Raw genomic sequence first — 56344 nt, 5'->3', positions numbered from 1 at the left:
CGGCAGAAGCCGCCGACATGAGGCAGGCGCAGACGGGTTCGCCGTCGACAAGCACCGTGCAGGCGCCGCAGTCGCCGGCGTCGCAGCCGATCTTGGTGCCGGTCAGGCGCAATTCGTCGCGCAGCACCGAAGAGAGACGGCGAACCGGCGGCACGCAGACGGAAACGGCGGCGCCGTTGACCTCGAAGGCGATGTCGGCGCATTCCATGCCAGGCTGAGCTTCGGTCATGCCAGGCTGAGCTTTGCTCATGTCGGGCTGAGCTTTGCTCATGTCGGGCTGAGCTTTGCTCATGCCGCCGCCTTTTCCGCAGGCACATGACCCGCCGCGTCGAGCACCGCGCGGGCGACAATCTCGCGCGCGGCGTCCAGCCGGTATTCGGCGCTGCCGCGGACATCGCCGATCGGCGAAAGCTCGTCCATCGGCGCGGACTGGACCGCAGTGGCGAGAGCGTGGCTGACCGGGAGGCCGCGCAAGGCTGCTTCGACACCTGAAAGACGCTTGGCGACCGCCGAACAGGAGCCGACGGCGACGGCAACATTACCGACGATGCCGTCCTCAACGGACAAGCGGGCGGCCGCCATGGCGATGGAAATGACGAGATAGCGACGCGCGCCGAGCTTCACGAAAGCCGACGTGCCGGCGGCCGCGTTTTTCGGCACGCGGATGGCGGTGACCATTTCGTCCGGCCGCAGTTCCGTGCGGCGGTTCCCCAGGATGAATGTTTCCAGCGGCAGATGGCGGGCCATCGCCGCGGAGCGCAGTTCGACCTCGGCGTCGAGGACGAGCAGCGCCGGCACGCCGTCGGCGGCCGGAGAGGCATTGCAGAGATTGCCGGCGATGGATGCGGCGTTCTGGATCTGCACGGAGCCCACTTCCCGCGCCGCCTGCTTCAGCGCATCGAAAGCCGCCGGCAGCGGATGACGGACAAGATCGGTCCAGGTCGTGCGCGCGCCGATGACCCAATGGTCCCCGGTTTCGGCGATACCGCGCAGCGCTGCGAGACTGTTGATGTCGAGGACATTTTCGCGGAAAGGCTTGGCTCCTTGCGCCGGATAGAAATCGGTGCCGCCGGCAAGGATGCGCCACGAACCCTCGCCCAGCAAAGCGAGCGCCTCGTCGACGGTGGTGGGTTTCGCGTAACGGATCACGCTTTGCCTTCCCAAAAGGGGCCTTCCGGTGGGATCCAGCCGGCGTCCGAGCCGGTCAAATTCATTCGTATGCAAATGATATCAAGCCGGCTGGAATTGTCAAAGCCAGAGTTTGCGCCGTCCGTCCGCATCGGCGCGGCGGCACGCATTTGTATGCCGTTGGAGGTTGACGCAGCCGGCCATCTGGTCAAGTTTCTGCATCCGTTGCGTCAGCGACATTTTCGGTGGGCTTCGAACACCGGATTCCACGTTTCGGCAGTCCTCCCGTTCGGGTCATGCTTCCGGGACAAACAAGAGGGAGGCTCCATGGCCGACGAAGCGCTTGTTATTATCGACCTGCAGAACGATTTCTGCCCGGGCGGCGCGCTGGCGGTGGCCGGCGGCGACGAGATCGTGCCACTGGTCAACGACCTGATCCGGCGGAGCGAACATGTCGTGCTGACGCAGGACTGGCATCCCGCCGGCCATTCGAGCTTTGCCTCCAGCCATCCCGGCAAGCAGCCTTTTGAATCGATCGATCTGCCCTATGGCCCGCAGACGCTGTGGCCGGACCACTGCATCCAGGGCAGCCTGGGTTCGGATTTCCATTCCGGCCTTGCCTGGACCAAGGCCGAACTGGTGATCCGCAAGGGCTACCACCCGGAGATCGACAGCTATTCGGCTTTCTTCGAGAACGATCGGACGACGCCCACCGGCCTTGCCGGCTATCTCCAGGAGCGCGGCATCGACACGCTCACCCTGGTCGGCCTGGCGACCGACTTCTGCGTCGCCTTTTCGGCGCTCGATGCGGTCAAGCACGGCTTCCACACAACAGTGCGGCTCGACGCCTGCCGCGGCATCAATCTCAATGGCTCCCTCGAGACGATGCTGAACCGAATGCGCGATGCCGGCGTGACGCTGGCTTGAACACCACCAATCGCATCCGACACAATTCCAGAGGGGGCCTAATGCGGTTTGCGGCGGCTTTGACGGCGGGCGCTGTGGTGGCGGTCGCAACGCTGTTTCCGGGGTCAGCCCTCGCAGCCGAGGCCCACGGGCTGCCGGGCGAAACGATGTCGCTGTGGTGGGGGCTGCCGTTTGCCGGCCTGCTTCTGTCGATCGCCACCGGCCCGTTGCTCTTCCACCGCATCTGGGAGCATCACTACGGCAAGATCACCGCCTTCTGGGCAGCACTTGTGGTCGTGCCGCTGGCGGTTGCGTTCGGCATGCCTTCGGCCTCGGAGGCGGTGCTGCATGCGCTGCTCACCGAATACATGTCGTTCATCATTCTTCTGTTTGCGTTGTTCACCATTTCGGGCGGCATCCTCGTCGCCGGCAACATCCATGGCACGCCGCTGGTGAATGCCGGACTGCTGCTGATCGGCGCGATGCTCGCCTCGGTCATCGGAACGACCGGCGCCTCGATGATCCTGATCCGGCCGATCCTGCGCGCCAACGACAACCGACCGTTCAACGCCCATGTCGTCATCTTCTTCATTTTCCTGGTGTCCAACATCGGCGGCTCGCTGACGCCGCTCGGCGACCCACCGCTGTTCGTCGGCTTCCTGCGCGGCGTCGATTTCTTCTGGACCACCGCGAACCTTTTTCGGGAAACGCTGTTTGTCGGTGGCGTGGTGCTCGCCGTCTTCCTGGCGATCGACGTCATCCTGCATCGCCGAGAGGAAGGCATGCCGAAGATCAAGGACCCGACGCCTGATACGAAGGTGCGCATCCGCGGCCTGGCCAACGTCCCGCTGCTGGCCGGGGTGATCTGCGCGATCCTGCTTTCTGCGACCTGGAAACCGGGCGTGACTTTCTCCGTCCAGGGCGTGGGCCTCGAATTGCAGAACCTCGTGCGCGACGCCATCATCTTGGCGCTTGCCTTCCTCTCGCTTCGCGTCTCGTACAAAAGCCATCGCGAGGCGAACAACTTCCACTGGGAGCCGATCGCCGAGGTGGCGAAACTGTTCGCCGGCATCTTCATCTGCATCGTGCCGGTCGTCGCCATCCTCAGGGCCGGCCTCGACGGCGCTCTGGCGCCGCTGGTCTCGCTTGTCAGCTTGCCCACGGGCGAGCCAAACGACCTTGCCTATTTCTGGCTGACCGGGATGCTGTCATCCTTCCTCGACAATGCGCCGACCTATCTGGTTTTCTTCGAGCTCGCCGGCGGCGACCCGCAGCATCTGATGACCACCTTCGCCTCGACGCTGGTGGCGATCTCGGCCGGGGCGGTGTTCATGGGCGCCAACACCTATATCGGCAATGCGCCGAACTTCATGGTCTACGCCATCGCCAGACATCGCGGCGTCAAAATGCCGGGCTTCTTCGGCTATATGGGTTGGTCGGGCGCGGTGCTGATCCCGACATTCCTGATTGCGGGTTTTCTGTTCTTTGGCTGATCAACCCACGCCGACATAGCGACGGACCGCCGACGGATCGGCGCGGAGCTGCTCGACGTCGACGGTCTCGCGGTTGCGGCCGTTCTCGATAAACGAGACCCGGTCGGCGACGGACAGTACGGCATCGACCCGCTGCTCGACCAGGATCGTCGAGACACCCAGTTCGCGCAGCTTCGACACCGTCTCACGGATCCTGGCGATCATTGACGGCATCAGCCCTTCGGTCGGCTCGTCGAGCAGAAGCACCTGCGGCTCGAGGCACAATGCCCGTGCCATGGCCAGCATCTGCTGCTCGCCGCCCGACAGCGTGCCGGAGCGCTGCCTGAGCCGCTGGCGCAGCAGCGGGAAGAGATCGAGCACATTTTCGCGCGTCGCCTTGCCCTTGCCGCGGGCCATCAGGCCGATCTCGATGTTTTCCGCTACCGTCATCTCGGCGAACAGCCGCCGGCCCTGCGGCACGTAGGCGACGCCGGCCTTCGGCACGTCGTGCGCCGGCAGGCCGGTCAATTCCCGCCCTTCGAGCCTAATCGAACCGGCGCGGGAAGGAACGAGGCCCATGATCGCCTTCAGCGTCGTCGTCTTGCCGGCGCCGTTGCGGCCGAACAGGCAAAGCACCTCGCCCCTGTTCAGCACGAGGTCGAGGCCGTAGAGCACCTGGACCTCGCCGTAGAAGCAGTCGAGCCCGGAGATGGTCAGTGCTTCAGACCGTGTTTCAGTCATGGGGTCGCTCCGAGATAAGCGTCCTGCACTTGCGTATTGGCGCGGATCTGTTCGGGCGTGCCTTCGGCTAAGATCTTGCCGGCGTCGAAGACGGTGATGCGGTCGGCAAGGTGCATGACCACCGGCATGTTGTGCTCGATCAGAAGCACGGTGGCGCTTTTGGCGATCTCGCGCACCAGCCCGATGAAATTGTCGATCTCGCTGTCGGCCAGCCCTTGTGTCGGCTCATCGAGAATGAGAAGGCGCGGCTTCAGCGCCAGCCCCATGGCCACTTCGAGCAGGCGCTGGTGGCCATAGGACAATTGCCCGGCCAGCATATGGGCGCGGTCGGCAAGCCCGGTGCGCTCCAGCGCCGCTATCACGCCGGCATGGACGGCGCCTTTCGAGCGGCCGTCGGTCAGCGTGCGCTGCACCGGCAGCGCGACGTTGTCGTAAGCGGTTAGATTGGCAAAGACGCTGGTGATCTGGAAGGTATAGGCGACGCCGAGGCGAACCCTGGCGTAGGCCGGCAGGTTGGTGATGTCGGCGCCATCGAAGACAATCATACCCGAGGACGGCTGTATGCGGCCGCTGACCAGGCTGACGAAGGTGGTCTTGCCGGCGCCATTCGGGCCGATGACGGCGCGGATCTCGCCCGGCATGAGCGCGAAGTCGACGCCGTCGACGGCGCGCAGGCCGCCGAAATTTCGGGACAGGCCTTTGGTGGTCAGCAGCGGCATCATGGCAGCCACCCGAACCAACGCTGACGGACGGTACCGAGGATGCCCTTGGGGAAAAACAGCACCAGCAGGATGAGCGCGATGCCGACGATCAGCAGGTAGGCGGAGGTGTAGCCGCTGGTGATGTCGACGACATAGTACATGAACAGCGTGCCGATCAGCGGACCGAGTGTGGTGGCAGCACCGCCGAGCAGCACCCAGAGCAGAGGCAGGATGGAATATTGCACCGAGGCGAAGGTCGAACCGACATAGCCGAACAGCAGCGCGTAGGCGGCGCCCGAAGCCGCGCAGATGGTGCCGGAGACGACGACCGCGGCGAGCTTGTTGGAAAACGTGTCGTAACCGAGCATTTTGGTCCGCTCCTCGTTTTCGCGGATGGCGACCAGCACACGGCCATACCTGGAGCGGACGATGGCGAGCGTCACCAGCAGGACGATCGAGAACAGGGCGAGCGCGCTCATGTAGCGCACGGTCGGATTGGTGAGGCCGAGCGACGTGCTGCCAACGACGAGGACACGCGCCGCCTGCGGCACCACCAGGCCCTGGTCGCCGCCGGTCCAGGAGGCGAAGTAGAGGATCATGAGATAGAACACCTGCGCGAACATCATGGTGACGATCATGAAGGCGACGCCAGAAGTGCGCAGTGCCAGCACACCGATGATGAGCGCAAGAAGCGCCCCGCAGGCAAGGCCGGCAGCGAAGGCGGCCGGCACGCCCCAGCCGAGATGGATAACGGCAAGGCCCGCGCCATAGAGCCCGGCTGAAAAGAACATGGCGTGGCCGAGGCTGAGCAGCCCGACATAGCCGAACAGCATGTTGTAGCCCATGGCGAAGACCGCCAGCACCATGATGCGGGCGAGCAGCCCGTGGTGATACTCCGGCAGGACGAAGCTCAGGGCGAAAAGCAGGGCGATGACGCCCAGATGCAGCGCATAGGCCTTTACCGGTGAAGCCTCCTTCATCGCGATGCCGTCCCGAACAGGCCTTGCGGCCGGAACACCAGCACCATGGCAACCAGCAGCGTGGCTATGATCTTGGCCAGCGTCGGCGAGAAGAACACCGATATGATGCCGTCCGACAGGCCGATCAGCACCGCGGCGACGACGGTGCCGCGCAGCGAGCCGAGACCGCCGATGATGACGACGATGAAGGACAGGAGCAGTGGGTCCTGCCCCATCAGATAATGCGCCTGGCTGATCGGCACGATCAGCACCGCAGCCACCGCCGCCAGCATGGCGCCGAGCGCGAACACGCCGGCGTAGACTCTGGTGACCGGAATGCCGAAGGCCTGCGCCGTTTCGCTGTCATATTGCGTGGCGCGCATGACGAGGCCGATTTTGGTACGCGTCAGCACGAACCACGTCGCGACCAGAAGAAGCGCGGATGCGGCGATGATCGACAGCTTGTAGCCGGAGTAGCCGAACCAGGGCAAAAGGATGCGGTAGTTGAAGGGCGGCTCCACCGGCCGTGCGTCGGGACCATAAAAGGTCAGCGCCAGTTGCTGGATGATATAGAGCATGCCGATGGTGGCGACGATGGTGGCTTCCGGATTGTAATTCAGCCGGCGCAGCACAAGCCGTTCGGCGACGAGCGCGATCAGGCCGACGATCAGCGGCGCCAGCACCAGGGCGGCCAGGAAGCCGAGCGACGGATGGCCCGATATCGCCGTGGAGATCGCCCAGGCAAGCACCGCGCCCAGCATGAAGAACTCGCCATGGGCGACGTTGACGACGCGCATGACGCCGAACACCAGCGACAGGCCAAGCGCCGTCAGCGCCAGCACGGCGGCGGTGACGAGGCCTTCAAGGGCGGCGAGGAGAAGATGAGGTCCGAAGTGCATTCAGGGCGCCCTTACCCTCCCCTCGTGGGGAGGGTGACCGCGCAGCGGTCGGGTGGGGGGAGTGGGGCACGGATCGCTGCGACCCCCACCCCGTCTCATCGGCTTCGCAAATGCGAAGCCTATTCGCCGACCCTCCCCACAAGGGGAGGGTGAGGCGCCTCACAGCGCCTGGGTCGTGTAATCCCCTTCCGGCTCGTAGAGGCCGTCCTCGATCTTGGTCTTGTGGACGACGTTCAGCCGGCCGCCTTCGACCTTGGAGATATTCTGGATGCCGAAACACTGATGGATCTTGCCGTTGAAGGTCTTCGGCCCCTGCGGATGCTCGGGACCCTCGGCGAATTCGGTCAAGGCCTCGGTCGCCTCGACCAGTTTGGCGCGGTCTTCGGGGCCCTTGTAGCCGGCATCCTCCATCGCCTTCTTGACGACATAGAGCGTTTCCCAGCAGCCGAACATGTGCGCGGCGGTGGAGACGTCCTTCGGATCGCCGACGGCAGCACCATTGTCGTCGATGCCGACGGCGGCGCGATAAGCCTTCTGCGCGGCGGAATCATCCGGCTGCGCATAGCGCGGCGAGCCTTCCCAGAAATGGCTGCCGTCGAGGAATTCGAGGCCGGGGCTGTTGATGTCGGTGGCTTCGAGCGAATCGATGAAACCGAACAGCTGCGGCCGGTTGGAGCCATAGAATTCGCCGAGTTCCTTGACGAAGGTGAGCACCGCCGGGCCGACCATGACGTGGTAGATCACCTCGGTCTCGGCCGGGATCTGCGGGAAGTATTTGGTGAAGGACGATTCCGTCGGCGGGATGGCGATCTGGGCGATGACCTCGGCGCCTTGCGCCTTCAGCGCCGGCGGCAGGTAATCGCGATGATCGTAACCGAAGGCGAAATCGGGGAATATCTGCGTCACCTTCTTGCCGGCATTCGCCGCGATCCACGGCGCCATCGACTGGATCTGGCTCTTCACGTCGGTGATGCCGGGCTGGAAGACATAGCGGTTGAGCTTGGTCGAGGCGACGTGGTGGCCTTCGCTGACGACAAAATAGGGCATCTTGGCCTCGCCGGCGGCCGGCGCCGAACCGATGACGACATGCGAAAACAGCGTGCCGTAGACGATGTCGGTCTTGTGCTGGGTGGCGAACTTGCCGACCACTTCGGCGCCGCGGCCGGGATCAGTGCCGTCATCCTCGATGATCACCTCGACCGGCCGGCCGTTGATGCCGCCGGCGTCGTTGATCGCCTTGACCGCGGCGGCGGTGGTCTTCTCGTACCAGCGGCCATAGGCAGCGCCGATGCCGGTGCGGTGAGACTGGAAGCCGATCTTGATCGGCGCCGAGCTTTGCGCCTGGCTGTAACGCACGAACCCGGGCGCGACGGCAAGGCCGGCTCCCGCGGCCAACCCTTTGAGCGCCGTGCGGCGGGTGAGACCGGTTTTGGAGAGATCGAAAAACCCATTCTTGTCAGTCACGGCAGTTCCCCTGTTTTTTTAGTTTTGACCAATGGCTGGAGCGAGGCGGGCCACTCTTGGCAAGTGGCCGAAATTGCATGTGTACAAACTAAATCACCAAAGCCCTGATGTGGCAAGCGGGCTTTCCCCAAGGATCAATCGACGGGCATAAAGGCCGGCCTTTGTCTCATCCGGCCGCCGGCGTGGCAAGCAACCACAGGCCGAAAACCGTGTAGGCGATCATCAGCACGGTGAGCGGAAACTGGCTGAGCGCGGCGCGAGCGGGAACCGGGTGCAACCGCCAGGCGAGGCCATGGGCGACGAGCACGGCGAGCATGTGGCCAGCGATGATGACGCCAGCCTGGACATTCCACAGCCACCATGCCGAGTCGGCGCCGGCAACGACACCGGCTTCGATCTGCATGTCGGCGGTGCCGAACAGGTTCCAGCCCAGCGCGAACGGGTCGGAAAGCGCGGCCACCGCATATTGGCCATCGACGAGCAGCGCCGCCAGATAGTGTGCGACATGATAGGCGAGCGCGATCGGCACGATCGACCACACCAGCAGCCCGGCGGCCTGACCGAGGGAATGCTTGCTGCCGGCAAGACGCTGGCCGAGGACAATTGCAAGGATGAACGCGGCCGCAAGCAGGACGAACATCAGCACGAGGCCGAAGGTGCCGATGCCGACCACCGCAGTGCGGCCCGGAAACTCTAGCGGATTGATGCCGAACAGGCCGAACCAGAAGAAGGTTTTCGACAACCCGTCGAAGGACACCGACGACAGCGCTAGCAACAGGAAAGCGGTGCCGCTGAGCGACAGCGGCGCGGCATTGATGAGTTTGGCGCCTGGCCAGCAGAAACTGAGCCGGCCGTCTTCGTTGCGCTCGATAACGGCGAACCGCGCCACCATGGTGAAGAATACCGTCAGGAATTCACCGCCGCGGCTCCAGTCGAGGTAGCCAAACACCAGCATGGCAGCAAAACTCAGCAGCCAATAGAGACCGGCGGCCCAGGCGAGCCGCGCCGGATCGTCGGGTGCTGGGTCGATCAGTTCGAACCAGGCGAAGGCGAGGAACAGCACGAAAGCCGGCCAATAGCCGAGCCATGCGGGCAGGCGCTTTATTTCCCGCTCCCCGAACAGCCGCGAAACGACACGCCATGGCCCGTACCAGGGGTTCAGCCATGACCAGAGATTGCCGAAAAGCCCCTGCAGCAAAACCAGCCCAACCCAGAGCAGCGTCCAGATCGTCAGTGGCAAAGGGTTGGAAAGCGGGTCGCGGCTGCCGAACAGGCCTGCGGCAATAAGAATTGCAAAGCCGGCAAAGGATAGCAGGCTGACGATTGTCCGTGCGCCGTCGCCGAATGCGAAAAGCGGCAGGCGCCGCTGCCAGAAGCGGTCGAGAAAGTCTGAGGGCAGCAAGGCCAGGACAAGGAAGCTGGCGGCAACCGCAAGCGCACCGCCGGCGACGTAGTAGCCGGTGGGCAGCAGCAGAACGTGGCCGCGGTCGGAGGCATGGGCGAAGGCAGGGGTGGGCAAAGGTGTAAGTGCTAGAACAAGAAGGAAACGGGGAAGCAACTGAGCTACCGGGTTATGGTCGCGCTCTGCGGCGCCCCCCTCTGTCCTGCCGGACATGTCCCCCACGTGGGGGGAGATCGGCAGTCCCGCCGTCGGCTCTCCCTCTGCAACTTTGGTGATTGGCGAAAGCTGCAATGACGGCGCAATCTCCCCCCAAGTGGGGGAGATGTCCGGCAGGACAGAGGGGGGCGCGAAGGAACTCAGACTATCCAGGAATTCCCTCACACCTTGACCAGCTGCTCCACGCGGTCCTTTTCGCCAAATATCCGCAAATAACGCTCGATCTCGTTCTCGTCGCCGGTGGCCTTGGCCGGATTGTCGGAGAGCTTGACCGCAGGCCGGCCATTGGCTTCGGTGACCTTGCAGACCAGCGAGATGGCGTCGAGGCGGTTGGTTTCGGTCGGCGCGCAGCCCTCGAAATCATTGGTCAGGTTGGTGCCCCAGCCAAAGGACATGCGCACCTTGCCGCGGAAGTGGCGGTAGGTTTCCTCGATCGTCTCGACCTCGAGCCCATCGGAAAAGATGAGCAGCTTCTGCTTCGGGTCCTTGCCCTTTTCACGCCACCAGGAAAGAATCTTCTCGCCGCCCTCGATCGGCGGCGCGCTGTCAGGGCGAAAACCGGTCCAGTCGGCGACCCAATCCGGCACGTCGCGCAGGAATGCCGCGGTGCCGAAAGTGTCCGGCAGCACGATCAGCAAATTGCCGCCATAGTAGCGCTGCCAGTCCTGCAGCACCTTGTAGGGCGACTGTCTCAATTCCTTTTCCGAATTGGCGAGCGCGGCGAACACCATCGGCAGTTCATGCGCGTTGGTGCCCAGCGCCTCGAGGTCGTTGTCCATGGCAAGCAGCACGTTTGAGGTACCGGTGAAGGCCTCGCCGATGCCTTCCTTCAGCGCTTCGACGCACCAGCGCTGCCACAGGAACGAATGGCGGCGGCGAGTGCCGAAATCCGAAATGCGGATGTCGGGCAGCGCTTTCAACCGCTCGGTCTTGGCCCACATCTTGGCCTTGGCGCGGGCATAGAGCACGTCGAGCGCGAAGGGCCCGAACGCCCGCATGGCCGCGCGCGAACGAAGCTCATTGATGATGGCGAGCGCCGGGATCTCCCACAGCGTCGTGTACATCCACGGGCCGCTGAAACTCAATTCGTACTGGCCGTCGCGCCGGGAAAGCTCGTACTCCGGCAGCTGGAAGTTTTCGAGCCAGGCGAGGAATTCCGGTTCGAATATCTGCTTGCGGCCATAGAAGGTGTTGCCGCCGAGCCAGATCATCTCCTTCTTGGAGAAGCGCAAGGTGCGAGCATGGTCGAGCTGATCACGCAGCTCCGTTTCATCGATCTCCTCGGCAAGGCGAACCGAGGTGGTGCGGTTGATCAGCGTGAAGGTGGCGTCGACCTTGGGATACATGCCCCAGATCATCTGCAGCATCAGCAGCTTGTAGAAATCGGTATCGAGCAGGCTGCGGACGATCGGGTCGAGCTTCCAGGTGTGGTTGTAGACGCGCCGCGCTATATCGGTCTTAGCCATGTCTCGATGCCGCCTTCACTGCTTGCTTTTAGACCGCTTCAGTTTCTGGATAGAAACTCTGAACCGCTCTAAATTTGTTTCACGCAATTCCGGACGGAAAACCGCCGCGCACTTTTCCTGGAATTGCTTTAGCGGAATGCCTCTTAGCATTGAATTTTTGAAAGCGCTGCCCGCTTTGCGGGCTGGCCCGACAAAAAAGAAAACCCTGCGGCAAGTGCCGCGCTATCACAATTGATTTTTCGGCGCGGCTGCCGGACACTCCGCCCGAAACAGCTTACGGATGGGGGCTCTCGGACGCTTGACGGCCTGTCGACCACCGTCGCTTCCGGACGCAGCGAGCCGCCGGACACAGAGGAGAACCGACATGGGTTACGATCGCGGCAAGCTCGAAGCGTTGCGCCGCAAATATGGCGAAAGCCATGGCGGCGAAATGTTCGATCCGAAATTCCGGCGCGTCGCCGACAATATCTTTTCCAAGAGCGGAACCCGGCTGGCGCCTTATTCCGGCATCCCGACTTTTCTCGCCGCGCCCTATCGGCAAATTGCCACCGACAATCCGGATTTCGGCGATCTGCAGGTGGCGATGGTCGGCGTGCCGATGGATCTCGGCGTCACCAACCGGCCCGGCGCGCGCTTCGGGCCGAGGGCGTTGCGCGCCATCGAGCGCATCGGGCCGTATAATCATGTGCTGGAATGCGCGCCGACGCATGAGCTGAGGGTGGCCGATATCGGCGACGTGCCGTTCCAGAGCCGCTACCGGCTGGAGACCAGCCATGACGATATCGAGCGCCGCACCAACCAGATCGTCGACGCCGGCGTCATCCCGCTTTCGGTCGGCGGCGATCATTCGATCAGCCACCCGATCCTGAAGGCTGTCGGCAAAAAGGCGCCGGTCGGCATGATCCATATCGACGCCCACTGCGACACCGGCGGCCTGTTCGACATGACCAAGTTCCACCATGGCGGGCCGTTCCGCAATGCGGTGCTGGACGGCGTGCTCGACCCGTCGCGCACCATTCAGATCGGCATCCGCGGCTCGGCCGAGTATCTGTGGGAGTTCACCTACGAATCCGGCATGACCGTCGTGCATGCCGAAGAGGTGACCGGCCTTGGCGTGCCAGCCATCATCGAGAAGGCGCGCAGGATAGTCGGCGACGGCCCGACCTATGTTTCCTTCGACATCGATAGTGTCGATCCGGCCTTCGCGCCCGGCACCGGCACGCCGGAAGTCGGCGGGCTGACCACGCGGGAAGTGCTAGAATTTCTGCGCGGCCTCAAGGGCCTCAACATCGTCGGCGGCGACGTCGTCGAGGTGGCGCCGCAATATGACGCGACCACCAACACCGCGCATGCCGGCGCTCAGGTGCTGTTCGAGATCCTCAGCCTGATGGTCTTCAGCCCGGCGATATCGGCAAGAGAGCCTGAAGCATAGCCGCCAGGCAAACCGCCGGCCGCTCGTTCAATGCCCAAAGGAGAGCGGCGGCGCGATACGGTCCCGCCGCAGCCAGCGCGCCAGAAGCAGCGCCGCCACTGCCGCCAGTCCCGACGACAGGCCGATCCAGATGCCGACGCCGTTGAGGCCGGAATAGAAGGCGAGCAGCACGCCGAGCGGCAGGCCGATGCCCCAATAGCCGATCGCGGCATAGATCATCGGCACCTTTGTGTCGTGCAGGCCGCGCAGCATGCCGGCGGCAACCGCTTGCGCGCCATCGAAAATCTGGAACAGCGCGGCAAAGGCCAGGAACGACACGGCAAGCCCGATCACCGTGGCATTGGCCGGGTCGCCGAGATCGATGAAGGCGCTGATCAGCAGATGCGGCCACAGGATCATAACCAGCCCCATCAGCGCCATGAACGACACGCCGATGACGAAAGCGGTCCAGCCGGCGCGGGAAACCCCTTCCGGGTTGCCGGCGCCATGGGCAAGCCCGACACGTACCGTCGCCGCCTGGTTGAGGCCGAGCGGCACCATGAAGCTGACCGACGCGATCTGGATGGCGATGGCATGCGCCGCGAGCGAGGCCGCGTCGATCAGGCCCATGAGAAGGGCCGCGGCGTTGAAGATCGTCACCTCGAAGGCGAGAAGACCGGCGATCGGAAGACCGAGCCGCAGCAATCCCGTGAAGCGCGGCCAGTCGGCCCGCCAGAAGCGGCCGAACAGGCGATAGCGGCGAAACTTCGGCTCAAGCATCACCACAGCCGCCATGCCGACGAACATCAGCGTGCTCGACAGCGTGGTGGCGAGTCCCGACCCGGCGATGCCCATCGAAGGGGCGCCGAGATTGCCGAACATGAACACCCAGTTGAAGAAGACATTGCAGGCGACGGCAACGAAGACGATGACCAGCGCCCAGCCCGGCCGCTCCAGCGCCGAAATGAACGAGCGCAGCACGATATAGCCGTAGAAGGGCAGCACCGCCCATTCGAGCCAGCGCAGATAGATGCCGGCCTGATGCGCCAGCGCCGGCTCCTGGCCCATGGCGAGCAAAATTGCCTCGCCGTGCCAAAGCACGATCCAGATCGGGATGCAGATGAGGATCGCCAGCCACAGGCCCTGGCGCACGGTGCGGCGCAGATCGCGCACCGAATGGCGGCGGCGGCCGAGCTCGGTCGCCATCATCGGCGAGGTCGCCAGCATCAGGCCCAGCCCGAAGATCAGCGGCATGAAATAGAGGTTGGCGCCAAGAGCGCCACTGGCCAGCGTGTCCGGCCCCAGCCGCCCCATCATCATGACATCGGTGGCAGTCATCGCCGTCTGCCCGAGATTGGTGAGCACCATCGGCCAGGCGAGGGCCAGCGTCGCCTTGATTTCCTGACGCCAAAGATTTTCCGGCGCGCGAGCGCCGGCTTCGATCGCAGACATTTTTTCGCCTATCCGATTGCGGCGCGTCGGCAAAAAGGCCGGAAGCCGCGTCTCAGCGCGGAAAATGGCCGTGATCGGCCCGGATTCCGCATCAACGGCTTGTCCACGAAATGGGCAGCTATGGCAAGAGGCTGACCCAGGGAAGGGTTAAGCCAGCACGGCGGAGCGGACCAACCCGGCTATTTGGCCCGGCTATTTGGAGAGTCTGTAGAAGCCGCTATGATTTGCCCCGTTGGACGATCTGGCAAGGCATTAAAAAGGCATGCGGATGAGCGCGTTTCCCGAAATCTATCTGGTTCGGCACGGAGAGACGGAATGGAGCGCTTCCGGAAAGCATACCGGGCGGACCGACATACCGTTGACGCCTGCCGGCGAGGAGGCCGCCCGGGGGATTACTGAGCGGTTGCAAGGCCTCTCGTTCCAGGCTGTCTGGTCGAGCCCATCGCAGCGCGCCTTCAAGACCTGCGTGCTGGCCGGCTTCGGTTCGGCCGGCCTGAAGACGTCTGACCTGGCGGAGTGGGACTACGGCGCTTACGAAGGACTGACCACGAAGCAGATCCTCGCCGAGCGTCCTAGCTGGCGTCTCTTTCGCGACGGATGTCCGGGCGGCGAGATGGTGCAGGATGTCGGCGCGAGGGCGGACCGGATCGTCAGCCAGCTGCGTGCCGTCAACGCCAATGCCCTGGTGTTTTCAAGCGCTCATTTCCTGCGGGTGCTGGCCGTGCGCTGGCTCGGCCTGCCGCCGCAGGACGGCGCCCTGTTCGCCCTGGATACCGCCAGCATAAGCGTGCTCGGCTACGAGCACGGTCTTGGCGAACCAATTGTCCGGCGCTGGAATCAGAGATAGCGGCCGCTACAACCATTGGCCATCTGTTCTCGTGCAGCACCCTGCCTTTGCCGGTGCGTCACGCTCCTTCCGACAGAAGAAACGGCTTTCGCCCGCCCAGAATATAGGCGATGGATTCAAGGATTATGCCGTTGGTATTTATGTCGGTGACCTCGATCGATTTGCCGGTCCGCTCAGAAATGCCGGCCGAAAAACCCATGCCGGGCATTTTGGCTTGCTCCCGAACCAGGGCGATGAGCTTCTCCGAATAATCGCCGGGGCGGGCGGCGTACCAGAGATACGCGCCCTTGGTGCTGACCAGACGCAGCTTATCCGCCATCTTGTCCGCTCGGGCTTGCGACGAGGTTTTCAGCGTGTCGACCACGAACTGGCCGCCATGGTCCGTCAACTGATAGCCTTGGTAGGTGAAGTATGGCGGCCCCGCCATGGCACATTCCGAGGCGCAAGTCAGAGTATCCGTCTCGCGGTAGCGTTTGATCTGTGCAGCGTAAAGAATGTCGGCCATGAGACGGCCATGCTGCGAGCCGCCCAGTTCGATTTTCTCGGTCACATGAGGTTCGGTTGCAATCCGCCCCCGCCGCTGAATCTCTGCGAGAGAAGCAATCGCAGCGTCCATGCTGCGACTAGGATCCTCGGCGTCAAAGACCGGCTTGATCGATTCTCCCCAAAGGCTGTAACCGCGCCCTGCGTAGCCTGCATAGCTGTTTGCATGCAGGGACGAGACCCTGCCATTCTTGCTGACCATGTGCATTTTGCCGCCCTTGAGAACAGGCTTGAAGGACCAGCCGGAAACGAGGTCGAAAATCGGGAAGGCGCCGGCCGTATGCTGGTCAAGAATTTTGAGCGCAACCAGCAATCGTCCGGTATCGGCGCTATCGAATCCTTCGCGCTGCCCACCTTGCGATCCCAGAGGTCGCTCGGTGTGTGGCAGCTTTCCACCGGCGTAGCGGAAATTCGATTCCTTGAGGAACGCAACGATCCGCATAATGATCGTCTCGAAGCTGGGCTGATCGATGATTCCCAGACGCTGAGCGGACAGAGTGGCGAGGATCTGCGTGCCGACATCCCACATCGTCGCGAAGGGGTAGCCCGCCTGCTTGCCGGATTCGATCCAGGACGTCGCCGGCACCATGCCGTTGAAATTCTTCGAGCCCCAGTCGAAATAGCGCCAGGCCAGTTCTGCGTCCGCCTTCAGGATACTGTCATCCAATGGATATTGATCCGGCTTTTTCCAATCGCGAACCGATACGTCCGCCCGCGCGCTTCTGATCCGCTCTACGTTTGGCATGGCTGGACTGACCGCCGCATAATATTCGGCAAAGTTTACCAGTTTGGTTCCTCGCTGAGCGGATAGCTCCGCGAGCGTGTCGAGTATCAATGCTTTCTTTTCGGGCGAGTTGGCCGTTCGAGGATGGATGCAGAAGACCGCGTCATTGTCCGTCCCAATAAGATCGAACACCTGGTCCTTCGTGCGGTAGGGAATGTCGTCGCTCCAAGATTTTTCGAACTTGACGGTGTTCGAGACGTGAAGAATACCTCGCTCGTCCATGCCGGCGAACCGGCGCAGGTCACCCTTGTCGGCACTGAACAAGGGCGTTCCGGTGGCGGTCAGCGCATCCAGCGTGTTCTCATCGAAAGCATCATTGGGTGGGATGTAGGAGACGGGAGACCTGCCGGTCGACCGATAAACCTCGCTGATGCCGCCTCTGATCAGGTCGAAATCCTTTCGGAGCGAATTTCCCAAAAGCTCCGACGGCGTGTGGTTCCAGCCATGGGCTGCAATATCGTAGCGGCGATCCTCCGACATGGCGCGCAGATATGCCTTGCTCACCTCGTCCCTGGATAGCAGGCCCGCCCGCGGGGCGGGAATGATCCCATCGGTGACCGGGTAGCCGGCTTCGATCAGCTTGTAAACGAACGCGATGTGGCTCGGGTCCCAATCGGGATCAACTCTGAAATCGTCGACGCGAACGACGACCAGCCGATTGCCCGTATCCTTGCTCTGGACATAGAGCTTTTGCGGGAGGATCGCACGGACGCTGCCGGACGCGACGGCAGCAAGCACGCTCTGCGCGACTTGCGCTCCATAGTCGGCAAGATCGCCGTCGCCGAGGCCGGTGAGCGTCCCGAACGGAATGTCAACAATGATCGGATTATCGTTTGCGCTCAAAGTGGCGATGTTCGAGGCAAGCGCTGCCGGCGCCATTAACCCGCCGCCGGCCGTGACCGGCCTCGTCGAGCTCATTGGAGACGCAAATGTGTTGACCAGGCCGGTTTCGGTCGTCCAGTAGCCACCGTCGGCGGGCTGTAGCCTGATTGTATCCTCGATGCCGCCCGAAAGTCGGATGACCGAACGGATGCCGGCCGCACGCAGGGAGGCACCGTCCTGGTGGGAACGCAGCGGCGAGTTGGTGGTCAGAGTCAAGGCCGTTATCACGGCTTGAGACTGATATCTCTCATACTCGTTGATCAGATGGGAAAACGCGGCCTGGATGTCGCTGCCCTGACGAAGCTGGAGATAAGGGTCCCCGGACACGAGCGTGTCGGCGTGGATGCCAAGTTCGATGCCGTCTGGATTGAGCGCGATTGCCTGGCGAAGCCAGCGGGCCAGTTCCGAATGGTAGTCCAGTGCCTGCGCTGCTGCATCGACCGGCGCGACTGTCAGCGTCACCGGCACCTTGCGGGTCAGGAACGAGGCGGCAAGCGCTGCGAGCCTGACGGGCTGTGCGCTGGCGCTTACATTGCTGATCGTGACGATGATCGGGTTGGGCAAGGGTTCGCTGGCCGCAGCCTTCGAAATGCCTTTGTTTACGATCGCAAGCAGCGGCATGCTCAGTGCACCAAGAAGAGCGGAGCGTCGCGTCATGTTCATTCTTACCTCCCGATGGAAACGATTCCTGCATAGCGCTCCGGACTGATCCAGCGGCCATCCGACTTGGCGGAAAACGACTTGAACAACGCCCGCAGGAAAAGCGCCGCATCGAGAAGCCTAATTATTGGAAACGCGACGCCATAGATGAGCAAACTCGGTCGACATTCGATGATCGCGACGGCAATGGTGAGCGTGTAGTCGACGGCGAGAAACAGGACCAGCAGACCGAGCGGCGACACGGGACGCATCGCGAATTCACTGAACGAGATTGCCGGCATCTCTAGACCGGTCATCAGATAAAGGATCGCCGCAAACGGCAGGCTCAGAGCGAATATGGAAATGACAAGCAACTCCGCCAGCAGGCCACCCAGGGACAGCCAAAAGCGGCTGGGCCAAAATCCGTGGCGCCATACGGTCTGCCAGAAACCGAGATACCAGCGTTGAACCTGCTTGCGATAGTCGGTCAGATTGAACGGGTCCTCCGACCAGCATCGCGCCTTGGGCGAATAGGCAACGCGACCCAGCCGCTTATGCTGAACCTCGAAGGTCATGTTGAAATCTTCGATGACGAGGCCAGGAGCGGTGATGTCGATCTGGCGCAAGGCGCTGGTACGATAGATGCTGGCGAGACCAGGCGCGATATAGCTCACATTTGTCCATTTCCACGATTGCCCGTACTGGAACGCCGTCTGCAGGATCCGGTAGAGACGCGTCCTGTACGCCGCATAGAGCATGTCCATGCCGAGCCTGCGCTGGTCACGCCAGCGCGACAGGACGTGGCCTGCGACGACGGCCACCTTCGGGTCGTCGAACAGCGGCAATGCATGCTCGAAATAGTGCTGGTCGATCTCTGAATCCGCGTCCTGGATCAGCACCGTCTTGTAGCGATCGCAGAGACGATAGTTGCGGATCGCCTTGTCGATCGCCTTGGCCTTGCCTGCATTTGGCTGGATGTCGAGCGCCCTGCAGCCATGTGCGCGTGCGATGGCGACGGTGCGGTCGCGCGATCCATCGCTGGCGACATAGACCTGTCTTGCCGGAATGACGGCCGTCAGCGCCTTTATACATTTGGGAAGGGCAATTTCCTCGTTGTGCGCCGGGATGACAACAGCGACATCGGAGATGCCGATTGCCGACCGACCGCCGATTTTTGAGGGCGAGCCGATTTCGCTGATAAACCTGATCATGCCGACCATGCACCAGAATGCGATGTTGACCCCAAGCGAAGCGCTGAGGAGCATCATCGTGAGGTTCACGGCGACGGTCTCCGTCATGGCGAGACACGTCGTGCGCGATGGCGATCCGCGGCGGGAGACTGGCGATGTCCTGAAAAGGGAAGGCGATCGAGGGCGGCGCCATTCATCCCGATATGACAGGTTTCAGTTGCGGCCAGGAAATCCCGGTAGCTCTGGCGGACACCGTCAGCGAGCGAAATCCGCTGGCGCCAGCCTAGCGCCTGTATCTTGGCGGTGTCGGGCCAGCGGCCATGATGGTCTGCTGTGAAATGCTTCTCGAAAACGGCGCTGCCACTCAGTCCTGTTACCGTTCTCACCAGTTCAAACAGTTCGCAAATTGTGATCTGGTCAGCGCCGCCGATGTTGTAGACCTCGGCGCTGACGCCTCTTTCCATCACCGTCAACAGGCCGTCGACAAGATCGTCGACATGCAGGAATGTGCGGGTTTGCGCGCCGTCGCCGTAAATCGGCACCGGCTGCTCGGCGATGAGATGCGAAAACATCTGCGGGATGACGCGCTGGTCTTGCGGCGACATTGCAGGACCATAGGTGTTGAAAATGCGCACGATTCGAACGTCGAGATCGTACTTGCGGCCCCAGAAGCACGTAAGCGCCTCGCCGAAGCGCTTGCCTTCCTCATAGGGGCTGCGCGGCCCGACCGGATCAACCTTTCCGACATAGCTCTCCGGTTGAGGAAATATCTCCGGGTCGCCATACGCTTCCGCCGTGCTGGCGAAAAGATATCTGGCGTTTGATCGACGCGCCACCTTCAGAAGGTTCAGCGATCCAAGGGACGAGGTCATCAACATTTCCTCGCCGAGCAGCCCGATGTTGGGAACGCCCGTCGGGCAGGCCAGATTGTAGATCTGGCTGTAGCGGCGACGCAGCAGCCGGTTGCAGGAACCGGAATCGGCAATGTCGAGCTTGGTGAACCGAAAATTCGGGTATCGGGCAAGGTCCGCGACATTGGCTTTTCGACCGGTCGAGAAATTGTCGACGCAATCTACAAATACGCCCTGTTCAAGAAGGCGGCGCGCAAGATTAGTTCCCAAAAACCCTGCCCCACCCGCGACCAGACACCTGATCTCTTTGGCTTCATAAGTATTCATGCGAGTCATCGACTCCAGCATTGAGCACGAAGGAGATCGCACTCAATCGTTGCGTGCTTTTCGAATGAGAAGAACATTTCCACAGGCAACGCAACTGATCGTTAACGATATAGTCAACGACTGTGGTTAATTATCGCATTGTAATTATTGCATTTTTTGAACACTCGGCTTTTATATGAGCCATCTTGCAACAAACATGTTCGAAAATGGCACACGTTGATAGCTTGACAAAGCGGCGGCGTTATCGCAGCCGAAATCATGGTTTCCCATCTCTTTGGCCTTTGCGCCGAGCAAATTGCGTTCAAGAATTGAATTGGCACAAAGGTTGCGATCTTCCCTGCAGGCACGAAGCGCGACGCCGAACAGCTTGTAAGGTTGACGGATCGTCTGCCGCGACTCGCAAAACGTAAGAATACAGCATCGAAATACCTTCGGCTGTATAGGGTGGGAGACGCAAAATGACCATTCTGGTCGATCACAGTCGGGGAGCGACCCTTCTTTCAAAATTGGAGGCCCGGACGGCCATGATCGGCATCGTCGGGCTTGGCTATGTCGGCCTGCCGCTGGCGGCCGCGACTGCCCACGCTGGGTTCAGGGTCATCGGTTTCGACGCGGATCATACCAAGGTTGAAAAGCTGAAAACCGGCCGGTCCTACATCGGCGCGGTAACCGACAAAGCGCTTCAGGCCATGATGGCAGGTGGAGCCTTCAGGCCGACATTTGATTTCGTGGACTTCGCGCAATGCGACGTCCTGGCGATCTGTGTTCCGACGCCGCTCACCAAGCAGCGTGAGCCTGACCTTTCCTTTGTCGAAAGCACGACGCGCGCCATCGCCGGTCATTTGCGCAAAGATCAGCTGATCGTGCTCGAATCCACGACTTATCCGGGGACGACCGACGAGGTGATGAAGCCGATCCTCGAGGCGAGCGGATACAGGTCCGGTCGCGACTTTTTCCTCGGATACTCGCCTGAGCGGGAAGATCCGGGCAGCACCGGCTTCGAGACCGCCACCATTCCGAAGGTTGTGGCAGGAGACGGCCCGGCCGCGGCCAGGCTGGTGGCGCAATTCTACGGCACGATCATCGACAAGGTTGTGCCGGTCTCAAGCATCAAGGTCGCAGAGGTGGTGAAGCTGACGGAAAACATTTTCCGGGCGGTCAATATCGCTCTGGTCAACGAATTGAAGGTCATCTACGGCGCCATGGGGATCGACATCTGGGAGGTGATCGAGGCCGCGAAGACCAAGCCATTCGGTTACATGCCCTTCTATCCGGGGCCTGGGCTTGGTGGCCACTGCATACCGATCGATCCATTTTATCTGACCTGGAAATCGCGCGAATTCGAAGTCTCGACAAAATTCATCGAGCTCGCCGGCGAGATCAACGTATCGATGCCGCATTATGTCATGTCAAAGCTGACTGAAGCGCTGGATACGCGGCTGGGCCTGCCTCTGAGCCAGGCGGCTATCCTGATCGTCGGTGTCGCCTACAAGAAAAATGTCGCCGATGTTCGTGAAAGCCCGGCATTGAAGCTGATCGAACTGCTGGAATCGCGCACGGCCGACATCGCCTATCACGACCCGTATGTCGCCCGCATTCCGAAGACGCGCAAACACCCGCGACTGGCTGGAAAGGACTGCATCCGGCTCAGCCGCGATTCCATCGGCGCCTATGATGCCGTTGTGATCGTCACCGACCATGACGGCATCGACTACGGGCTTATCGCAAACCATTCGCGGCTGATCATCGACACGCGCAATGCGATGCAACGCAATGGCATCGTCTGTGACCGCGTTGTGAAGGCTTAGATAGGTCCGAAAGCCGACCGGCGGGGCACGACCTATGTGATCCCGTCCAGCACCTGCCTTTGCCGGTGCATCTCGAGGAACACCCGGTAGTCGCGGTCGAACCGGCCGCTGGCAGCCGGGCTCGACGTCCGCCTCCTGCCGCCCTGCTGCATGGCGACGCAAGCAGCGTTCAAGTCGGGGAAAAGCCCGGCGGCGGTCGCGGCGACCATGCCGGTGCCGAGCAGCACCGCCTCGTCGGCCAGCGGCTCGACCACCGTGCAGCCGGTGGCGTCGGCGTAGAGCTCCATCAGCAGCGGGTTCTTGGTGTGGCCGCCGGTGACATGCAGCGTGTCGATCAGATAGCCGTTCTCGTTCAGTGCTTCCAGCACATGGCGCACGCCCAGTGCGATGCTTACCGCGGTCCGCCAGTAAAGCTTGCACAGGCTATCGAAGGAGGAATCCAGCGTCAGTCCGCTGATGACCCCGACGGCATGCGGATCGGCGAGCGGCGAGCGGTTGCCGTGAAAATCCGGTAGCACATGCAGCCTTCCGGCAAGATTTTCGCCCTCGATGGCGCGAAGTTCGGCGACGCGCCGGGCGATCCTGGCGTGCATGGCGGCGTCCGGCTCACCGCCGGCGCCATGCCAGCGTATGATGTGGTCGAGCAACGCGCCGGTGGCCGACTGACCGCCTTCCGACAGCCAAAGCCTGGGAAGCGCGGCACCATAATACGGGCCCCAGACGCCGGCAAAAGGTTGCGGATCGGGCGACATCGCCATGACGCAGCTCGACGTGCCGGCGATCAGCGCCAGATGCCGGCCGATGTTGGTTTCATCGCCGGCAAAGCCGCCAAGCACGCCGAGCGCGCCGGCATAGGCATCGATGACGCCGGCGCCGACACGGCATTTTTCCGTGAGGCCAAGCTCGGCCGCGGCTGGCGCGCTGAGCCGCCCGATATCGGTCCCGACGGGGCTGGCCTTGCCGGGCAGATTGCCATGCTCGAAAAGGTCGCCGAGGCCGACGGTTTCGAAGAAATCGCGCCGCCAGCCGGTTTCCTCATGCGCCAGATAGGTCCATTTGGCGGTCAGCGTGCATTGCGAACGGGCGAGCGAGCCGGTCGCCTTCCAGGTCAGGAAGTCGGTGAGATCGAATAGATAGCCGGCTTCATTCCATGTCCGCGGCAGATTGCGCCTCAGCCACATCAGCTTCGGCGTCGCCATTTCCGGCGACATCACGCCGCCGATATAGTCGAGCACGGCATGGCCGCTTTCGGTGCATTCATCGGCCTCGGCAATGGCGCGATGGTCGAGCCAGACGATGGTGTCCCAGCGCCTTTCGCCCGACACCGATACGCTGAGCTGGCCACCATCCCTGCCCCGCACTACCAGCGAGCAGGTGGCGTCGAAGGAGATGCCGGCAATGTCGTCCGCCGTCACGCCGGCCTTTTCGCGGGCGGCGCGCACGGCGACGCAGACCGCCGACCAGATATCCTGCGAATCGTGCTCGGCGTGATCAGCCTTCGGCCGGTTCATGGCGATCGGATGCTCGGCGCGGCCAAGCAAGGTGCCTCTGGTGTCGAGAATGCCCGCACGGGCGCTCCCGGTGCCGACATCGACCGCGCAAACAAAACTTTTCGTCAAGGTGTTCCTGCTCTCGCTCCCAGGCCTGCAATCAAATCGGGCAATTGCAGCATGTCAGCGAATATAAAGTCCGGCTCACTCGACGCAAGCCGCGCTTTCAATGCCGGGTTGCCGGCATGCGAACCGCCGGTGAAGGCAAGGACGCGCATGCCCGCCGCCCGTGCCGCCGCGACGCCGGCCGGGCTGTCCTCGACGACGAGGCAATTTTGCGGGATAGCTCCCATTTTGGCGGCTGCGTGGAGAAAGAGATCCGGCGCCGGCTTGCCCCGTTCGACCATTGCAGCGCTGAACAGATGCGGCTCCAGCAGCCCGAGCAGACCGGTGATGTCGAGCGCATAGCGGATGCGGTCCAGCGTGCCAGAGGAGGCGACGCAGCATGGCATGATAAGCCTCGGCAGAACCTGTCCGATGCCGGGGATCGGTTTCAGCTCCTCGCGAAATCTGCGCATCAGCTCGGCGCGCATCCCGCTCAGATGCTGGTCGGTGATATCAAGCCCGAAGTCGCGGCCGAGGATTTCGCGGACGCTCTTCATGCTCTTGCCGAGGAAATGCTCATAGGCGGTCTCCTCGTTGATCGTGCCGCCGGCGATCGTGATCATGCCGAGCAGCGCCGCGACGGACAGCGCCTCGCTGTCGACCAGCACGCCGTCGCAGTCGAAAATGACCAGGTCAGGCGTCATGCAAGGCCTTCAATAGGCGGGCTTCATGGGCATCGAGCCGATTTCAGAGATCGCCGGCGAGATAGCGCGCCAGCGTCGCACGCGCGCCGTCCGCCCAGAGCGCCTTGAGCGCATGGGCGAAGGCTTCGGCAAACGGAGCCGAGCGGCCGACATCGCCATAGATGTCCTCCATCGCAAGCCAGACGGCAGGCGCTTCCTTCGCCGCTTTTGCCGTCGTCTGCAGCCGCTCCCAGCTCGGATCGTTGGGCTCGATGACGGCGCCGCTGTCCGTCGTGCCGAAGCAGTAGCGGCACCAAAGTGCTGATTCCAGCGCCAGGCCGGCGACCCTTTTACCGGCCTTCAGCCGATCGGCGATGGTTGGAATGATGAATTTCGGCTGCCGGTTGGAGCCGTCGAGGCAAAGCCTGCGGATCGTGTCGCCGATCTTGGGATTGGAGAAGCGGTGCTCGATGAGCTGGTAATAGTCCTCCAGCACGGTGTCCGGCACCGGCGGCACGGTCGGGATGATCTCGTCATGCTCCAGCTTGGCGAGAAAGCCGCGCACCAGCGGCTCCTGCATCGCCTCGTGGACGAAATGGATGTCCATCAGTCCCGCGGGATAGGCGATGGTTGCATGGCCGCCATTGAGGATGCGGATCTTCATGACCTCGTAGGGCGCGACATCCCTGACGAACTGCACGCCGACCTTTTCCAGCAGCGGCCGGCCGTCGGTGAAACGATCCTCCAGAACCCATTGCCTGAACGGCTCGCAGAACACCGGCCAATTGTCGTCGAGGCCGAATTCGCTCGACAGAATGCCGCGCTCGCGGTCGGTGGTGGCCGGCGTGATGCGGTCGACCATGCCGTTCGGAAAGGCGACGTTCTCGCTCACCCAGATCGCCAGATCCTCGTCGATCAGGCGGGCAAGACCGATCACGCCGTCGGAGGTGACATGGCCATTGTGGGGGATGTTGTCGCAGGACATGATCGTGAAGGGCACGATGCCGTCGCCGCGGCGGCGCATCAGCCCGGCCAGGATGATGCCGAAGACGGTCTTCGGCGTTGCTCCCGGCTCAGCATCCGCGACGATGTCGGGATGGGTTGGATTGAACACACCGGACGCCGGATCGATGAAGTAGCCCCCTCGGTGATGGTCAGCGAAACGATCCTTATCGCCGGATCGGCAAGTCGTTCGATGATCGCCGCCGCGTCGCCCGGCATCAGGAAGTCGATCATGACACCGGTGACGCGGGCGCTCATATGGCCGGTGTCCTGCTCGACCACGGTGGTCAGCCAGTCCTGTTCCTGCAGCTTGCCGCGGCCGACCTTCTCGCCCTCGAACACGCCGGCGCCGACAAGCGCCCAGTCGTGGCCGACGCCAGAATTGAACAGATCGTCGAGATAGACGGCCTGGTGCGAGCGGTGGAAATTGCCGACTCCGAAATGCACGATGCCGGCCTTGAGCGCGGCGCGATCGTATTTCGGGCCGGCGACTTTCTCCGGCAGATCCGCCAGCGTTTTTGACGAGAGTTTCACGGTCATCTGCTTGCTACCCTTTGGCCGTTCTACGGCCTTGATCGTTCGTCCTTCATGGGGTGACGGTGAGGGGCGGCACGGCGTTCCAAGGTCCGCGCTGCCCCTCACCTGCCCTCAGCGTCTTCTCCCCGGAGGAAAGAGAGAAGAGCACCTCCCCCTCAACTCATCCACTGGCCGCCATCGACATTGTAGGTCTGGGCGACGATGTATTCGGCGTCCTCGCTGGCCAGGAACACGGCCATCCCGGTCAGGTCTTGCGCCGTGCCCATACGACCATAGGGCACCGCTTCGCCGACCAATCTCTTCTTCTCGCCCTTCGGCCGGTTTTCGTACTTGGCGAACAGGGAATCGACATGATCCCAGTGCTCGCCATCGACGACACCCGGTGCGATGGCGTTGACGTTGATGCGGTGCTTGATCAGATCGAGCCCTGCCGACTGGGTGAGCGAGATGACGGCCGCCTTGGTGGCGCAATAGACGCCGACCAGCGCCTCGCCGCGCCGGCCGGCCTGGCTCGCCATGTTGATGATCCTGCCGCCCTTGCCCCGCGCGATCATCGAACGGGCGGCCGCCTGCAGCATGAACAGCGTGCCGGCGACGTTGACGGAAAACAATCTGTCGTAGCTTGCCTTCGATATCTCGACGATCGGCGCCAGGTCGAACAAAGCGGCGTTGTTGATCAGAATGTCCAGTCCGCCGGTCCTTGTCTCGACCGCTTTGACCGCCGCCTCGATCGAAGCGAGGTCGGTGACGTCCAGTTTCACCGCGTAAGCGTTGCCGCCGATCTCCGAAGCCGTCTTCTCCGCGGCTTCGAGATTGATGTCGCCGACCGCAACCGTGGCGCCCTCGCGCACATAGGCTTCGGCGAACGCTCTGCCGATGCCGCGCGCCGATCCGGTGATCAGCGCCGATTTACCCTTCAGCCTCACTGCGCCATCGCCTTCCCGTCGGCATCGAAGCGATGCAGCTTGGCCTTATCGGGCGTCAGATAGATCGTGTCGCCGTGATTGACGGCCAGTTCGCCGTCGGCGCGCACCGTCAGCGGCCCGACGCCGTCCGCCTGCACATGCAAGAACGTGTCGGAGCCGAGATGCTCGGCGACACCAACCGTAGCCTTCCATTCGCCTGAAGTCGTCGAGATGTTCATATGCTCGGGACGGATGCCGACGGTCCTGGCGCCGTACTTGGCCGCCGGCGCGCCTTCGAACAGGTTCATCTTCGGCGAGCCGATGAAACCGGCGACGAACAGGTTCTTCGGCGTCTTGTATAGCTCCATCGGCGAGCCGACCTGTTCGACGTTGCCGGCATTGAGCACGACGATCTTGTCGGCCATGGTCATGGCCTCGACCTGATCGTGGGTGACGTAGATCATGGTCGTCTTGAGCTGATGATGCAGCTCGCTGATCTCCAGCCGCATGGTGCCGCGCAGCGCCGCGTCGAGGTTGGACAAAGGTTCGTCGAACAGGAACGCCGACGGCTGGCGCACGATGGCGCGGCCGATGGCGACGCGCTGGCGCTGGCCGCCGGAGAGTTGGCCGGGACGGCGATCGAGATAGTCGGTGAGATTCAGGACGCGCGCCGCGTCCTTCACCTTCCTGTCGATGGTCGCCTGGTCCTCCCCCGCCATCTTCAGCGGGAAGGCGATGTTCTTGGCCACCGTCATGTGCGGGTAGAGCGCATAGGACTGGAACACCATGGCCAGCTTGCGCTTGGCCGGCGCCTCGCCGGTCACGTCGCGGCCGTCGATGTTGATGGTGCCGGCGCTGGTATCCTCCAGCCCGGCGATCAGCCTGAGCAACGTGGACTTGCCGCAGCCAGACGGACCGACGAAGACGACGAACTCGCCGTTCTCGATGACCAGATCGATGTTTGGAATGATCGTCGTCGCCCCGAAGGATTTGGAGACGTTCTTGAGCGTGATGTTTCCCATGGTTTCCTCCCCGGGGCTATTTTCCGTCGTTCGTCGCCTGCGGCGGTATCACTTCACGGCGCCAAAAGTCAGGCCGCGGACCAGCTGCTTCTGGCTGAACCAGCCCATGATCAGGATCGGCGCGATCGCCAGCGTCGAGGCCGCCGACAGCTTGGCCCAGAACAGGCCTTGCGGGCTAGAGAATGAACTGATGAAGGCAGTGAGCGGCGCGGCCTCGGTGGTTGTTAGCCGGATCGTCCAGAACGCCTCGTTCCATGCCAGGATGATGTTGAGCAGCATCGTCGAGGCAATACCTGGCACAGCCATCGGCGTCAGCACGTAGACGATCTCCTTCCAGAGCGATGCACCGTCCATGCGCGCCGCTTCCAGGATCTCGCCCGGGATCTCGCGAAAGTAGGTGTAGAGCATCCACACCACGATCGGCAGGTTGATCAGCATCAGCATGATCATCAGGCCGATGCGGCTGTCGAGCAATCCACTATCGCGGAAGATCAGGTAGATCGGGAACAGCACGGCAACCGCCGGCATCATCTTGGTGGAAAGCATCCACATCAGGATGTCCTTGGTCCACTTGCCCGGCGAGAAAGCCATCGACCACGCCGCCGGTATGGCGACGAGCAAAGCCAGGATGGTGGAGCCGACCGCCAGAAACACCGAATTGAGGAAAAACTTGAAGTAGCTGTTCTGCGCCTCGACCGCGGTATAGCTCTCCGTGGTTCCCGACGGGAGCAGGTTGAAGCCCTGGATGGCTTCCTGTTCCGACTTGAACGAGGTGATGACCGTATAGAGGATCGGGAAGAAGACCAGCAGGGCGACGATCCAGGCGGCCGCGGTCGCAATCGTCTTGTGCTGGGTGCTGACTGCACGTGCCATGATCAGGTCCTCCCGTATCGGCGATGTTGGCGGCAGGGTCGACCCCCACTCCGGTTTGCTGCGCAAACCACCTCTCCCCCGATCGACGGGGTAGAGGAAGGGCGCGACTTCGATGCAGGCGTTTCCTCTCCCCCGGGCAGGGGGAGAGGTGTCCCGCGCAGCGGGACGGAGTGGGGGTGGTTCGGCGCACGTAGCATCGTCTCCTCCCCTATTTGTCCAGGTTCTTGCCGACCGCGCGCATGGCGAAGAAGGCAACGATGTTGGCGAGAATGACGGCGATGATGCCGCCGGCGGACGCCTGGCCGATTTTGAACTCCAGCAGGGCCTTCTGGTAGACGAGGAAGGGCAGGTTGGTGGAGGCGTAACCCGGCCCGCCATTGGTGGTGACGAGGATCTCGGCATAGATCGACAGAAGGAAGATCGTCTGGATCAGGATGACGACGGTGATGGCGCGCGACATGTGCGGCAGCGTCAGATAGATGAAGCGGCTGACGAAGCCGGCGCCGTCCATCTCGGCTGCCTCCTTCTGCTCGCCGTCAAGCGACTGCAGCGAGGTCAAAAGGATCAGCGTCGCGAACGGCAGCCACTGCCAGGCGACGATGATGATGATCGCGGTGAGCGGATACTGGCCGAACCAGTCGATCGGCTGCCCGCCGAAGAAGCGCGCGATATCGGCAAAGACGCCGTATTGCGGATGCATGATCATGTTCTTCCAGACCAGCGCTGCCACCGGCGGCATGACGAAGAACGGCGAGATGACGAGGATGCGCACGATGCCCTGTCCCCATATCGGCTGATCGATCAGGAGAGCCAGCGCGATGCCGCCGACCACCGTGATCAAAAGCACGCTGCCGACGATGGCGAGCGTGTTGAGGATCGACTGCAGGAATGCCGGGTTGGAATAGAAAAGGGCGTAGTTCGAGAAGCCGACAAACCCATCGCGGATCGGGTTGAGCGGGTTGTACTGCTGGAAGGAGAACCACAGGGTGAATGCCAGCGGAACAATCATCCAAACCAGCAGCAGCACCACGGATGGCGCCATCATGAAGCGGGCAAGCGAACGGGTCTGCTGAGTAGCCATGACGGTCACCCTTCAAAGGTCAGCCAAATTTTCAGGGTTGTGAAGGCGGCCGCCCGAACTGGGATTCGGGCGGCGGCCCTGCTAGTCAAAATGGGGGCCACCATGATGGGCAACCGGCGTTCGGCACCGGGAGGAGCCTTACTGGATATAGCCGCCCTCGGTCATCGCCGCGGTGGCGGCGTCCTGCGCCTGCTTCAGGGCGTCGTCGACGCTCGTCTGGCCGGCGAGTGCCGCCGAGAAGAGCTGGCCGACAGTGGTGCCAAGGCCCTGGAACTCGGGAATGGCGACGAACTGAACGCCGACATAGGGAACCGGCTTGACGGTCGGGTGCGTCGGATCGGCGGCATTGATCGAGTCCAGCGTCATCTTGGCGAAGGGCGCCGCCTTCTGGTACTCGGGGTTGGCGTAGAGCGAGGACCGCGTTCCGGGCGGAACGTTGGCCCAGCCTTCCTTCGAGGCAACGAGTTCGGCGTAAGCCTTGCTGGTCGCCCAGGAAACGAACTTCTGCGCCGAATCCGCTTTTTGCGTGCCAGCGGGAATGGCCAGCGACCAGGCCCACAGCCAGTTGCCGCGCTTGCCCAAGCCATTGTCCGGCGCCAGCGCATAGCCGACCTTGTCGGCGACCGTGGAATCCTTCGGGTCTGAGACGAAGGAGGCCGCGACCGTGGCATCGATCCACATGCCGCACTTGCCTTGCTGGAACAGCGCCAGGTTTTCATTGAAGCCGTTGGAAGACGCGCCCTCCGGGCCATTGGCCTTCATCAGGTCGACGTAGAACTGCAGCGTGTTCTTCCATTCGGGTTGATCGAACTGCGGCTTCCAGTTCTCGTCGAACCAGCGCGCGCCGAAGGAGTTCGACATGGCGGTCAGGAAGGCCATGTTCTCGCCCCAGCCGGCCTTGCCGCGCAGGCAGACGCCGTTTACGCCGTTGGCGCGATCCGTCATCTTGTCGGCGGCCTGCTTGATGAAGTCCCAGGTCGGCGCGTCGGGCATGGTCAGCCCGGCCTTCTCCATCAGGTCCTTGCGGTACATGACGAAGGAGCTTTCGCCGTAGAACGGTGCTGCATAAAGCGTGCCGTCGACCGACAGGCCGCCGGCGATGGCCGGGATGATGTCCTTGACGTCATAGTCGTCACCGAGCTTGTCGAGCGGCAGCAGCCAGCTCTGCTTGGCCCAGATCGGAACCTCGTAGGTGCCGATGGTCATCACGTCGTATTGGCCGCCTTTGGTGGCGATGTCGGTGGTGACGCGTTCGCGCAAGACGTTTTCCTCGAGCGTGACCCACTGGAGCTGGATGTCCGGGTTCTTGGCGGTGAAGTCGTCGGTCAGCTTCTGCATGCGGACCATATCGCCATTGTTGACGGTGGCGATGGTGATGGATTCGGCATGCGCGGCGAACGCGAGGGTGCTGGCCGACAACAGACCCAGGGTGAGCGTGCGAAGTTTCATCAATTCCTCCCATAGACCAAGTTGAGCATTTGCCTTGGCTATGGGCAATTACTCACTTTGCGTGAATTATGTCAAGGCGGATTCGTTGCTGCAGCGCAGCACGCAAGCTCGTGCGGCGTCCGGTTCCAGACGCTTTCGGGGAAATTTTGAAGACCGCTAGGACCGGTCTTTGGCGCGCGAAATGTCGGATTTCGACACCCACTTGATCGAATGGATTATCGACTATTGGCCGGCGATCTCGGCCAGGATCCAGTCGCGAAAAGCGCGGATCTTCGGCACGTTGCGCCGTGCCTGGGGATAGACCAGCCAATAGGCGTGGCCGTCGTCGCCGACCAGATCGAAAGGCTGGATCAGGCGGCCGTCGGCAAGTTCGGCACTGAACAGCGCCCTGGTCACGATCGCCACGCCCTGCCCGGCAATCGCGGCGTTGGCCTCATAGGCCTGCGCACCCATGCTGGAGCCGGGGCGCTGGGCCAGTTCCTCGACCGGCAGGCCGGCAGCGATAAACCAGTCCCGCCACCAGATGTCGCTGGGATCAAGGATCGGCAAACGCAGCAGGTCCGCCGGTTCCCTGACACCGCCGATGCTGGCTGCGAGCTGCGGGCTCAGAACCGGCGTGAAATCCGCATTGAAAAGCTTGTGAACCTCGACGCCCGGCCAGGTGCCGCCGCCGGAGCGGATGGCGATATCGATATCCTCGCGGGCGAAATCGACCAGGCGGTTCGAGGTGTCGAGGCGCACTGCCAGCGACGGATGCGCGACCTGGAACGAGCCGAGATGGCGGGCCAGCCAGTTGGAGGCAAACGTCAGCAGCGTCGAAACGCACAGCACGCCATCGGCGCCGCTGCGCGCAGCGGCATAGGCTCCGCTTAATAGGGCGAAGGCCTCGCTGACCGCGGGAGCCATACGTTGCCCCGCCTCGGTCAGCACGATCTGCTTGGGACGGCGCAGGAACAGAGGCGCGCCGACGCGCTCTTCCAGGAGCTTGATCTGGTAGCTCGCCGCCGCCTGCGTCATGCCGAGTTCCTCGGCTGCCTTGGTGAAGGATAGATGCCGCGCCACCGCCTCGAACACCCGGATCGCGGCAAGCGGCGGGAGCTGGGATATCTGCCGGGACTTGAGTTCAGGCATAAGCCCTCCTTATGGGCCGTGATCGACGTTTGATTGGCAGCAATGCGCCGTCAGGCCGATATTTGTGGTCGACGATCCCTTTCTTCCAGACATAGCGAAGGCTGACGATCATGACCACGGTACAGGAAAAACTGCTTCTCACTCCAGGCTACGGCTGGTTTTCGTGGCTGGCGCGCGGATTTGCACGGCATGCCGCGAAGAAGCGAGTCTATCTCGACATCAGGGAACTGCCGCCGCATCTGCAGCGCGACATGGGTTTTCTGGACGGCAACGATCCTTGCGGCCGGCGCCAATAGCCCTGCCGGGCTTATCCCCAATTAGCCGGCCAGCAGGGCGGCGGCGGTCCGCTCATCGGTGATGAGGCCGTTGACCAGCCGCCGGTTCACAGCCGCAAGGATGCCTGGCAGCTTGCGCTCGCCCATGGCCAAGGCGATCACCAGCGACTTTTCGCGCGACGGCAACGCAGCCGACGACACCCGGTCGTTGGTGATGCCTTCGATCATGCGGCCTTCGCGATCGAACACCCAGCCAACGATCTCGGCGACGCCGCCTGCCTTTTGCAGCGCTTTCAACTCACTCTCAGAGATGAAGCCGTCCTCGTAAAGCGGCGCCTTGGGGCCGAGATCGCCGATACCGACGAACGTGACGTCGGCCTCTGCCGCCAGCGCCAATGTCGAACGGATCATCGGCTGGTTGTGCAGCATCTCGCGCTCCTCCGGCGAGGAGGCGATGACCGGAAGCGGCATCGGGAAGGACCGCGCCTTGACCCTGTCGGCCATGGTGAAGATGACGTTGTAGAAAGCGGCCGAGCCGTCGGGCGAGATGTTGCCGGTCAGCGACACGACCTTATGCTGCGGGCATTCCATCGGCGGCAGCTGCTCGATTGCCGCCTTTAGCGTACGGCCGGTGCCGATCGCCATGACGATCGGGACCGGCGACCGCAACCGTCTCTCGATCTCGGCAGCCGCCGCCTCGGCGATGCCGATGACGGTGGAGGAGGAAGCGGGATCGCTCGGCACCACTTCGACCAGATCGAGCGCGAAGCGCAATTTCAGCCGCGCCGCGAGGTCGAGGCAATTGGCGATCGGATGGTCGACACGCACTTTGATCAGCCCCTCCGACACCGCCAGCGACACCAATCGCTGCGCCGTCTGCCGCGAAATGCCGAGCGTCGAGGCGATCTGGTCCTGCGTGTTGCCGGCAACATAATAGAGCCAGCCGGCGCGTGCCGCGTCGTCCAATCTGCTGCTGCCGCTGTCCTGCCGCGAATTCAACCTTTGCCTCCCAAGCCCGCCGAGCAATGAAGCGGGCGGTATAGTCTTGCAGGGAATGCGGTTGCGCGCAATTGCCTATCATCAGAGCAATTGCTTGCATTTTCGGACGAACGAGAGAGGATTCGGCCTATGCCGGCTTCGCCGACGTCGGTTCGAAGGTTTATCTCCAATCACAAACGCTTTAAGGGGATCGAAAAAGGAGCCTTGCATGACGCCGAAAGCGGTTTTCTGGGATATGGACGGCACACTGGTCGACAGCGAGCCGTTGCACGAGGCTGCGCTGGTGGCGGCGCTGCATAGCGTCGGCATCGCGGCGCCGGTCAACCTGCATGAGCGGGTGCTCGGCATTGCCGCATGGCCGGTCTACGAGATGCTGCGCGACGAGTTCGGCCTCGACCTGCCCTTCGACGACTGGATCGTACGCAAATACGACCACTATCTGCCGATGGCCGAGACGCTGAAGCCGCGCCCCGGCGCGATCGAGATCTTCAACGAACTGCGCGCGCTTGGCGTGGCGCAAGCGGTGGTGTCCAATTCCGACCGGCTGATCGTCGACGCCAATCTGCGCGCGGTCGGCCTCGTCTATCCCGGCATGAAGACAGTCAGCCGCAATGACGTGCATGAAGGCAAGCCGCACGCCGAACCCTTCCTGAGGGCTGCCTGGCTGGCCGGTGTCGATCCAGCCGATGCCGTGGCCGTCGACGACAGCGTGACCGGCGTTACGGCCGGGCTGGCGGCGGGGATGAGGACGATCTTCTGGCCGGAAGCGCCCATGCAAGGGCCGCCCGGCGCGGCAAACATCAACAGCGCCGACGAATTGAGGGCTGAGCTGGGGCTTTAAGCTCGAGGCGGGGCGGTCGCAACCAGATACTCGTCCTGCATCGCCGATGATTCGGCGAAACCGGCGATAAGAGCGTCCTTCTCCCCGTCACTATACGGGGAGAAGGGGCTCTCAGTTCCGGTAGACCGGCTCCTGCTCGTCGAGGATCGCCTTCAATTCGCTGAGGTGCCGTTCGGCCTGGCCGGGATAATCTTCCTGTTCCCTTGCTGCCTTTTCGGCGATCTCGTCCGACAGGACCCGCAACGGACGGCCGGTCCACAGCGCCTTGATGTAGGTCTCGGCGGCGCGTTCGAAATAGAACATCCTGTTGAAGGTGTCGGCGACGGTATCGCCGATGACCAGCACGCCATGATTGCCCATGACCATCACCTTGACCTTCGGATCGGTCAACAGCTGCGAGCAGCGTTCGCCCTCCTCCTCGAAGGCAAGCCCGCCATAATGGCCGTCGACGACATGGCGGTTGAAGAAGATCGCCGAGTTCTGGTCGATCGGCGGCAGCGTCGAGTCGGCGAGCGAAGCGAGCACCGTGGCGTGGATCGAGTGCACATGGATGACGCAGCGCGCATGGCGCACATTGCGATGGATGGCGCCGTGCAGGCCCCATGCCGTCGGGTCGGGCGCATTGGGGCCGGACAGCGTGCCGGGATCGTTGGCGTCGATCAAAAGCAGGTCGCTCGCCTTGATGCGCGAGAAATGCACCTGGTTCGGGTTCATCAGGAATTGCGAGCCGTCGTCGTTGACGGCCAGCGAAAAGTGATTGGCCACCGCCTCATGCATGTTGAGCCGCGCCGTCCAGCGGAAGGCGCAAGCCAGATCGACGCGCTCCTCGTGGAAGGGCAGGTTGGTCAGCGGTTCCTTCTGCAGGCGGGCGACGCTCATCGAAACCTCCGTGAAAGAAGCAAGGATGCCGCACGCCGGAGGGGCGCGCAACCGGTTTCGTTTGGCACAGACGAGCGCCGTTGCCTTACGCAGCCGTGCTCGTGGAGGCGCCGACCCGCAGTCCGCCCTGCTCGACGATGAAATCGACCACCTCCTGCAGGCCCTTGCCGCGCGACAGGTCGGTGAAGCCGAATGGCCGCTTGCCGCGCATGCGGGCGGCGTCTGCCTCCATGACGTCGAGATTGACGTTCACATAGGGGGCGAGATCGCTCTTGTTGATGACCAGGAAGTCGGAGCGGGTGATCGCCGGCCCGCCCTTGCGCGGGATCTCCTCGCCCTGGCAGACCGAGATGACATAAAGCGTCAGGTCGGCGAGGTCCGGAGAGAACGTGGCAGCGAGGTTGTCGCCGCCCGATTCGATGAAGACGATATCGAGATCGGGGAATCTTTTGTTCATCTCGGCAATCGCCTGCAGATTGATCGAGGCGTCCTCGCGGATGGCGGTGTGCGGGCAGCCGCCGGTCTCGACCCCGATGATACGATCCTCGGACAGCGCCTGAAGCCGGGCCAGCATCATGGCATCTTCCTTGGTGTAGATGTCGTTGGTGACGACGGCGATGGAGAACTCGTCGCGCAGCGCCTTGCAGAGCTTTTCGGTGAGCGTCGTCTTGCCGGAGCCGACGGGGCCGCCGATGCCGATGCGAAGAGGGCCGTTGGCTTGTGTCATCTAGGGGAACTCCGTGATGGCAAGAATGGCGAAGCCAAGCCCGATTAACAGGCAGAGCGGCGAATAATAGCTGACATCGAGTCGCGCGAAAGGCTGTTCCGGCGCCAGCCGGCGCCACCAGGGCGTGAAACCAATGACGCCACGACCCAGGAAAACCAGCGCGATGAATAGCGATGTGGCGGCGAGCCCGGCCTTGGGAAAGGGCGTGGCAAAGACGCCTTCAAGCGCCATCGGCCACAGTGTCGCCAGGCCGAGGCATGCGGCAACGGCGAAGCTGGCGAAGGGCGCCGGCATCTCGTCGACGCCGCGGAAGCCGACCACGGCATGGGCGCAGGAGGCAGCATCCCTGCCCGGCCAGATGCCGCCGATGCCCCAATAGACATGCAGCGTGGTGATCAGCAGCAGAACGAGCGAGAGCGCGAAGGCGAGGACGATCATGAGCGGAACAGCCGCGAATATTGCGTTTCGTGCTTCATCGCCATGACGTCCGAGACGAAGGCGCAGCCGCCGAGGTCATCAAGGCTCGAGCGCGCGGCACGAGCGGCGACGGTGAGCGCCAGCGGCTCGAAGCCAGCAAGCAGCGTGGTGGCGCCCGTCTGGCCGACGACGCCGAGCCTGATCGCGGCCTGGACGAGGTTGGAAAAGAAGGTCTGCAGGAAGGCTGACAGCGCGTCCTGCAAGGCAATTGCGTTGCCGCCGGCAACGGCACCGACAGCGACGCAATAAGGACACTCGGCCGGGAGACGGTCCAGCACCTGACCCGGCCAGGCCGATGCCGCCTTCAGGAAGGCCGCGCCCTGCAGCATGGTCTCGGCATGGCGCTCGCGCGAGCCGGCCAAGGCCTCGGCATGTGCGGCGATCTCGTCGAGATCGCCGGCTTGGCGCGCGCGCCGCCAGCTTTCGGCAAACAGCACGGCATCGTTCCAGCCGGAGCCCATCTCGACCAGCGTCTCCAGCCATGCGGCGAGGCTTTCGCTGTCGGCAACCAGCCCGTCCTGCACGGCGCGTTCGAGGCCATGGCTGTAGGAGAAGCCGCCGACCGGGAAGGAAGGCGACAGCCACGCCATGAGCCGCAACAAAGCGACGCTGGAAGGCTGGTCAGTCATGGTGGTGGCTGTGCGAATGAGAATGCGATTCGCTGTGACTATGGCTGTGCGCCTCAGCGTGGCTGTGCGCATGTGCTTTGGCATGGGCATGACCGTGATCGTGGCCATGGCCGGAATAGGCGCCGCGCACCGGCACGAACGGTTCGGAAACGTCGTTCACGGTTGCACCCAGGCCTTCCAGCATCGCCTTGATGACATGATCGCGCAGGATGAGGATGCGTTCCGCCTCGATGGCGGCCGCAAGATGCCGGTTGCCGATATGCCAGGCGAGCTCGGCCAGGTGCACGGCGCTCTCGGCGCGGATGTCGTAGAGCGGCTCCTCAGCCGCGACGATCTCGATATGACGGCCATCCTCCAGCACCAGCCGGTCGCGATCGCCCAAGGCAACCGGTTCGGCGAGATCGACCAACACCTTGTCGCCGCCGGCAGTTTCAATGACCCGGCGGCGCAGATGCCGCTCGTCATGGGCAAGCACGGCACGATCATAGGGCGTGACCGCTCCCGCTTTGCCTGCGGCGAGCACCGAGACGGCACGCGGGAATTTGGTGAAGTCGGTGCGGATGTCGAGCTTCATGTCAAAACCTGCCTTTTGCGTAACCCTAACCCATCGCGAACATCGGCCCAATGGCGGTGCATGAGCCCGAAATCGTATTCGATTTCGGAAAGGATCATGCGCCAAATCAAGTTTCTACAGCGTCCTTTGCGTGTCCGAAAGGACGCGCGGCGCCGTAGTCAGGCGATCGTGTCGAAGAGCCGCAGGATGAAGGATATCTGATAGACCAGCGTGCCGGCGACGAAGGCGATGTGAAAGCGGCGGTCGCGAACGAGTATCGCGACGATGCAAAGCGCGACGAAAACCGGCGTACGGATCAAATATTCAACGCCGAAATGGGCGAAATGCTCCGGCCCTTTCAGCAGCGTGTCGATCACGTCGAGCAGATAGGTCGTCGCCAGCAGGCCGAAGAACCAGGCACGGCGCGAATAGAAAAAATCTTCGTAGCTGGTGTAGTCGAGCATCGAGTCCGGAAACAGCAACGCGCACAGCATGAACAGGATGACGGCGTAGAAGATGATGAACAGGTATTTGCCGAAGGTCCAGGTCTCGAGGGTGTAGAGGCCGAATTCCCACCACCAGAAATGCACCAGCAACAACAGCATGGAGCTGACCCAGGCCAGATGCACGGAGTATAGTCGGTACTGGCCTGGGTGCTGGACGATGCGGGCCAGCCCTGACAGAAGGCGCGTGACGCCGAGGCCGATCACCATGCCCATGACGATGCGGATGTGCGGGAAGATGTCGTGGGGAGAGGCTATTTCGGTTGCCATATGTCGGTTCTATGAGCTGCTGCAGCAGATACAGCCTCAATCATACCAGAGCCATAGCTTTCGGTAACCGGACGGAACTTCAATCGTCTCCGCTGGCAGATGATCTACGTCTCCCTCCCAAGTTTCGTCCGGCTCAAAGCCCGATGGCAACCAGCCAATCACGTCTCCTTCACTGGCGCACGTCGTAATAACGATTTTGTCCGAGAACGGCCATTCTCCGGTGTCGCACTGTGTGATTGCTATCCGAACGTCATGAACTTTGGGTCTCTCTCGTATCGACTGGAAAGCCCGCAAAATCGTATCATTGTCAGGTGCTTCCGGACTGTTGCACAAGAGTCCCGCCTCTCCGTCAGCCCCGTCAAAATACTCCTCCAGCGTAACCAGCGGCATGGTGAGCGGAGTAACGCCGTCATTGTACCTTTCCACTGGTTCCATTCTCGAAATCAAGGCCGCTTTCTTTTGCTCGTCCATAGTATGTCCCGTGCTGCATTCCTGACACAGCTTTAAACCTAAAACAGAAAGTACCTTTGCGCCATCGGCAGCACGGTTGCCGGCTCGCAGGTGAGCAATTCGCCGTCGGCGCGGACCTCGTAGGTTTCGGGATCGACCTCGACATGCGGGGTGGCGTCGTTGAGCACCATTGAATGCTTGCCGATGCCGCCGCGGGTGTTCTCGACGGCGACCATCTGCTTGTCGACGCCGAGCCTGCCGCGCAGGCCGGCATCGAGCGCGGCCTTGGAAACGAAGGTCACCGACGAATTGGTCATCGCCTTGCCATAGGCGCCGAACATCGGCCGGTAGTGCATCGGCTGCGGCGTCGGGATCGAGGCGTTGGGATCGCCCATCGGGGCGGCGGCGATCATGCCGCCGATCAGCACCATGTCGGGCTTGACGCCGAAGAAGGCCGGGTTCCACAGCACCAGGTCGGCGCGCTTGCCGACCGCCACCGAGCCAATCTCCTTCGACAGGCCATGCGCGATGGCCGGGTTGATCGTGTATTTGGCGATGTAGCGGCGGACGCGGAAATTGTCGTTGTCGCCGGTCTCCTGCGGCAGCGAACCGCGCTGGCGCTTCATCTTGTCGGCGGTCTGCCATGTGCGGATCGCCACTTCGCCGACACGGCCCATGGCCTGGCTATCCGACGAGATGATCGAGAAGGCGCCGATGTCGTGCAGAATGTCTTCGGCGGCGATGGTTTCCTTGCGGATGCGGCTTTCGGCAAAGGCGATGTCCTCGGGGATCGACGGCGACAGGTGATGGCAGACCATCAGCATGTCGAGATGCTCGGCCAGCGTGTTGACCGTGTAGGGCCGGGTCGGATTGGTCGACGACGGGATGACGTTGGGCAGGCCGCAAACCTTGATGATGTCAGGCGCATGGCCGCCGCCGGCGCCCTCGGTGTGGAAGGCGTGGATGGTGCGGCCCTTGATCGCCGCGACCGTGTTCTCGACAAAGCCGGACTCGTTCAGCGTGTCGGTGTGGATCATCACCTGCACGTCGTAATCGTCGGCGACCGACAGGCAGCAGTCGATCGCCGCGGGCGTCGTGCCCCAGTCCTCGTGCAGCTTCAGCGAGCAGGCGCCGCCCAGCACCATTTCTTCAAGCGCGGCCGGCAAGGACGCGTTGCCCTTGCCCGACAGGCCGATGTTCATCGGGAAGGCGTCGAAGGACTGGATCATGCGCGCCATATGCCACGGCCCAGGCGTGCAGGTCGTCGCCAGCGTGCCATGCGCCGGGCCGGTGCCGCCGCCGAGCATGGTGGTGATGCCCGACATCAACGCTTCCTCGATCTGCTGCGGGCAGATGAAGTGGATATGCGCGTCGAAGCCGCCGGCGGTGAGGATCTTGCCTTCGCCGGCGATGATCTCGGTGCCGGGGCCGATGATGATGGTGACGCCGTTTTGCGTATCCGGATTGCCGGCCTTGCCGATCGCGGCGATGCGGCCGTCCTTGAGGCCGATATCGGCCTTGAAGATGCCGCCTGACGCATCGACGACCAGCGCATTGGTGATGACGGTGTCGACCGCACCTTGCGCGCGGGACACCTGGCTCTGGCCCATGCCGTCGCGAATGACCTTACCGCCGCCGAATTTCACCTCTTCGCCATGAAGCGTGAAATCCTTTTCGACCTCGATGAACAATTCGGTGTCGGCAAGCCGCACCTTGTCGCCGACGGTCGGGCCGTACATCTGGGCATAGGCGGCGCGGGTGATTCTAGCCATCAGCAATTGCTCCCGAAATAGGGCCCAATATCCCAGCCTGTCGAAGCGCGGCCCCACATTGTCGCCACCTTATGGTCACGCAATGACCCGCTGGGCGACACTTTCCGATCCCATTTAACGTTTGAGGTGGCAGGGTCACCCCAAAACGACCGTTTGCCACTCGATGGAAAGGAAGATCCATGCGCAAAACGATACCTCTCGCAGCCGCCGCCTCCCTCCTGCTCGCGACAGCTGCCAGCGCCCAGCAACAGCCTGCGCCGCAACCCGGCGAGCCGCCGGCTTCGCCCGCTCCCGCGGCACCCGGCGCTCAGCCCGCCGTGCCGACGATTCAGACCGTCAACATCGTCGATATCGAGGAACTGCCCGAGGAAACGAAGACGAAGGTCAACGAAGTGATCGCCAAGCGCGGCGAGGACGGCCTGCAGAAATTGCGCGGCTCGATCGACGCGACGCCCCAGGTCAAATCCGCACTCGAAGCCAAGGGACTCACCTCGGCGCAAGTGATCGCCGCCAGCATGGATGCCAATGGCGCCCTGACCTTGATCACCAAGAAAGCGAGCTGACGATGCGTTATGGCGGGCCGGCACAAGGTCGGCCTGCCGCATCGGGAAGGGAACCTTCGCAAGGCCGGATACGTTCCGATTGTTTGGCGTAGCAACGAGTCTCGAAAGGGACCCTGAGAGCGAGCGATGGCGATCACCACCTTCCCCGACACAAGATGGCTGCATATGATTGCCGCAACTGCGTTTCTCGCGGCGAGCGTTCCCCAGGCCGCGCTGAATGCACAGGGCCTTGAAGGCCCGGACACTGTCAACAAGATCATCGGCTCGGAGGTCGGGCAGGAAGAGACCAACACGGCTGTCGAAGCAGGCAAAGTCACCACGGCGATCGACCGGACGCGTGAAAATATCGGCACGGTGCGCAAGACGTCCAAGCTCGACAAGGTCGATATCGTGTTCCTTACCGACGCCGCGCGCACGGAAGGCGGCCTGCCGCCGGCGATAGAAACCAAGGTCGAGCAGCATCAGGACGACATTGCGGAACTGCGCGAGGAGATCGAGGCGAACGCATTGCTGTTCAACGCCATCGACTCGCGGCGCGTGCTGACCGAAGACGTTCTCGCCGTGGAATTCGACGATCCTGGAAAGGTCGTCATCTACGCGGCGGCCAAGCCGCCCAGCTGAGCCGAAATTGCTCGACGCCTTGGATCTCACAGCGCGCCCATGATCTTCTGCTGAAACCCGTAGACCTCGCGCTTGCCGCCGAGCGGCACCAAGGTGACGTCGCGTTCCTGGCCGGGCTCGAAGCGCATCGCCGTGCCGGCGGCGATGTCGAGGCGCATGCCCCGCGCCTTGTCGCGATCGAATTTCAACCCCTCATTGGTTTCGAAGAAGTGGTAGTGGCTGCCGACCTGGATCGGCCGGTCGCCGCTGTTGGCCACTTTCATGGTGACGGTCGGCTGGCCCTTGTTCAGTTCGATCTCGCCATTCGCGGTGATGACTTCGCCCGGGATCATTGCCAACCTCACAGGACGCCGAAGACGAGGCCGGCACCAACGGCGGCACAGGCGCCGCCAGCGGCGCGGGCAAGGCCTGGGAATCTGACACCAACGCCAAGGCTGGCAGAGATGCCGACGGCATGGAGCAGCGCGGTGGCAATGGCAAAGCCGGCCATATAGTCGAGCCCGCCGGCGTTTTCGGGCACCTCGGTGCCGTGGGCGTGACCGTGGAACATCGCGAACACGCCGATCATGGCGACGCCGACCGAGACGGGAAGATCGACCTCGAGCGCGACCAGCAGTCCCAGCACCATGACGGACGCCAGTATGCCCGGTTCGACGAACGGCACCGGCACCTGCAGCATGCCGAGCGTACCGCCCGCCAGCATGACGCCGACGAAGGCGAGCGGCCAGGCAACAACCGCCTTGCCGCCCTTGAGCGCCGCCCACAACCCGACCGCGATCATTACCGTCACGTGGTCGATGCCGGAGAGCGGATGCATGAAGCCTGATGTGAAGGATGAGGCCGTGCCGATGCCGACATGGGCATGGGCGGGCATTGCGGCGGCGACAAGCAGGATCGCCGAGAGGAACGTGCGTTTGATCGGAGCTGATATCATCGATATGCCTTCCGTTGTCGGGATCGTGCCGTCACGCGGCCTTGCGGGCCGGGCCGCAGCCTTCGGCCTTGAGGACGCGCTTTGGCGAGGCGGGATATTTCTTCAGCATCGCCGCCGGCCGGATCGGACGCGGTGCGAAATCACCGCCGCAGTTCGGACAAACGCCACCCAGCACATGTTCCACGCACTCGGCGCAGAAGGTGCACTCGAAGGTGCAGATCCGCGCATCCGTCGCCTCTGGCGGCAGGTCCTTGTCGCAACATTCGCAGTTGGGGCGCAGCTCAAGCATTTTCCTCTCCTCACCGTATCGGTTCGTGCACGGTCACCAGCTTGGTCCCGTCTGGAAACGTCGCCTCGACCTGGACGTCGTGGATCATCTCGGCAATGCCCTCCATCACCTGCGCGCGGGTGACGACATGGGCGCCGGCCTCCATCAGCTCGGCGACCGGGCGGCCGTCGCGGGCGCCCTCGACGACAAAGTCGGTGATCAGCGCGATCGCCTCCGGGTGATTGAGCTTGACGCCGCGTTCGAGCCGCTTGCGCGCCACGTGTGCTGCCATGGCGATGAGCAGCTTGTCCTTTTCCCTTGGCGTCAGGTTCATGCGTTTCCCTGGAATGGCGCAATCACGTGTGACATGATCGCAATCAGAGTGACCATAATTTGGGCAGACCCGCCCGTCCGTTGAGCAATTCGACGAGCGGAACCAGCCGCTTGCGGAGCTGGTAGCCGTCCTCGGCAAACAGCCTCGCAAGAAGCTTGCCAGATTTTCTCACGCTCCAGACACTGGCGTCGCCCCGGCCGCCGATAATGTCCCGGACCGGATCGAGCAGAGCCTCCCCCCGCGGTGAGATCATCAGCACCGTCGCCATGGCGATGGCGCCGCCGGCCACCGCGGAACGGCTGAGAGTGGCTGCAATGCCGGGCCCGATGCGGAAATCCTCGGCATGAACGAGCGCACCGTCCTGGCTGACCCGCCAGCGGTCATGGAAATTGCCATCCGCCGCGCCTTCGCCCATGGCGAGGCGGCCGAAGACGGTCGCCTCGAGCACCAGCGCCTCGGCACCGGCAGCAAGCTCCAGGTCGAGCCTACGGGCGAAGGCCGATCGATCAAAGACAATGGTTTCCTGCGGCAGCCAGGCGATTCGGCCGCCAGCGCCGACCGTCAGCTTCACCCGCACTTCGGCGCGATCGGATGCGGCGCGGTAGACCTTCTCGCAGGCCTGCGTCGTGATAGAGACGGAGGTGCCGGCGCCGACATCGATCTCCCAGCCGAGGCGGTCGCCGCCGGTCAGCCCGCCGGCGGTGTTGATCAAGACGGCTTCGAGCGGGTCGGCCGAGACTGCCGGCATGCGGATCTTGGCGGAACCATCCTGATAGAGGCGCCGAAGATGCGTGCGGCCGCCCTTCCTGTCGCAGCCGAGCTGCGCCAATCCGGCGACGCGCTGGGCCGGCGGCGCAAAGGTCAGGTCATGTTCGATCGTGTCCACGTCGCCAACGTTAAGCACACTCATATGGCAAATCCGAAATTCGTATCACTTTGGAGCAGCGTAACGAACGAATTTCGGATTTGCCACATGAGCAACTTGTTGAATCCCGGTGTGGTTTTGGATTTGAGGTTCCTAAACGCTGGTGCCATCAAAGTGGTAGGAACCTCAAATCCACCACACCGGTGGCTTTGTCGATATATAGCTTGTTGCTTGACAGCGTTTCGGTTTCTATAGAGGAGCCATCTTGGTACGGTCACGCAGCGCCTGGCGGGATAAAGGCGACGATGACAATTCGAAGCCGGGGAAAAAAGAGGCGCTGATCAGTTGGCGTCGGGAAACGACAAGGTTGGGGAAGGAACCGAATGGCTGACCAGCTGGCAAAGGACATTATCGCGAAGATCAAGGCTCATGCCGAACCCGGTGGCGAAGAAATCACCACCAATACCGAGCTGACCTCACTTGGCATCCATTCGCTGGAACTGACGGAGATCATCTTCGATCTCGAGGAACAGTATGGCATCGAGATCGAGATGAACACGGTCGATGCCTGGAGCAACCTGAAGAACGTCGGCGATATGGTCGAGGCGGTTCGCGCGCTGATCGCGAAAAAGCCTGATTGAATGCACAAGCGCGTCGTCATTACCGGCATCGGCGGCCTATGCGGGCTCGGCACCAATGCGCCCGCGATCTGGGGTGAGATGCGCGCCGGCCGCTCGGCCATCGGCCCAATCGTCAATTCGGAGCTGCATGACCTGAAAATCAGGGTCGGCTGCGAAATCAGGACGCTTCCCGATCACGGCATCGATCGCAAGCAGGTCGTGTCGATGGACCGCTTCAGCCTGCTGGCGACGATCGCCGCGCGGGAAGCCGCGCAACAGGCCGGATTGACCCCGCAAGAGGCCAACACCTACCGGATGGGCACCATCGTCGGCGTCGGCGTCTGCGGCTGGGAGGCGATCGAAGAGAGCTATCGCGCCATCCTGCTCGAAGGAAAAAGCCGAGCCGGCATCTTCACCGTGCCGAAAGTGATGCCGGGCGCCGCGGCCGGCCATGTCAGCATGAATCTCGGCCTGCGCGGACCGGTCTTCGGCGTCACCTCCGCCTGCTCCTCGTCCAACCACGCCATCGCATCGGCGGTCGACCAGATCAGGCTCGGCCGCGCCGATATCATGGTCGCCGGCGGCACCGATGCGCCGCTGGTCTGGGGCGTCCTGAAGGGCTGGGAGGCGCTCAGGGTGCTCTCGCCCGACACGTGCCGGCCGTTTTCGGCCGATCGCCAGGGCCTGGTGCTCGGCGAAGGCGCCGGCATGGCTGTGCTGGAAACCTACGAGCATGCCATGGCGCGCGGCGCCACGATTCTGGCCGAAATTGCCGGCGCCGGCATTTCCGGCGATGCGTCCGATATCGTCGCGCCGACCATCGAAGGGCCGGAGGCGGCCATGCGCTTCTGCCTCGTCGATGCCGGGCTAAACCCGGAAGACATCGACTATGTCAATGCGCACGGCACCGGCACCAAGGCCAACGACCAGATCGAGACGGCGGCGATCAAGCGCGTCTTCGGCGACCATGCCTACAGACTTTCGATCTCCTCGACCAAATCGATGCACGCCCACTGCCTCGGCGCATCGGGCGCCCTGGAGCTGATCGCCTGCGTGATGGCGATCCGCGAGGGCATCGTGCCGCCGACGGCCAATTTTCGCGAAACCGACGCCGATTGCGATCTCGACATCACGCCGAACGTGGCGCGCGAACGCAAGGTGCGCGCGGCGATCAGCAACGGCTTCGCCTTCGGCGGCACCAATGCGGTGCTGGCGTTCAAGGCGGTCTGACCGCGGGTTCATCCACATCCCGACAGGGCGGGCTTTTCGTGCGCCGCGCATTCGCGCAAAAATCCCCAGGAGTTTTCGATGACCAACCTGTCCGCCTTTCCGATCGTCACGCGCTGGCCGGCCAGCCATCCCGACCGCATCCAGCTCTATTCGGCCACGACCCCGAACGGGGTGAAGGTGTCGATCGCGCTGGAGGAACTCGGCCTGCCCTACGAGGCGCATGCGGTGAACATCGGCAAGAACGAGAGCTGGACGCCGGAATTCCTGTCGCTGAACCCCAACGGCAAGATACCGGCGATAATCGACCCGAATGGCCCGGGCGGCAAGCCGATCGGGCTGTTCGAATCCGGCGCCATCCTGCTCTATCTCAGCGACAAGACCGGCAAGCTGGTTCCGGCCGACCCGGCGCGGCGCTACGAAACGATCCAGTGGGTGTTCTTCCAGATGGCCTTCATCGGACCGATGTTCGGCCAAGTCGGCTTCTTCCACAAATTCGCGGGGCGCGAGATCGCCGACAAGCGCCCGCTGGAGCGCTATCGCGACGAATCGCGGCGGTTGATCGGCGTGCTCGAGACCAGGCTGAAGGGCCGCAGCTGGATCATGGACGACGACTACACCATCGCCGACATTTCGATGCTGGGCTGGGTGCGCAACTTGATCGGCTTCTATGAGGCCCGGGAACTCGTCGGCTTCGACGATTTTCCCGATGTCGCGGCATGGCTGGAGCGCGGCCTTGCCCGGCCGGCGGTGCAAAGGGGCCTGAACATTCCGGCGAGAGCCTAACGCGGGCAGAGCCGCGGGGCGGCTCTGCCTATTTTGCCTTGGCCCCGGTTTTTGGGCCGCCCTTGCCCATGACGGAGGCGGCAAGGGACGCGGCGCCCCGGGCCGTGGCGACAACAGCGCCGGCCGCGACATTGGCTGTCGCCTTGACCGTGCGCATTGCGCTGCCTGCCATGGAGCTGCCGCCGGATGCCGGTTTCCTGGGCTTGGCGGGTTTTGGGGCGGGTTTTGGGGCGGGTTTTGCCGCGGCCTTGGCTGCGGCCGGCACCACCTTCTTCGGTGCCGCCTTGCCAAAGGTTGGCTTCGCCGCATCCTTGGAACGCGCGGCGACAGCCGGGCCGGCGCCCGTCTTTGACTGAATCGTCTTGGATTCAGTTGCCCTTGATCGAGTTGCCCTGCCCTTGGCGGGCGCGGGCTTTCTTGCCTTGGTTGCCATCGGACGGCTCCCTCATGTCAGCATCATTGCCATAGCTGACATAACGGTGGGAAAGTCCTAAGGTTCCGGCGGCGCTCTCCCGCAAATCAGGCCCGCAAATCAGGCGTGATCGCCGATCACCAGATCGGCAGGCCGGCGGCGGGCAAGCACGCGGTCGATATTGGGCATGTCGTTGGAGGCGATCCAGGCGCGGGCGTCCTCGTCGGAGCGGCCATGCTCGTGCCATCGTTCAAGCAGCCGGCGCTCGAGCTCGGCGCGCGGCACGTCGACGAAAATCGAGAAATCGAACAGCGGCGCCAGCCGCGACCACGGTTCCTCGTCAAGCAGCAGGTAATTGCCTTCGACCAGGATGAACTTGGTCTCGGCGGCGACGATCGAGGCGGCGGCGCGCGACAACTCCATGCTGCGGTCGAACACCGGAATGGCGATGTCGGGTTCGGCCGCGCGGATGCGCTTCAGCAAGGTTTCGAAGCCGGCGAAGTCAAAGGTCTCCGGAGCGCCCTTTCGCGCGCGCAGGCCGCGCTGCTCGAGCACGACATCGTCGTAGTGGAAACCATCCATCGGCACGACTTCCGCAGCGCCTTCCGGCAGCAGCTCATGCAGGCGGGCCGAAAGCGCCGACTTGCCGGCGCCCGGAGGACCGGCGATGGCGACGACAAAGCGCCGCGCCTTGCCGGCGCGCTTGAAGATGGTGGCGGCGAGATGTGCGGTCTCTGACATCGGAGCCTTTCTGCGGAGCCTTTCCGGCTGGGCGTTTCCGATCGTATCTTGGCGATAGTTCGCGGGAATTTCAAATCCGGGATTGGTTCCTCGACGCAGAAGTTTTGACCGTCCGTTGGCAAATCGCACCCTTCGAGATTGGCCGAAACGATCCTCCCTTCGTCATCCTGGGGCGGAGCAAGGAGCGAAGCGACGCAGCACAGACCCCAGGATCCATGCCGTAACATCAGGGCGCCGCAGCGGTGCAGAATTCTATTCCGCCGCATTCCTCGGCTGATGTCACGGCATGGATCCCAGGGTCTTCGCGACGTCGCTTCGCTCCTGCTCCGCCCTGGGATGACGAAGGTGGGAGGCGAGCGCTCAAGCAGGAACCGACATGCCTATCCGCAGGAAATCGCTGTCGAAAGCGACGTCCGGCGTCGAACCGTCGGCCGCCAGGATGCGCATATGGCCCTGCGCGGTTGCGATATCGCGCGGCGGCTCGCCGCCGGATAAGGGCACAGCGCCGATCACATGGTGGAACGAGACATCGCGGCCTTCGCCAAGGGCAAAGGCGGTCGCCACGCCTTCCCGCTTCAGCCAGTTGTCGCCCAGCGATGCCGCATGGCCGAGCGCCGTGCGGCCGTCCTCGATGCCGAGCACGCCGCGATGGCGGCCGCCCCACGGCGCGTAATCGCGCCCGCCATTGCTGACCCACAGCATGGTGACCGGCAGTTCGGCCGGGTTCTTCAGAACCAGCACCAGATCGGCTTCCGCCTGGCGCGCCACCGCGGTCCAGCCCGGCCCGCCATGATCGGCCTCGACCAGCGTGACGAAATCCTCCCGGCTCTGATCCATCCGATAGTCGGTCAGGTCGAGCGTGCCGCCACCGGCGGCGGGAAAGCGCGTCAGGTCGGCGGAACGCGCGGGATAGGCAAGCAGGAAACGGCCGCGGGCCGGATCGGGCTCCAGCGGATCGTCAGGCGTTGCCGCCAACCGCTTCGGCGAAAAGGCGAGCCTGCCACCGTCCTTCATCACCGTCATCGGATGATGGGCGACGGAGATCGCGCCCGAACCGCCGGACAAGACATGCTCCTGATAGAGAAAGGGATGGCCGTCGCGCAGGGTGAGGATCTTGTCGACCATCGCGCCCATGACCTTGTGCCGCAGCCTGAAGACAGCCCGCCAGCCATCGGCGATCGCCTCGCTGTCGACGACATCCCAGCGGCTGTTGGCCGGCCAGCCATGCAGGGGGGCCGCCTCGACATCGCTGCGCGAAAACGGCGCGCAGAGAAAATCGCCGGACAGGCGAACGGTGCCGGCGGGCAGGTCCTGCGGCAGCGTCTCGCGCGGCTCGTCGATCCAGGGCGCGCGATGCAGCGGGCGCAGCCGGCGCCCGTCGATATCGACCGCCATGTCGGCGAGATGGCCGACGGTGAGATCGACCGTTACCGAAATGCCCTTTGCCTTGATCGTGATCGCGTCCATGGCGCACCTGCTGATTCTGTCGACGCCAGCAAAACGCGCTCCGCCCGCTTGCGCAAGCCGGGCAGCCGGCATTTTCCGCGCCAGGACCTGCGCAGCGCCGGCCCGTCTTAGGATCTGTGGACAGGCGATGCTCCCGCGCTCGGCCAGTGGTTAACCAAATGGACGGCGCCAATGGGTTACGCTAGTTTCCGTCCGTTTCAGCAACAGCTTGCGTTCAGACCCATCTTGTCCAAACTGCGCCTCCTTCCGCTCACCCCGAGATTTGCCGCCGCACTTGCGCTGCTGCTGTTTGTCGCCGGCTGCACGACGACGCCGCCGGAGACCATGCTGGCGGTGCCGGCGGCGCCGCAGAAATATGCGGCTGTCGTCATCGATGGCAGCAGCGGCAAGACGCTGTACGAAGTCAATTCGACGGCGCCGCGCTATCCGGCGTCGCTAACCAAGATGATGACGCTCTACCTGCTGTTCGAGGCGCTGGATTCAGGCCGCGTCAGCAAGGCAACGCCAATCCCGGTCTCGGCCAACGCCGCCGGGCAGCCGCCGACCAAGCTGCGCTTCAGGCGCGGCGAGACGATCGATGTCGAAACGGCGATCCGGGCGATCGTCGTCAAATCGGCCAATGACGTGGCGGTCGCCGTCGCCGAATATCTCGGCGGCAGCGAAGACGCGTTCGCCGCGACGATGACCGCCAGGGCGCGCCAGATCGGCATGCGCAGCACCGTCTTCCGCAACGCTTCGGGCCTGCCGGACGGCGTCCAGCAGACGACGGCGCGCGACATGGCGGTGCTCGGCATGGCGCTGCGCGCCCGCTTCCCGCAGCATTTCCACTATTTCTCCGAAAGCGACTTCATGTTCCGGGGCAGGCTGGTGCGCGGCCACAACGACATGCTCGGCCGCGTCCGCGGCGTCAACGGCATCAAGACAGGCTATATCCGAGCCTCCGGCTTCAACATCGTCACCTCCTACGACGCCGACGGCCGCCGGCTCATCCTCGTGGTGATGGGCGCCGACAGCGCGCGCCAGCGCAACGACCATGTCGAGGCGCTGATCCAGCGCAGCCTGTCGACGGCGACGACAACGCGGCTGCTGTATGCGCAGGAATGAGGGGGCGTTCGGCGGGGGCGGGCTCGTGATCGGCGTGTCAGTTTCAACTTGACAGGTGACGGCAGTTATGCTAGGAATTTATTCATAGTGCTGATTTGCGCCCACCGGCCGAGGCGGGTTTTTCATTTCAGGCTTCGGCTCTCCGATAAAACCGCAGGTTTGCCGGCCTCGGGCTTGCTTCCCGCACCTTCGGGGGCAGGCTCCAGATCGTGAGCCTCCGTGGAATCCGAAAAATGCGTTATTCCGAGTTCGCAGCCCTGCCGCTGGCCACTTGCCCGTTGAAGCCCGCCCCGGCTTCCGCTAAGAAGCCGTGGCGGGCCGGTTACTCGGCTGCTTCGTTTTCCGGATCGTCGATCCTGAAGGCACCCGTAGCTCAGCTGGATAGAGCGCTGCCCTCCGAAGGCAGAGGTCACAGGTTCGAATCCTGTCGGGTGCGCCAGAAACATCAGTGTCCGGCCCGGAGACATAGGTAACAGCTTGTACCTAAGACATGGGTGACAACCTCGTGCCGAACGGGTTGTCGATTGTTTGCAAGGTCCTCTGTTCCAAGTCGATATATCCCAGATCATAGTGCATGAAGGAGACGAGCCAAATGCCGTCGTCGACTTCCTTGATGCCGAGCCTCTGGCCGGCGAGCACATGGGAGATGTTGATCTTCTTCCTCATCATGCAGATACGTCCGCATGTGGTGACGATGATGTCCTTGTCATGGAAGGGGTAGGTCAGGTCCGGCAGCCCGCCGTAGGGTCTTGAGGACGGCGTATAGAGTTCGGCCGGGGTCTTCATGGCGAGCGCCTCGTGCGGCCTTTCGGCATTGAATTCGCTCATGAAGTCATCGAAGGCGGCCTGCTGCTGCAGGGCGTTCATGCCCGGCGGGCGTGTGGCCTCCTTCTTCAGCGTCAGGTGCATGCGCTCGTGGCGGCCGTTCTGTTGCGGGCGGCCGGGCTTGATGCGCTCGATGGCGATTCCCAGCCTGAGCCACCAGACGGAGAGCCTGGACAGGTTGTAGAGGCCGTTGGGACTGGCGAAGGGCACGCCATTGTCGCTTCTGATGGCGACGGGCAGGCCGCGTTCCTTGAAGAGCCGGACGAAAGCCTCGATGACCGGGGCTTCCTTCGTTGATTCAAGAGCTTCGCAGGCAAGCAGGTAGCGCGAGGCCTGGTCGGTGACCGTCAGCGGGTAACAGTATTGGCGGTTGCCGAGTCTGAACTCGCCCTTGAAGTCGGCGCACCACAGATCGTTGGGCCGCACCGCCTGCGAGAGCGTCGTGCCCATGGCCTTGTTCGCCCGGTTCCTCTTGTGGGCCTGGCTCACAAGGCCGTGGCGGTCGAGCACCGCATGGACGGTGCTTTTGGCTGGAATACGCACGTCGCCGGCCAGCCGCCTGACCAGCAGTTCCCTGATCTTGCGCGCGCCCCAGTGCGGCTTGTCGCGCTTGCAATCGACGATCAGACGCTCGATCGGCTCGGGCAGCTGGTTGGCGTAGCGCACAGGCCGGCGCGAACGATCGCACAGCGCCTCTACCCCTTCTCGCCTGTAGCGGTTGAAGATCTTGTAGCCGGTCTTACGCGAAATCCCGAACTCCCGGCACACATCGCTCATGCCTTCCCCATCGAGAAGGCGAGCCACGAAACGAAGACGTTCCTCCATCACCGAACACTCTCTCCACGGCATCAACACCTCCGGACAAAAGCCAAAAGTGTTACCCATGTGTCCGGTACAAAACGTCACCTATGCCTCGGGTCGGTCACAGCGTATTGATGCGGTCGAGTAGTGGTGCGCAGCTAAAGATTCGGAAAAAGCGAACATCTTCTGGGGGATTTTGGAGCAATTTTTCGAACGGCCGATCCTGAATTCGCCCTACGCCTTTCCTGGACGGCATTGGGAGCTGGATACTGATGGTCAGCCCACCAATCAGATCATCGAAACGCGTCGCCGCTCGGATCTGATCACGCCCGTCCCGAAGCCGAAGAAGCGTCGCCAAAACCAGAAGCAGGGCTCGCTTCTGCTTGGTACGGATGACGACCTGTCGACAGAAGAACAGGAATACAATCCGACTCCTATCATCAATGAGGTTCGGACTTACGTCGAGATATGGCGCAATCTGCCCAACCCTGACCAATGGCTCGTAACTCCAGAAACCGCCCGGCTGCTCAAGCACTGGCGGCAGCATCAGTTCGAGGGCGTTCGACCGTTCTTCTGCCAGATCGAGGCGGTCGAAACCGCAATCTGGCTCACCGAGGTTGCACCGAAGCTCGGCGCGCGCGTTGCAAAGTTCTGGGCACACATCAAGGGCGCCAACGAACAGGCCAACCCCGAGTTGCTTCGTCTGGCGCTAAAGCTGGCGACGGGCGCCGGGAAGACGACCGTCATGGCCATGTTGATCGCCTGGCAAACCGTCAATGCCGTGCGGCATCCGAACAGCAAGCAGTTCTCGCGTGGGTTTCTCCTTGTCGCCCCGGGCATCACCATCCGGGACCGGCTGCGCGTTCTGATGCCGAACGATCCGGAGAGCTATTATCGGCATCGCGAGATCGTGCCGCCCGACATGCTGGTGGACATCGACCGCGCCAAGATCGTCATCACGAACTATCACGCCTTCAAGCTCCGCGAGCGCATGGATGTCGCCAAAGGCACGCGCACCGCGATCGAAGGGTGGCGCGGCGAAAAGCTGCAAACCCTGGAGACCGAGGGCCAGATGCTTCAGCGCGTCATGCCCGAACTCATGGGCATGAAAAACATTGTCGTGCTAAACGACGAGGCGCACCATTGCTACCGTGAGCGCGTGAAGGACGCGACCGGCGAAACCGAAGGCGACCTGAAGGGCGAAGAAAAGGACGAAGCGAAGGAGAATAACGAGGCCGCACGTATGTGGATTTCCGGCCTCGAAGCCGTCAAGCGCAAGCTCGGCCTGGCGCTTGTCTACGACCTTTCGGCTACGCCCTTCTTCCTGCGTGGATCAGGATACATCGAGGGCACGCTCTTCCCTTGGACGATGAGCGACTTCTCCCTGATGGACGCAATTGAATGCGGGATCGTCAAGTTGCCGCGTGTGCCGGTTGCCGACAATGTGCCTGGCGGCGACACGCCGAAATTCAGGAATCTTTGGGACCACATCGGCAAGAAACTGCCAAAGAAGGGACGCAACGCGTCCGGCAAATCACTCGATCCGTTGAGCCTTCCTGCCGAACTGTTGACAGCGCTCGAAGCGCTGTATGGCCACTACCAGAAGACATTCGAGCTGTGGGAGAACGCGAATATTGGCACCCCGCCGGTCTTCATCGTCGTCTGCAACAATACGTCGACCTCCGAACTCGTCTACAAATACGTTTCGGGCTTCCATCGCGAAAACGACGACGGATCGACCACGCTCGAAAACGGCCGCCTGGCGCTGTTCCGAAATTATGACAACTTCGGCAACCGCATCGCGCGGCCGAACACGATCCTGATCGATAGCGCGCAGCTTGAATCCGGCGAAGCGCTAGACAAGGACTTCCGCGAGATGGCTGCCGATGAGATCGAGCGCTTCCGCCGCGAGATGATCGAACGAACCGGCGATATTCACGCGGGCGATACGATCGACGAAGCGACGCTGCTTCGTGAAGTCATGAACACGGTCGGCAAGAAGGGGAAACTCGGCGAGCAAATCCGCTGCGTGGTCTCAGTCTCGATGTTGACTGAGGGCTGGGATGCGAACACCGTCACACATATTCTTGGCGTTCGCGCTTTCGGCACGCAGCTCCTTTGCGAGCAGGTCGTCGGTCGCGGTCTGCGCCGCCAGTCCTACGATTTGAACGACGAGGACTTGTTCAACGTCGAATATGCCGATGTGCTCGGCATCCCGTTCGACTTCGCCGCAAAACCCGTGGTGGTCAAACCGGCTCCGCCGCGCGAGACGGTCCGCGTTCACGCGGTCAAGCCGGATCGTGACGCCTTGGAGATTATCTTCCCGCGCGTCGAAGGCTATCGCGTCGAACTGCCCGATGAACGCCTCGAAGCAACGTTCGGTCCAGATCACGTCCTTGAACTTACACCGCAGCTTGTCGGGCCGTCTGTGACGAAGAACCAGGGGATCATCGGCGAAGGCGTCGATCTGACGATCGCGCATCTCGAGGATATGCGATCCTCGACGATCCTGTTTCACCTCACGCGGCACCTGCTCTACAACAAGTATCGCGATCCCGGTGAGGAGCCGAAGCTCCACCTTTTTGGGCAATTGAAGCGCATCACACGCCAGTGGCTCGAAGGCGGCTATCTCAAATGCACCGGCGGCACTTATCCCGCGCAGCTGATTTACAAAGAGATCGCCGACATGGCGGCCGAGCGGATTAAGGCCGCAATCACATTGAGTCTCGTCGGCGAGAATCCGGTCAAGGCGATCCTCGACGCTTATAACCCGACCGGTTCGACGGCATACGTGAACTTCACCACCTCGAAGGAGACTCGCTGGCAGACGAACGGCCCGCCACCGAAGTGCCACGTCAACTGGGTGGTTTGCGACAGCGATTGGGAAGCCGAGTTCTGCCGCGTGGCCGAGGCCCATCCGAAAGTTCGCGCCTATGTGAAGAACCAGAACCTTGGCTTTGAAGTACCTTATCTGATGGGCTCGACCCCGAGGAAATATATTCCCGATTTCATCGTGCAAGTGGACGACGGCCATTTCTCCAAGGAAGGATTGGTTGAGCCGCTGAACCTGATTGTCGAAATCAAGGGCTTTCGCGGTGAGAACGCCAAGGAGAAAGCCAACACCATGCGCGCCTACTGGGTGCCGGGTGTGAACAATTTGGGCAAGTTTGGCCGTTGGGCCTTTGCGGAGTTCACGGCAGTCTATGAAATTGAGGCGCAGTTCGACCAACTGATTGACGGACTGACCACGAGGCAGGCGGCGTGATGGCAAAGAGGGTGAGTAAAAGTGCCGCATCGGGTATGTGGGGCGAGGTCGAAATTACGGACGCTAACATTCAGCATAATCACTTCTACATGCGGGGCTTCATCCATCGTTTTCCAAGCGATCTGATCGGCGGGCCGAACAGGAGCCTGGCTGCACCAAAATCGGCGTTTGTCGATTGGGGTGGGGCCTTGCCGGTTGAAACGGACATTGATGGCGAAAAGGAGTTCTTCCGCGCCCGTGGATGGGTCCGTCAGTTCTTCACTGCCAATGGTGCTGCGGCGGGCGACATAGTGCGTGTTGAGGAAACTGCTCCGTATCGGTACCGAGTTAGCTTGCGCAAGAGGGGACACCCGTAATGGCGAAGAAACCGATCGAGGTCACCGCGCTGAAGCATGACGCCGCGAGGCGTAGGAATATTCCGACAGCGGAATTCGAAAGCGTAATGCGCGAGGAAGACAAGACACCGGTTCAACTCGCTTACGAGCGGCGCAACCGCGATCTTGATCCGCAACTTGTCTGGCGTGGAAAGGACGATCAGGACTGGTCCGATCTCATCGTCGCGGCGCCGCCTTTATATATCCAAGAGAAGGTGCATCCGAAAGTCATTATCGATGACCTGAAGCGGGAGTCGAAGGCGCGAGAGGACGAAGCGACGCCGCCGATGGCTGATCTGTTTGGCGACTTCAACGGGCTCGATCTCGAATCTAGGACCGAGTTCTATGCTCACGACCAGCACTGGTCGAACCGAATGATCTCGGGCGACAGCCTAT

Annotated in this window: 55 protein-coding genes, 1 tRNA gene and 1 pseudogene (2 of these 57 running past the window's edge); 17 read left to right on the top strand and 40 right to left on the bottom strand. The window is 62.7% G+C overall.

Annotated features, from left to right (window positions below):
* Both EJ066_RS08410 and EJ066_RS08405 read right to left on the bottom strand, forming a co-directional pair.
* Positions 1-250 carry the beginning of a molybdopterin-dependent oxidoreductase gene (locus tag EJ066_RS08410; protein WP_126043787.1) on the bottom strand. 2693 nt of this gene lie to the left of the window's left edge, so only the first 250 of its 2943 coding nucleotides appear in the window; the start codon lies at positions 248-250; the stop codon falls past the left edge of the window.
* Between the two features lie 38 nt (positions 251-288).
* The gene (locus tag EJ066_RS08405; RefSeq protein WP_126036684.1) at positions 289-1149 is read right to left on the bottom strand and encodes a xanthine dehydrogenase family protein subunit M; all 861 of its coding nucleotides are present in this window, start codon (positions 1147-1149) and stop codon (positions 289-291) included.
* 306 nt (positions 1150-1455) lie between these two features.
* Between EJ066_RS08405 and pncA the strand changes: the two genes are divergently transcribed.
* Positions 1456-2055 carry a bifunctional nicotinamidase/pyrazinamidase gene (pncA, locus tag EJ066_RS08400; RefSeq protein WP_126036681.1) on the top strand — a complete coding sequence of 200 codons (600 nt, stop codon included), beginning with the start codon at positions 1456-1458 and terminating at the stop codon, positions 2053-2055.
* Between the two features lie 41 nt (positions 2056-2096).
* Positions 2097-3527 (top strand): sodium:proton antiporter, encoded by a 1431-nt coding sequence (locus EJ066_RS08395; protein ID WP_126036679.1) that lies wholly within the window; start codon positions 2097-2099, stop codon positions 3525-3527.
* Here EJ066_RS08395 and EJ066_RS08390 read toward each other — a convergent pair whose 3' ends face one another.
* The 7 genes from EJ066_RS08390 to pncB all read right to left on the bottom strand — a co-directional run bounded on the left by EJ066_RS08390 (position 3528) and on the right by pncB (position 11354).
* Positions 3528-4247 carry an ABC transporter ATP-binding protein gene (locus EJ066_RS08390; RefSeq protein WP_126036677.1) on the bottom strand — a complete coding sequence of 240 codons (720 nt, stop codon included), beginning with the start codon at positions 4245-4247 and terminating at the stop codon, positions 3528-3530.
* Positions 4244-4969: an ABC transporter ATP-binding protein gene (locus EJ066_RS08385; protein ID WP_126036675.1), complete on the bottom strand. Its 726-nt coding sequence runs from the start codon at positions 4967-4969 to the stop codon at positions 4244-4246. Before EJ066_RS08385 ends, EJ066_RS08390 begins: the two co-directional genes overlap by 4 nt.
* Positions 4966-5928, bottom strand: coding sequence for a branched-chain amino acid ABC transporter permease (locus tag EJ066_RS08380; protein ID WP_126036673.1), 963 nt, complete (start codon positions 5926-5928; stop codon positions 4966-4968). The genes EJ066_RS08385 and EJ066_RS08380 overlap by 4 nt, the downstream gene beginning before the upstream one ends.
* The gene (locus tag EJ066_RS08375; protein ID WP_126036671.1) at positions 5925-6806 is read right to left on the bottom strand and encodes a branched-chain amino acid ABC transporter permease; all 882 of its coding nucleotides are present in this window, start codon (positions 6804-6806) and stop codon (positions 5925-5927) included. Before EJ066_RS08375 ends, EJ066_RS08380 begins: the two co-directional genes overlap by 4 nt.
* A 159-nt stretch (positions 6807-6965) precedes the next feature.
* On the bottom strand, positions 6966-8270 hold the full coding sequence (locus tag EJ066_RS08370; protein WP_126036669.1) for an ABC transporter substrate-binding protein: 1305 nt from the start codon (positions 8268-8270) through the stop codon (positions 6966-6968).
* Between the two features lie 166 nt (positions 8271-8436).
* Positions 8437-9885: a hypothetical protein gene (locus tag EJ066_RS08365; protein WP_126036667.1), complete on the bottom strand. Its 1449-nt coding sequence runs from the start codon at positions 9883-9885 to the stop codon at positions 8437-8439.
* Positions 9886-10049: 164 nt separating this feature from the next.
* On the bottom strand, positions 10050-11354 hold the full coding sequence (pncB, locus tag EJ066_RS08355; protein ID WP_126036665.1) for a nicotinate phosphoribosyltransferase: 1305 nt from the start codon (positions 11352-11354) through the stop codon (positions 10050-10052).
* 364 nt (positions 11355-11718) lie between these two features.
* Here pncB and speB point away from each other — a divergent pair, with 364 nt between their 5' ends.
* Complete coding sequence (speB, locus tag EJ066_RS08350) at positions 11719-12786, top strand: agmatinase (protein WP_126036663.1); 1068 nt, start codon at positions 11719-11721, stop codon at positions 12784-12786.
* Between the two features lie 27 nt (positions 12787-12813).
* Here the strand turns inward: speB and EJ066_RS08345 are convergent, their stop codons facing one another.
* The gene (locus EJ066_RS08345) at positions 12814-14217 is read right to left on the bottom strand and encodes an MATE family efflux transporter (RefSeq protein ID WP_126036661.1); all 1404 of its coding nucleotides are present in this window, start codon (positions 14215-14217) and stop codon (positions 12814-12816) included.
* 268 nt (positions 14218-14485) lie between these two features.
* Between EJ066_RS08345 and EJ066_RS08340 the strand changes: the two genes are divergently transcribed.
* Positions 14486-15064 carry a histidine phosphatase family protein gene (locus EJ066_RS08340; RefSeq protein ID WP_126036659.1) on the top strand — a complete coding sequence of 193 codons (579 nt, stop codon included), beginning with the start codon at positions 14486-14488 and terminating at the stop codon, positions 15062-15064.
* Between the two features lie 58 nt (positions 15065-15122).
* On the opposite strand, the gene EJ066_RS08335 is transcribed toward EJ066_RS08340, so the two are convergent.
* The 3 genes from EJ066_RS08335 to EJ066_RS08325 all read right to left on the bottom strand — a co-directional run bounded on the left by EJ066_RS08335 (position 15123) and on the right by EJ066_RS08325 (position 20280).
* A complete protein-coding gene (locus EJ066_RS08335) occupies positions 15123-17735 on the bottom strand; it encodes a DUF3131 domain-containing protein (RefSeq protein WP_189644454.1) in 2613 nt (870 codons plus the stop codon).
* Positions 17736-17938: 203 nt separating this feature from the next.
* Positions 17939-19210: a glycosyltransferase family 2 protein gene (locus EJ066_RS08330; RefSeq protein ID WP_126036655.1), complete on the bottom strand. Its 1272-nt coding sequence runs from the start codon at positions 19208-19210 to the stop codon at positions 17939-17941.
* Entirely contained in the window at positions 19207-20280 is a 1074-nt protein-coding gene (locus tag EJ066_RS08325; RefSeq protein WP_189644453.1) for an NAD-dependent epimerase/dehydratase family protein, read from the bottom strand. The genes EJ066_RS08330 and EJ066_RS08325 overlap by 4 nt, the downstream gene beginning before the upstream one ends.
* A gap of 458 nt (positions 20281-20738) precedes the next feature.
* Here EJ066_RS08325 and EJ066_RS08320 point away from each other — a divergent pair, with 458 nt between their 5' ends.
* Complete coding sequence (locus tag EJ066_RS08320) at positions 20739-22088, top strand: nucleotide sugar dehydrogenase (protein ID WP_126036651.1); 1350 nt, start codon at positions 20739-20741, stop codon at positions 22086-22088.
* A gap of 32 nt (positions 22089-22120) precedes the next feature.
* On the opposite strand, the gene EJ066_RS08315 is transcribed toward EJ066_RS08320, so the two are convergent.
* The 9 genes and pseudogenes from EJ066_RS08315 to gcvA all read right to left on the bottom strand — a co-directional run bounded on the left by EJ066_RS08315 (position 22121) and on the right by gcvA (position 32366).
* Positions 22121-23707, bottom strand: coding sequence for an FGGY-family carbohydrate kinase (locus EJ066_RS08315; protein ID WP_126036649.1), 1587 nt, complete (start codon positions 23705-23707; stop codon positions 22121-22123).
* The gene (locus EJ066_RS08310) at positions 23704-24387 is read right to left on the bottom strand and encodes an HAD-IA family hydrolase (RefSeq protein WP_126036647.1); all 684 of its coding nucleotides are present in this window, start codon (positions 24385-24387) and stop codon (positions 23704-23706) included. The genes EJ066_RS08315 and EJ066_RS08310 overlap by 4 nt, the downstream gene beginning before the upstream one ends.
* Positions 24388-24430: 43 nt before the next feature.
* Positions 24431-25908 (bottom strand): annotated as a pseudogene (locus EJ066_RS08305) (mannitol dehydrogenase family protein).
* A gap of 152 nt (positions 25909-26060) precedes the next feature.
* Positions 26061-26831 carry an L-iditol 2-dehydrogenase gene (locus tag EJ066_RS08300; protein ID WP_126036645.1) on the bottom strand — a complete coding sequence of 257 codons (771 nt, stop codon included), beginning with the start codon at positions 26829-26831 and terminating at the stop codon, positions 26061-26063.
* Positions 26828-27832: an ABC transporter ATP-binding protein gene (locus EJ066_RS08295; RefSeq protein WP_126036643.1), complete on the bottom strand. Its 1005-nt coding sequence runs from the start codon at positions 27830-27832 to the stop codon at positions 26828-26830. Before EJ066_RS08295 ends, EJ066_RS08300 begins: the two co-directional genes overlap by 4 nt.
* Before the next feature lie 48 nt (positions 27833-27880).
* A complete protein-coding gene (locus tag EJ066_RS08290) occupies positions 27881-28705 on the bottom strand; it encodes a carbohydrate ABC transporter permease (RefSeq protein ID WP_126036641.1) in 825 nt (274 codons plus the stop codon).
* A gap of 208 nt (positions 28706-28913) precedes the next feature.
* Positions 28914-29786 carry a sugar ABC transporter permease gene (locus EJ066_RS08285; protein ID WP_126036639.1) on the bottom strand — a complete coding sequence of 291 codons (873 nt, stop codon included), beginning with the start codon at positions 29784-29786 and terminating at the stop codon, positions 28914-28916.
* Between the two features lie 138 nt (positions 29787-29924).
* Positions 29925-31235, bottom strand: a complete 1311-nt coding sequence (locus tag EJ066_RS08280) for a sugar ABC transporter substrate-binding protein (protein ID WP_126036637.1) — start codon at positions 31233-31235, stop codon at positions 29925-29927.
* Positions 31236-31457: 222 nt separating this feature from the next.
* A complete protein-coding gene (gcvA, locus tag EJ066_RS08275) occupies positions 31458-32366 on the bottom strand; it encodes a transcriptional regulator GcvA (RefSeq protein ID WP_126036635.1) in 909 nt (302 codons plus the stop codon).
* A gap of 110 nt (positions 32367-32476) precedes the next feature.
* On the opposite strand from gcvA, the gene EJ066_RS08270 reads away from it, so the two are divergent.
* Entirely contained in the window at positions 32477-32662 is a 186-nt protein-coding gene (locus EJ066_RS08270) for a hypothetical protein (RefSeq protein WP_126036633.1), read from the top strand.
* Positions 32663-32683: 21 nt separating this feature from the next.
* On the opposite strand, the gene EJ066_RS08265 is transcribed toward EJ066_RS08270, so the two are convergent.
* On the bottom strand, positions 32684-33640 hold the full coding sequence (locus EJ066_RS08265; RefSeq protein WP_126036631.1) for a sugar-binding transcriptional regulator: 957 nt from the start codon (positions 33638-33640) through the stop codon (positions 32684-32686).
* Positions 33641-33848: 208 nt separating this feature from the next.
* Here EJ066_RS08265 and EJ066_RS08260 point away from each other — a divergent pair, with 208 nt between their 5' ends.
* Complete coding sequence (locus EJ066_RS08260) at positions 33849-34481, top strand: HAD family phosphatase (RefSeq protein WP_126036629.1); 633 nt, start codon at positions 33849-33851, stop codon at positions 34479-34481.
* 111 nt (positions 34482-34592) lie between these two features.
* Here the strand turns inward: EJ066_RS08260 and EJ066_RS08255 are convergent, their stop codons facing one another.
* The 8 genes from EJ066_RS08255 to ureC all read right to left on the bottom strand — a co-directional run bounded on the left by EJ066_RS08255 (position 34593) and on the right by ureC (position 40744).
* Entirely contained in the window at positions 34593-35360 is a 768-nt protein-coding gene (locus EJ066_RS08255) for a class II aldolase and adducin N-terminal domain-containing protein (protein WP_126036627.1), read from the bottom strand.
* A gap of 85 nt (positions 35361-35445) precedes the next feature.
* Positions 35446-36087 carry an urease accessory protein UreG gene (ureG, locus tag EJ066_RS08250; protein ID WP_126036625.1) on the bottom strand — a complete coding sequence of 214 codons (642 nt, stop codon included), beginning with the start codon at positions 36085-36087 and terminating at the stop codon, positions 35446-35448.
* Positions 36088-36525, bottom strand: coding sequence for a DUF3995 domain-containing protein (locus EJ066_RS08245; protein ID WP_126036623.1), 438 nt, complete (start codon positions 36523-36525; stop codon positions 36088-36090).
* Entirely contained in the window at positions 36522-37193 is a 672-nt protein-coding gene (locus EJ066_RS08240; protein ID WP_126036621.1) for an urease accessory protein UreF, read from the bottom strand. The genes EJ066_RS08245 and EJ066_RS08240 overlap by 4 nt, the downstream gene beginning before the upstream one ends.
* The gene (locus EJ066_RS08235; RefSeq protein WP_126036619.1) at positions 37186-37767 is read right to left on the bottom strand and encodes an urease accessory protein UreE; all 582 of its coding nucleotides are present in this window, start codon (positions 37765-37767) and stop codon (positions 37186-37188) included. Before EJ066_RS08235 ends, EJ066_RS08240 begins: the two co-directional genes overlap by 8 nt.
* A gap of 158 nt (positions 37768-37925) precedes the next feature.
* Positions 37926-38519 carry a hypothetical protein gene (locus EJ066_RS08230; RefSeq protein WP_126036617.1) on the bottom strand — a complete coding sequence of 198 codons (594 nt, stop codon included), beginning with the start codon at positions 38517-38519 and terminating at the stop codon, positions 37926-37928.
* Positions 38520-38555: 36 nt separating this feature from the next.
* On the bottom strand, positions 38556-38990 hold the full coding sequence (locus tag EJ066_RS08225; protein ID WP_126036615.1) for a hypothetical protein: 435 nt from the start codon (positions 38988-38990) through the stop codon (positions 38556-38558).
* A gap of 38 nt (positions 38991-39028) precedes the next feature.
* Positions 39029-40744, bottom strand: coding sequence for an urease subunit alpha (gene ureC, locus EJ066_RS08220; protein WP_189644517.1), 1716 nt, complete (start codon positions 40742-40744; stop codon positions 39029-39031).
* A 176-nt stretch (positions 40745-40920) separates the two neighbouring features.
* Between ureC and EJ066_RS08215 the strand changes: the two genes are divergently transcribed.
* Both EJ066_RS08215 and EJ066_RS08210 read left to right on the top strand, forming a co-directional pair.
* Positions 40921-41304, top strand: coding sequence for a hypothetical protein (locus tag EJ066_RS08215; RefSeq protein WP_126036611.1), 384 nt, complete (start codon positions 40921-40923; stop codon positions 41302-41304).
* A gap of 126 nt (positions 41305-41430) precedes the next feature.
* Positions 41431-41925, top strand: a complete 495-nt coding sequence (locus tag EJ066_RS08210) for a hypothetical protein (protein WP_126036609.1) — start codon at positions 41431-41433, stop codon at positions 41923-41925.
* Between the two features lie 26 nt (positions 41926-41951).
* Here EJ066_RS08210 and EJ066_RS08205 read toward each other — a convergent pair whose 3' ends face one another.
* From EJ066_RS08205 to EJ066_RS08185, 5 genes are read right to left on the bottom strand one after another with little or no spacing between them, the layout of a single operon-like run.
* Positions 41952-42257, bottom strand: a complete 306-nt coding sequence (locus tag EJ066_RS08205) for an urease subunit beta (protein ID WP_126036607.1) — start codon at positions 42255-42257, stop codon at positions 41952-41954.
* A gap of 8 nt (positions 42258-42265) precedes the next feature.
* Positions 42266-42859 (bottom strand): HupE/UreJ family protein, encoded by a 594-nt coding sequence (locus EJ066_RS08200; RefSeq protein WP_126036605.1) that lies wholly within the window; start codon positions 42857-42859, stop codon positions 42266-42268.
* A gap of 31 nt (positions 42860-42890) precedes the next feature.
* Entirely contained in the window at positions 42891-43148 is a 258-nt protein-coding gene (locus tag EJ066_RS08195; protein ID WP_126036603.1) for a DUF1272 domain-containing protein, read from the bottom strand.
* A gap of 10 nt (positions 43149-43158) precedes the next feature.
* Positions 43159-43461: an urease subunit gamma gene (locus EJ066_RS08190; protein WP_126036601.1), complete on the bottom strand. Its 303-nt coding sequence runs from the start codon at positions 43459-43461 to the stop codon at positions 43159-43161.
* A gap of 43 nt (positions 43462-43504) precedes the next feature.
* The gene (locus tag EJ066_RS08185; protein ID WP_126036599.1) at positions 43505-44371 is read right to left on the bottom strand and encodes an urease accessory protein UreD; all 867 of its coding nucleotides are present in this window, start codon (positions 44369-44371) and stop codon (positions 43505-43507) included.
* A gap of 338 nt (positions 44372-44709) precedes the next feature.
* Between EJ066_RS08185 and EJ066_RS08180 the strand changes: the two genes are divergently transcribed.
* From EJ066_RS08180 to EJ066_RS08170, 3 genes are all read left to right on the top strand, one after another.
* Positions 44710-44967, top strand: a complete 258-nt coding sequence (locus EJ066_RS08180; protein ID WP_126036597.1) for an acyl carrier protein — start codon at positions 44710-44712, stop codon at positions 44965-44967.
* Positions 44968-46176: a beta-ketoacyl-[acyl-carrier-protein] synthase family protein gene (locus EJ066_RS08175; RefSeq protein ID WP_126036594.1), complete on the top strand. Its 1209-nt coding sequence runs from the start codon at positions 44968-44970 to the stop codon at positions 46174-46176. It begins immediately after the preceding gene.
* 78 nt (positions 46177-46254) lie between these two features.
* Positions 46255-46959: a glutathione S-transferase N-terminal domain-containing protein gene (locus tag EJ066_RS08170; protein WP_126036592.1), complete on the top strand. Its 705-nt coding sequence runs from the start codon at positions 46255-46257 to the stop codon at positions 46957-46959.
* Positions 46960-46987: 28 nt separating this feature from the next.
* Here EJ066_RS08170 and EJ066_RS08165 read toward each other — a convergent pair whose 3' ends face one another.
* The 3 genes from EJ066_RS08165 to EJ066_RS08155 all read right to left on the bottom strand — a co-directional run bounded on the left by EJ066_RS08165 (position 46988) and on the right by EJ066_RS08155 (position 49579).
* Positions 46988-47392 carry a hypothetical protein gene (locus EJ066_RS08165; protein WP_126036590.1) on the bottom strand — a complete coding sequence of 135 codons (405 nt, stop codon included), beginning with the start codon at positions 47390-47392 and terminating at the stop codon, positions 46988-46990.
* A gap of 99 nt (positions 47393-47491) precedes the next feature.
* A complete protein-coding gene (locus EJ066_RS08160; protein ID WP_126036588.1) occupies positions 47492-48112 on the bottom strand; it encodes a nucleoside/nucleotide kinase family protein in 621 nt (206 codons plus the stop codon).
* A gap of 360 nt (positions 48113-48472) precedes the next feature.
* Complete coding sequence (locus EJ066_RS08155; protein ID WP_126036586.1) at positions 48473-49579, bottom strand: hypothetical protein; 1107 nt, start codon at positions 49577-49579, stop codon at positions 48473-48475.
* Positions 49580-49804: 225 nt separating this feature from the next.
* On the opposite strand from EJ066_RS08155, the gene EJ066_RS08150 reads away from it, so the two are divergent.
* Positions 49805-50683, top strand: a complete 879-nt coding sequence (locus EJ066_RS08150; RefSeq protein ID WP_126036584.1) for a D-alanyl-D-alanine carboxypeptidase family protein — start codon at positions 49805-49807, stop codon at positions 50681-50683.
* Between the two features lie 362 nt (positions 50684-51045).
* Positions 51046-51122: transfer RNA gene (locus EJ066_RS08145), tRNA-Arg, on the top strand.
* 44 nt (positions 51123-51166) lie between these two features.
* On the opposite strand, the gene EJ066_RS08140 is transcribed toward EJ066_RS08145, so the two are convergent.
* The gene (locus EJ066_RS08140) at positions 51167-52357 is read right to left on the bottom strand and encodes an IS481 family transposase (protein WP_126036582.1); all 1191 of its coding nucleotides are present in this window, start codon (positions 52355-52357) and stop codon (positions 51167-51169) included.
* A 148-nt stretch (positions 52358-52505) separates the two neighbouring features.
* On the opposite strand from EJ066_RS08140, the gene EJ066_RS08135 reads away from it, so the two are divergent.
* The 3 genes in view from EJ066_RS08135 to EJ066_RS08125 are tightly spaced (each overlapping or abutting the next) and all read left to right on the top strand, a layout consistent with a single transcriptional unit that may run on beyond the window.
* The gene (locus tag EJ066_RS08135; protein WP_245455100.1) at positions 52506-55574 is read left to right on the top strand and encodes a DEAD/DEAH box helicase family protein; all 3069 of its coding nucleotides are present in this window, start codon (positions 52506-52508) and stop codon (positions 55572-55574) included.
* Positions 55574-55930 carry a hypothetical protein gene (locus tag EJ066_RS08130; RefSeq protein WP_126036578.1) on the top strand — a complete coding sequence of 119 codons (357 nt, stop codon included), beginning with the start codon at positions 55574-55576 and terminating at the stop codon, positions 55928-55930. Before EJ066_RS08135 ends, EJ066_RS08130 begins: the two co-directional genes overlap by 1 nt.
* Positions 55930-56344, top strand: partial view of a site-specific DNA-methyltransferase gene (locus tag EJ066_RS08125; protein ID WP_126036576.1) — the 5' end (the start) only. The gene runs 2387 nt beyond the window's last position; the window shows 415 of its 2802 coding nt (coding positions 1-415); the start codon lies at positions 55930-55932; its stop codon lies beyond the right edge, outside the window. The genes EJ066_RS08130 and EJ066_RS08125 overlap by 1 nt, the downstream gene beginning before the upstream one ends.

The sequence above is a fragment of the Mesorhizobium sp. M9A.F.Ca.ET.002.03.1.2 genome, assembly GCF_003952365.1.
Lineage (GTDB): Bacteria > Pseudomonadota > Alphaproteobacteria > Rhizobiales > Rhizobiaceae > Mesorhizobium.
The sequence above is the reverse complement of the archived record's forward strand: the minus strand, read 5'-3'. Positions and strand labels throughout refer to the sequence as shown.

Coding starts and splice junctions, on each gene's coding strand:
- pncA (WP_126036681.1), top strand. CDS start 1,456: ATGGCCGACGAAGCGCTTGTTATTATCGACCTGCAGAACGATTTCTGC.
- EJ066_RS08395 (WP_126036679.1), top strand. CDS start 2,097: ATGCGGTTTGCGGCGGCTTTGACGGCGGGCGCTGTGGTGGCGGTCGCA.
- EJ066_RS08390 (WP_126036677.1), bottom strand. CDS start 4,247: ATGACTGAAACACGGTCTGAAGCACTGACCATCTCCGGGCTCGACTGC.
- EJ066_RS08385 (WP_126036675.1), bottom strand. CDS start 4,969: ATGATGCCGCTGCTGACCACCAAAGGCCTGTCCCGAAATTTCGGCGGC.
- EJ066_RS08380 (WP_126036673.1), bottom strand. CDS start 5,928: ATGAAGGAGGCTTCACCGGTAAAGGCCTATGCGCTGCATCTGGGCGTC.
- EJ066_RS08375 (WP_126036671.1), bottom strand. CDS start 6,806: ATGCACTTCGGACCTCATCTTCTCCTCGCCGCCCTTGAAGGCCTCGTC.
- EJ066_RS08365 (WP_126036667.1), bottom strand. CDS start 9,885: ATGTCCGGCAGGACAGAGGGGGGCGCCGCAGAGCGCGACCATAACCCG.
- pncB (WP_126036665.1), bottom strand. CDS start 11,354: ATGGCTAAGACCGATATAGCGCGGCGCGTCTACAACCACACCTGGAAG.
- speB (WP_126036663.1), top strand. CDS start 11,719: ATGGGTTACGATCGCGGCAAGCTCGAAGCGTTGCGCCGCAAATATGGC.
- EJ066_RS08345 (WP_126036661.1), bottom strand. CDS start 14,217: ATGTCTGCGATCGAAGCCGGCGCTCGCGCGCCGGAAAATCTTTGGCGT.
- EJ066_RS08340 (WP_126036659.1), top strand. CDS start 14,486: ATGAGCGCGTTTCCCGAAATCTATCTGGTTCGGCACGGAGAGACGGAA.
- EJ066_RS08330 (WP_126036655.1), bottom strand. CDS start 19,210: ATGACGGAGACCGTCGCCGTGAACCTCACGATGATGCTCCTCAGCGCT.
- EJ066_RS08325 (WP_189644453.1), bottom strand. CDS start 20,280: ATGAATACTTATGAAGCCAAAGAGATCAGGTGTCTGGTCGCGGGTGGG.
- EJ066_RS08320 (WP_126036651.1), top strand. CDS start 20,739: ATGACCATTCTGGTCGATCACAGTCGGGGAGCGACCCTTCTTTCAAAA.
- EJ066_RS08310 (WP_126036647.1), bottom strand. CDS start 24,387: ATGACGCCTGACCTGGTCATTTTCGACTGCGACGGCGTGCTGGTCGAC.
- EJ066_RS08295 (WP_126036643.1), bottom strand. CDS start 27,832: ATGGGAAACATCACGCTCAAGAACGTCTCCAAATCCTTCGGGGCGACG.
- EJ066_RS08290 (WP_126036641.1), bottom strand. CDS start 28,705: ATGGCACGTGCAGTCAGCACCCAGCACAAGACGATTGCGACCGCGGCC.
- EJ066_RS08285 (WP_126036639.1), bottom strand. CDS start 29,786: ATGGCTACTCAGCAGACCCGTTCGCTTGCCCGCTTCATGATGGCGCCA.
- EJ066_RS08280 (WP_126036637.1), bottom strand. CDS start 31,235: ATGAAACTTCGCACGCTCACCCTGGGTCTGTTGTCGGCCAGCACCCTC.
- gcvA (WP_126036635.1), bottom strand. CDS start 32,366: ATGCCTGAACTCAAGTCCCGGCAGATATCCCAGCTCCCGCCGCTTGCC.
- EJ066_RS08270 (WP_126036633.1), top strand. CDS start 32,477: ATGACCACGGTACAGGAAAAACTGCTTCTCACTCCAGGCTACGGCTGG.
- EJ066_RS08260 (WP_126036629.1), top strand. CDS start 33,849: ATGACGCCGAAAGCGGTTTTCTGGGATATGGACGGCACACTGGTCGAC.
- EJ066_RS08255 (WP_126036627.1), bottom strand. CDS start 35,360: ATGAGCGTCGCCCGCCTGCAGAAGGAACCGCTGACCAACCTGCCCTTC.
- ureG (WP_126036625.1), bottom strand. CDS start 36,087: ATGACACAAGCCAACGGCCCTCTTCGCATCGGCATCGGCGGCCCCGTC.
- EJ066_RS08245 (WP_126036623.1), bottom strand. CDS start 36,525: ATGATCGTCCTCGCCTTCGCGCTCTCGCTCGTTCTGCTGCTGATCACC.
- EJ066_RS08240 (WP_126036621.1), bottom strand. CDS start 37,193: ATGACTGACCAGCCTTCCAGCGTCGCTTTGTTGCGGCTCATGGCGTGG.
- EJ066_RS08235 (WP_126036619.1), bottom strand. CDS start 37,767: ATGAAGCTCGACATCCGCACCGACTTCACCAAATTCCCGCGTGCCGTC.
- EJ066_RS08230 (WP_126036617.1), bottom strand. CDS start 38,519: ATGGCAACCGAAATAGCCTCTCCCCACGACATCTTCCCGCACATCCGC.
- EJ066_RS08225 (WP_126036615.1), bottom strand. CDS start 38,990: ATGGACGAGCAAAAGAAAGCGGCCTTGATTTCGAGAATGGAACCAGTG.
- EJ066_RS08215 (WP_126036611.1), top strand. CDS start 40,921: ATGCGCAAAACGATACCTCTCGCAGCCGCCGCCTCCCTCCTGCTCGCG.
- EJ066_RS08210 (WP_126036609.1), top strand. CDS start 41,431: ATGGCGATCACCACCTTCCCCGACACAAGATGGCTGCATATGATTGCC.
- EJ066_RS08205 (WP_126036607.1), bottom strand. CDS start 42,257: ATGATCCCGGGCGAAGTCATCACCGCGAATGGCGAGATCGAACTGAAC.
- EJ066_RS08200 (WP_126036605.1), bottom strand. CDS start 42,859: ATGATATCAGCTCCGATCAAACGCACGTTCCTCTCGGCGATCCTGCTT.
- EJ066_RS08195 (WP_126036603.1), bottom strand. CDS start 43,148: ATGCTTGAGCTGCGCCCCAACTGCGAATGTTGCGACAAGGACCTGCCG.
- EJ066_RS08190 (WP_126036601.1), bottom strand. CDS start 43,461: ATGAACCTGACGCCAAGGGAAAAGGACAAGCTGCTCATCGCCATGGCA.
- EJ066_RS08185 (WP_126036599.1), bottom strand. CDS start 44,371: ATGAGTGTGCTTAACGTTGGCGACGTGGACACGATCGAACATGACCTG.
- EJ066_RS08180 (WP_126036597.1), top strand. CDS start 44,710: ATGGCTGACCAGCTGGCAAAGGACATTATCGCGAAGATCAAGGCTCAT.
- EJ066_RS08175 (WP_126036594.1), top strand. CDS start 44,968: ATGCACAAGCGCGTCGTCATTACCGGCATCGGCGGCCTATGCGGGCTC.
- EJ066_RS08170 (WP_126036592.1), top strand. CDS start 46,255: ATGACCAACCTGTCCGCCTTTCCGATCGTCACGCGCTGGCCGGCCAGC.
- EJ066_RS08165 (WP_126036590.1), bottom strand. CDS start 47,392: ATGGCAACCAAGGCAAGAAAGCCCGCGCCCGCCAAGGGCAGGGCAACT.
- EJ066_RS08160 (WP_126036588.1), bottom strand. CDS start 48,112: ATGTCAGAGACCGCACATCTCGCCGCCACCATCTTCAAGCGCGCCGGC.
- EJ066_RS08155 (WP_126036586.1), bottom strand. CDS start 49,579: ATGGACGCGATCACGATCAAGGCAAAGGGCATTTCGGTAACGGTCGAT.
- EJ066_RS08140 (WP_126036582.1), bottom strand. CDS start 52,357: ATGCCGTGGAGAGAGTGTTCGGTGATGGAGGAACGTCTTCGTTTCGTG.
- EJ066_RS08130 (WP_126036578.1), top strand. CDS start 55,574: ATGGCAAAGAGGGTGAGTAAAAGTGCCGCATCGGGTATGTGGGGCGAG.